55 protein-coding genes and 1 riboswitch (2 of these 56 cut by a window edge) are annotated in these 56262 nt (G+C 67.2%); of the genes, 31 read left to right on the top strand and 24 right to left on the bottom strand.

All coding sequences use genetic code 11. The features are described 5' to 3' along the window. Window positions 1–239 carry the start of a ribonuclease Z gene (locus KQH53_02645; GenBank protein MCB2225549.1) on the bottom strand. Its footprint begins 547 nt before the window's first position, so only the first 239 of its 786 coding nucleotides appear in the window; it begins with the start codon at window positions 237–239; its stop codon lies beyond the left edge, outside the window. 145 nt (window positions 240–384) lie between these two features. Between KQH53_02645 and KQH53_02640 the strand changes: the two genes are divergently transcribed. Beyond that, complete coding sequence (locus KQH53_02640) at window positions 385–789, top strand: hypothetical protein (protein ID MCB2225548.1); 405 nt, start codon at window positions 385–387, stop codon at window positions 787–789. Between the two features lie 247 nt (window positions 790–1036). On the opposite strand, the gene KQH53_02635 is transcribed toward KQH53_02640, so the two are convergent. Next, the gene (locus KQH53_02635) at window positions 1037–1891 is read right to left on the bottom strand and encodes a PHP domain-containing protein (GenBank protein ID MCB2225547.1); all 855 of its coding nucleotides are present in this window, start codon (window positions 1889–1891) and stop codon (window positions 1037–1039) included. 182 nt (window positions 1892–2073) lie between these two features. On the opposite strand from KQH53_02635, the gene KQH53_02630 reads away from it, so the two are divergent. Further along, window positions 2074–2286: a dodecin family protein gene (locus KQH53_02630; GenBank protein MCB2225546.1), complete on the top strand. Its 213-nt coding sequence runs from the start codon at window positions 2074–2076 to the stop codon at window positions 2284–2286. Window positions 2287–2640: 354 nt separating this feature from the next. Here the strand turns inward: KQH53_02630 and lon are convergent, their stop codons facing one another. Together lon and KQH53_02620 are read right to left on the bottom strand one after the other, a co-directional pair. Beyond that, window positions 2641–5193, bottom strand: coding sequence for an endopeptidase La (gene lon, locus KQH53_02625; GenBank protein MCB2225545.1), 2553 nt, complete (start codon window positions 5191–5193; stop codon window positions 2641–2643). A 54-nt stretch (window positions 5194–5247) separates the two neighbouring features. Further along, the gene (locus KQH53_02620; GenBank protein ID MCB2225544.1) at window positions 5248–5646 is read right to left on the bottom strand and encodes an Hsp20/alpha crystallin family protein; all 399 of its coding nucleotides are present in this window, start codon (window positions 5644–5646) and stop codon (window positions 5248–5250) included. A 369-nt stretch (window positions 5647–6015) separates the two neighbouring features. Here KQH53_02620 and dnaK point away from each other — a divergent pair, with 369 nt between their 5' ends. Next, a complete protein-coding gene (dnaK, locus tag KQH53_02615; GenBank protein ID MCB2225543.1) occupies window positions 6016–7938 on the top strand; it encodes a molecular chaperone DnaK in 1923 nt (640 codons plus the stop codon). A 76-nt stretch (window positions 7939–8014) separates the two neighbouring features. Here dnaK and KQH53_02610 read toward each other — a convergent pair whose 3' ends face one another. Further along, the gene (locus tag KQH53_02610; GenBank protein ID MCB2225542.1) at window positions 8015–8953 is read right to left on the bottom strand and encodes a YitT family protein; all 939 of its coding nucleotides are present in this window, start codon (window positions 8951–8953) and stop codon (window positions 8015–8017) included. A 37-nt stretch (window positions 8954–8990) separates the two neighbouring features. Then, on the bottom strand, window positions 8991–9911 hold the full coding sequence (locus KQH53_02605; protein ID MCB2225541.1) for an MBL fold metallo-hydrolase: 921 nt from the start codon (window positions 9909–9911) through the stop codon (window positions 8991–8993). Between the two features lie 131 nt (window positions 9912–10042). After that, window positions 10043–10194, top strand: a riboswitch (FMN riboswitch). Window positions 10195–10315: 121 nt separating this feature from the next. On the opposite strand from KQH53_02605, the gene ribB reads away from it, so the two are divergent. The 4 genes from ribB (at window position 10316) to KQH53_02585 (ending at window position 13264) form a co-directional block, all read left to right on the top strand. Continuing rightward, window positions 10316–10960: a 3,4-dihydroxy-2-butanone-4-phosphate synthase gene (gene ribB, locus KQH53_02600; protein ID MCB2225540.1), complete on the top strand. Its 645-nt coding sequence runs from the start codon at window positions 10316–10318 to the stop codon at window positions 10958–10960. Window positions 10961–11033: 73 nt separating this feature from the next. Next, window positions 11034–11204, top strand: coding sequence for a hypothetical protein (locus KQH53_02595; GenBank protein MCB2225539.1), 171 nt, complete (start codon window positions 11034–11036; stop codon window positions 11202–11204). 46 nt (window positions 11205–11250) lie between these two features. Further along, window positions 11251–12504, top strand: a complete 1254-nt coding sequence (locus KQH53_02590; GenBank protein ID MCB2225538.1) for a glycosyltransferase — start codon at window positions 11251–11253, stop codon at window positions 12502–12504. Between the two features lie 13 nt (window positions 12505–12517). Next, a complete protein-coding gene (locus KQH53_02585; GenBank protein ID MCB2225537.1) occupies window positions 12518–13264 on the top strand; it encodes an NAD-dependent deacylase in 747 nt (248 codons plus the stop codon). A gap of 851 nt (window positions 13265–14115) precedes the next feature. On the opposite strand, the gene asnB is transcribed toward KQH53_02585, so the two are convergent. Beyond that, window positions 14116–16098 (bottom strand): asparagine synthase (glutamine-hydrolyzing), encoded by a 1983-nt coding sequence (asnB, locus tag KQH53_02580; GenBank protein ID MCB2225536.1) that lies wholly within the window; start codon window positions 16096–16098, stop codon window positions 14116–14118. 138 nt (window positions 16099–16236) lie between these two features. Between asnB and KQH53_02575 the strand changes: the two genes are divergently transcribed. Next, window positions 16237–18156 carry a hypothetical protein gene (locus KQH53_02575; GenBank protein MCB2225535.1) on the top strand — a complete coding sequence of 640 codons (1920 nt, stop codon included), beginning with the start codon at window positions 16237–16239 and terminating at the stop codon, window positions 18154–18156. A gap of 122 nt (window positions 18157–18278) precedes the next feature. After that, window positions 18279–18878, top strand: coding sequence for a transcriptional repressor LexA (gene lexA, locus KQH53_02570; protein MCB2225534.1), 600 nt, complete (start codon window positions 18279–18281; stop codon window positions 18876–18878). A 203-nt stretch (window positions 18879–19081) separates the two neighbouring features. Here the strand turns inward: lexA and KQH53_02565 are convergent, their stop codons facing one another. From KQH53_02565 to KQH53_02550, 4 genes are all read right to left on the bottom strand, one after another. Continuing rightward, window positions 19082–19618 carry a disulfide bond formation protein B gene (locus KQH53_02565; GenBank protein MCB2225533.1) on the bottom strand — a complete coding sequence of 179 codons (537 nt, stop codon included), beginning with the start codon at window positions 19616–19618 and terminating at the stop codon, window positions 19082–19084. 6 nt (window positions 19619–19624) lie between these two features. Then, window positions 19625–19780: a hypothetical protein gene (locus KQH53_02560; GenBank protein ID MCB2225532.1), complete on the bottom strand. Its 156-nt coding sequence runs from the start codon at window positions 19778–19780 to the stop codon at window positions 19625–19627. Between the two features lie 133 nt (window positions 19781–19913). Then, on the bottom strand, window positions 19914–20423 hold the full coding sequence (locus KQH53_02555) for a rhodanese-like domain-containing protein (protein MCB2225531.1): 510 nt from the start codon (window positions 20421–20423) through the stop codon (window positions 19914–19916). A gap of 5 nt (window positions 20424–20428) precedes the next feature. Beyond that, window positions 20429–20929 (bottom strand): DoxX family membrane protein, encoded by a 501-nt coding sequence (locus KQH53_02550; GenBank protein MCB2225530.1) that lies wholly within the window; start codon window positions 20927–20929, stop codon window positions 20429–20431. 243 nt (window positions 20930–21172) lie between these two features. Here KQH53_02550 and KQH53_02545 point away from each other — a divergent pair, with 243 nt between their 5' ends. The 9 genes from KQH53_02545 to KQH53_02505 all read left to right on the top strand — a co-directional run bounded on the left by KQH53_02545 (window position 21173) and on the right by KQH53_02505 (window position 31463). Next, complete coding sequence (locus KQH53_02545) at window positions 21173–22489, top strand: helix-turn-helix domain-containing protein (GenBank protein ID MCB2225529.1); 1317 nt, start codon at window positions 21173–21175, stop codon at window positions 22487–22489. Between the two features lie 378 nt (window positions 22490–22867). Then, window positions 22868–24484, top strand: a complete 1617-nt coding sequence (locus KQH53_02540) for an FMN-binding glutamate synthase family protein (protein ID MCB2225528.1) — start codon at window positions 22868–22870, stop codon at window positions 24482–24484. A gap of 107 nt (window positions 24485–24591) precedes the next feature. Next, complete coding sequence (locus KQH53_02535) at window positions 24592–24900, top strand: hypothetical protein (GenBank protein ID MCB2225527.1); 309 nt, start codon at window positions 24592–24594, stop codon at window positions 24898–24900. A gap of 68 nt (window positions 24901–24968) precedes the next feature. Then, window positions 24969–25439 (top strand): hypothetical protein, encoded by a 471-nt coding sequence (locus tag KQH53_02530; GenBank protein MCB2225526.1) that lies wholly within the window; start codon window positions 24969–24971, stop codon window positions 25437–25439. Between the two features lie 155 nt (window positions 25440–25594). Beyond that, the gene (locus tag KQH53_02525; protein ID MCB2225525.1) at window positions 25595–28009 is read left to right on the top strand and encodes a hypothetical protein; all 2415 of its coding nucleotides are present in this window, start codon (window positions 25595–25597) and stop codon (window positions 28007–28009) included. Next, a complete protein-coding gene (locus KQH53_02520) occupies window positions 27999–29006 on the top strand; it encodes a phosphatidylserine decarboxylase (protein ID MCB2225524.1) in 1008 nt (335 codons plus the stop codon). Before KQH53_02525 ends, KQH53_02520 begins: the two co-directional genes overlap by 11 nt. A 36-nt stretch (window positions 29007–29042) precedes the next feature. Next, window positions 29043–30095, top strand: a complete 1053-nt coding sequence (locus KQH53_02515) for a prolipoprotein diacylglyceryl transferase (protein ID MCB2225523.1) — start codon at window positions 29043–29045, stop codon at window positions 30093–30095. 175 nt (window positions 30096–30270) lie between these two features. Further along, window positions 30271–30825, top strand: coding sequence for a Slp family lipoprotein (locus tag KQH53_02510; protein ID MCB2225522.1), 555 nt, complete (start codon window positions 30271–30273; stop codon window positions 30823–30825). Window positions 30826–30851: 26 nt separating this feature from the next. Continuing rightward, the gene (locus KQH53_02505; GenBank protein MCB2225521.1) at window positions 30852–31463 is read left to right on the top strand and encodes a CVNH domain-containing protein; all 612 of its coding nucleotides are present in this window, start codon (window positions 30852–30854) and stop codon (window positions 31461–31463) included. Window positions 31464–31550: 87 nt separating this feature from the next. Here KQH53_02505 and KQH53_02500 read toward each other — a convergent pair whose 3' ends face one another. From KQH53_02500 to KQH53_02480, 5 genes are all read right to left on the bottom strand, one after another. Further along, window positions 31551–32006, bottom strand: a complete 456-nt coding sequence (locus KQH53_02500; GenBank protein MCB2225520.1) for a ferritin family protein — start codon at window positions 32004–32006, stop codon at window positions 31551–31553. A gap of 98 nt (window positions 32007–32104) precedes the next feature. Further along, a complete protein-coding gene (locus KQH53_02495; protein ID MCB2225519.1) occupies window positions 32105–32947 on the bottom strand; it encodes a metal ABC transporter permease in 843 nt (280 codons plus the stop codon). After that, entirely contained in the window at window positions 32940–33602 is a 663-nt protein-coding gene (locus tag KQH53_02490) for an ABC transporter ATP-binding protein (protein ID MCB2225518.1), read from the bottom strand. The genes KQH53_02495 and KQH53_02490 overlap by 8 nt, the downstream gene beginning before the upstream one ends. A gap of 97 nt (window positions 33603–33699) precedes the next feature. Next, window positions 33700–33978 (bottom strand): ribbon-helix-helix domain-containing protein, encoded by a 279-nt coding sequence (locus tag KQH53_02485; protein MCB2225517.1) that lies wholly within the window; start codon window positions 33976–33978, stop codon window positions 33700–33702. Between the two features lie 153 nt (window positions 33979–34131). Further along, window positions 34132–34347 (bottom strand): hypothetical protein, encoded by a 216-nt coding sequence (locus tag KQH53_02480; protein ID MCB2225516.1) that lies wholly within the window; start codon window positions 34345–34347, stop codon window positions 34132–34134. A gap of 519 nt (window positions 34348–34866) precedes the next feature. Between KQH53_02480 and KQH53_02475 the strand changes: the two genes are divergently transcribed. Together KQH53_02475 and KQH53_02470 are read left to right on the top strand one after the other, a co-directional pair. Further along, window positions 34867–35277 (top strand): MarR family transcriptional regulator, encoded by a 411-nt coding sequence (locus tag KQH53_02475; protein MCB2225515.1) that lies wholly within the window; start codon window positions 34867–34869, stop codon window positions 35275–35277. A gap of 82 nt (window positions 35278–35359) precedes the next feature. Next, a complete protein-coding gene (locus KQH53_02470; protein MCB2225514.1) occupies window positions 35360–37603 on the top strand; it encodes a molybdopterin-dependent oxidoreductase in 2244 nt (747 codons plus the stop codon). A 74-nt stretch (window positions 37604–37677) separates the two neighbouring features. On the opposite strand, the gene phoU is transcribed toward KQH53_02470, so the two are convergent. The 7 genes from phoU to KQH53_02435 all read right to left on the bottom strand — a co-directional run bounded on the left by phoU (window position 37678) and on the right by KQH53_02435 (window position 44971). Beyond that, window positions 37678–38367 carry a phosphate signaling complex protein PhoU gene (phoU, locus tag KQH53_02465; GenBank protein ID MCB2225513.1) on the bottom strand — a complete coding sequence of 230 codons (690 nt, stop codon included), beginning with the start codon at window positions 38365–38367 and terminating at the stop codon, window positions 37678–37680. A 28-nt stretch (window positions 38368–38395) separates the two neighbouring features. Continuing rightward, on the bottom strand, window positions 38396–39196 hold the full coding sequence (locus tag KQH53_02460) for a phosphate ABC transporter ATP-binding protein (protein MCB2225512.1): 801 nt from the start codon (window positions 39194–39196) through the stop codon (window positions 38396–38398). Next, window positions 39190–40038: a phosphate ABC transporter permease PstA gene (pstA, locus tag KQH53_02455; GenBank protein MCB2225511.1), complete on the bottom strand. Its 849-nt coding sequence runs from the start codon at window positions 40036–40038 to the stop codon at window positions 39190–39192. Before pstA ends, KQH53_02460 begins: the two co-directional genes overlap by 7 nt. 32 nt (window positions 40039–40070) lie before the next feature. Beyond that, complete coding sequence (gene pstC, locus KQH53_02450) at window positions 40071–41033, bottom strand: phosphate ABC transporter permease subunit PstC (GenBank protein ID MCB2225510.1); 963 nt, start codon at window positions 41031–41033, stop codon at window positions 40071–40073. Window positions 41034–41204: 171 nt separating this feature from the next. Continuing rightward, on the bottom strand, window positions 41205–42467 hold the full coding sequence (locus KQH53_02445; GenBank protein ID MCB2225509.1) for a putative porin: 1263 nt from the start codon (window positions 42465–42467) through the stop codon (window positions 41205–41207). A gap of 267 nt (window positions 42468–42734) precedes the next feature. Then, window positions 42735–44003, bottom strand: a complete 1269-nt coding sequence (locus KQH53_02440; GenBank protein ID MCB2225508.1) for a putative porin — start codon at window positions 44001–44003, stop codon at window positions 42735–42737. Between the two features lie 134 nt (window positions 44004–44137). Continuing rightward, a complete protein-coding gene (locus KQH53_02435; GenBank protein ID MCB2225507.1) occupies window positions 44138–44971 on the bottom strand; it encodes a PstS family phosphate ABC transporter substrate-binding protein in 834 nt (277 codons plus the stop codon). 148 nt (window positions 44972–45119) lie between these two features. Here KQH53_02435 and KQH53_02430 point away from each other — a divergent pair, with 148 nt between their 5' ends. From KQH53_02430 to KQH53_02415, 4 genes are all read left to right on the top strand, one after another. Beyond that, window positions 45120–45917 carry a hypothetical protein gene (locus KQH53_02430; protein ID MCB2225506.1) on the top strand — a complete coding sequence of 266 codons (798 nt, stop codon included), beginning with the start codon at window positions 45120–45122 and terminating at the stop codon, window positions 45915–45917. Between the two features lie 92 nt (window positions 45918–46009). Continuing rightward, window positions 46010–46471 carry a nucleoside-diphosphate kinase gene (ndk, locus tag KQH53_02425; protein ID MCB2225505.1) on the top strand — a complete coding sequence of 154 codons (462 nt, stop codon included), beginning with the start codon at window positions 46010–46012 and terminating at the stop codon, window positions 46469–46471. Window positions 46472–46485: 14 nt separating this feature from the next. Continuing rightward, on the top strand, window positions 46486–47508 hold the full coding sequence (gene thiL / locus KQH53_02420; GenBank protein MCB2225504.1) for a thiamine-phosphate kinase: 1023 nt from the start codon (window positions 46486–46488) through the stop codon (window positions 47506–47508). After that, window positions 47505–48584, top strand: a complete 1080-nt coding sequence (locus KQH53_02415; GenBank protein MCB2225503.1) for a transglycosylase SLT domain-containing protein — start codon at window positions 47505–47507, stop codon at window positions 48582–48584. The genes thiL and KQH53_02415 overlap by 4 nt, the downstream gene beginning before the upstream one ends. 222 nt (window positions 48585–48806) lie before the next feature. On the opposite strand, the gene KQH53_02410 is transcribed toward KQH53_02415, so the two are convergent. Continuing rightward, window positions 48807–49463, bottom strand: coding sequence for an HAD family phosphatase (locus tag KQH53_02410; GenBank protein ID MCB2225502.1), 657 nt, complete (start codon window positions 49461–49463; stop codon window positions 48807–48809). Window positions 49464–49643: 180 nt separating this feature from the next. Here KQH53_02410 and tolQ point away from each other — a divergent pair, with 180 nt between their 5' ends. The 7 genes from tolQ to KQH53_02375 form a co-directional block, all read left to right on the top strand. Further along, window positions 49644–50444 carry a protein TolQ gene (gene tolQ / locus KQH53_02405; protein MCB2225501.1) on the top strand — a complete coding sequence of 267 codons (801 nt, stop codon included), beginning with the start codon at window positions 49644–49646 and terminating at the stop codon, window positions 50442–50444. 4 nt (window positions 50445–50448) lie between these two features. Further along, the gene (locus KQH53_02400) at window positions 50449–50886 is read left to right on the top strand and encodes a biopolymer transporter ExbD (GenBank protein ID MCB2225500.1); all 438 of its coding nucleotides are present in this window, start codon (window positions 50449–50451) and stop codon (window positions 50884–50886) included. Next, entirely contained in the window at window positions 50883–51716 is an 834-nt protein-coding gene (locus KQH53_02395) for a cell envelope integrity protein TolA (protein MCB2225499.1), read from the top strand. Before KQH53_02400 ends, KQH53_02395 begins: the two co-directional genes overlap by 4 nt. A gap of 17 nt (window positions 51717–51733) precedes the next feature. Then, entirely contained in the window at window positions 51734–53038 is a 1305-nt protein-coding gene (tolB, locus tag KQH53_02390) for a Tol-Pal system beta propeller repeat protein TolB (GenBank protein MCB2225498.1), read from the top strand. Window positions 53039–53070: 32 nt separating this feature from the next. Further along, window positions 53071–53631 carry a peptidoglycan-associated lipoprotein Pal gene (pal, locus tag KQH53_02385; protein ID MCB2225497.1) on the top strand — a complete coding sequence of 187 codons (561 nt, stop codon included), beginning with the start codon at window positions 53071–53073 and terminating at the stop codon, window positions 53629–53631. Between the two features lie 46 nt (window positions 53632–53677). Then, the gene (gene ybgF / locus KQH53_02380) at window positions 53678–54517 is read left to right on the top strand and encodes a tol-pal system protein YbgF (GenBank protein ID MCB2225496.1); all 840 of its coding nucleotides are present in this window, start codon (window positions 53678–53680) and stop codon (window positions 54515–54517) included. A 110-nt stretch (window positions 54518–54627) separates the two neighbouring features. After that, window positions 54628–56262 carry the 5' portion of a penicillin acylase family protein gene (locus KQH53_02375; GenBank protein ID MCB2225495.1) on the top strand. 756 nt of this gene lie beyond the right edge of the window, so 1635 of the gene's 2391 nt are visible here — the first part of the coding sequence; it begins with the start codon at window positions 54628–54630; its stop codon lies beyond the right edge, outside the window.

The raw sequence follows: 56262 nt of genomic DNA, 5'->3' as shown, positions 1-56262 counted from the left end.
GGGTCGTACTTGAGGGCGAACAACAGAGGCAGCAAATCGGCCAGATGGTCGATGTGGGGATGGCTGACGATCACCCCGCTCAGCTTGGCCGGGTCGTGGCCCAGCTCCATGAGCCGCCGCCAGGCTCCTTGCCCCAGGTCCAGCATGAGCGCGGCCTCCCCGGCCTGCACCAGGTAGGCCGGGCTGGAGCGCTCGGGCCTGAGCTCACAGGTGCCCGATCCCAACACGGTCAGGAGCATGTGCCCTCCCTTGTTAAAATGGCCTGCCCCCATCCTAGGCAAGCGGACCGCCTGGCGCAAGACGCGGGAGGGCTGGCCCCGGGCGGCGCGCTTTGGTTAGAATGGGTCTAACGGCCGAACACCCCGGAGCGGAGGAAATGGACCCATGAAACGCCTTGTCATCTGCCTGTGCCTGATCTTGCTGCTCCCGGCCGCCCTGGCCCTGGCCGCCTCTCCCCCCGCGCCCAGCGGCTACATGATCGACAACCAGGGCCAAAAGATCGTGGTGGAGCGCTTCGAGAAACTGCTGCCCAAGTATCCCTTTGTATATGAGGACTCCGAGGACGGGGTGCCCATGACCGACGTCAAGAGCCTGACCCTGGAGGACGCGGGCGAGCATGTGATCATCCAGACCGTCAAGGGCAAGCAGTTCAAGGTCACCGGCCAGATGGGCATCTGCTACACCGACATGATCGCCTACAAGACCAAGAACCCCATAGACGGCTCCTTGCAGGACCAGAGCACCGATCCCCTGTTCATTACCAAGATCGTATTCAACTGGAAAAAATAGACCGGCCGGCTTCGCCAGACGGCGGGATGCGGCGTTGCGGGCGGCGCTCCAGCCTCGACGTAGGTCCACCTACGCCTCCGGCTGTCGCTTGCCCGCGCCTTGCCTGCCGCCGCCTGGCTGTGCCAGTCGGTTGATTGGTTTCGAGAGGCGCCAGAGCGTCAACCCAACGGCGGCCCAAGCCTCGGGCCGTCTCGTTTTGCCCCTTTTGACTGTGCCGGGGCTCTGTTCGTTAAAAGGCAGCTGAGCTTTAGTTAGGCAGGAGCTTCTTCAGCGCGGCCAGGACCGAGACCGGAATGCGCAGGGTGCCCAGGCCGGTGCCCAGGCGGATGTCGGGCTTGCTGGCCCCGTGGAAGTCGCTGCCCCCGCTCACCGCCAGGCCCAGGCGGGCGGCCAGGTTCAGATAGCACCGCTGCTGGGCCGAGTCGTGCTGGGAGTAGTAGGCCTCGATCCCGGCCAGGCCCTGGCCCTTGAGCTTTTTGAGCAGGGCCTCCAGTACGGCGGGCTGCATATCCAGCAGGCCGGGGTGGGCCAGGATGGGCAGGCCGCCCGCCCCCCGGATCATCTTCAGGGCCTGCTCCGGGCTCATGCGCTCCTTGCCCACGTAGGCCGGGGCCCCGCGCCTGAGATAGCGGGCAAAAGCCTCGGGCACGTTGCTCACCAGGCCCTTGTCCACCAGCACTTGGGCGAAATGGGGCCGCCCCACCTGGCCCTCGGCCCGGGCCGCCACCTCCTCCAGGCTCACCGGCAGGCCCAGTTCCTGGAGCTTGGCCGCGATCTTGGGGTTGCGCTCGGCCCGGGCGCGTTGCATCCAGGCCAGGCCGTCCCGTAGGCCCGGGTCGTGGGGGTCCACCCACAGGCCCACCAGATGCATGGGCCCTCCGCCGGGGCGCTGCGCGCTTATCTCCACCCCGGGCACCAGTTCCGGCCCGCCGGAGGCGGCCGCGCTGAGGAACTCGGGCAGGCCGTCCACGCTGTCGTGGTCGGTGAGCGCCACGGCGGCCAGCCCGGCTTTGGCGGCCTCGTCGGCCAGGGCGGCGGGCGATAGGGTCCCGTCGCTGGCCGAGGAATGGGTGTGCAGGTCGATCAGGTCCATAGGTTCCAAGCTAAACCTCCGGCCGCCCGGAGGCAAGCCGGGCCGCGCCCCGTTCCAGAGCAAGCCTCTTGTTTGCATTTATTCCAGCGTGTTAGGCTGAAGCCATCAGCATCGAAAATCCAGCAGGTCATCGTGGCCAATCACCCGTGAGCCGCCGCAAGCCTTTTTGGGCCCCAAGTAGGAGGAGAGTCATGGGAGAGAAAAGAGTCGCCCGGGTCACCGAGATTATCGCCGGCAGCCCCACCAGCTTTGAAGACGCCATCACCGTGGGCATTTCCCGCGCCAGCGCCACCCTCAGAGGCATCACCGGCTTCAAGGTCCTGGAGCAGAACATCTCCTTGCTCGAAGGCAAGGTGATGGAGTACCGGGTGCGCATGGAAGTGATCTTCGTGCTGGAGTCCTAGCCCGCGAATTTCCGCAAGGCAGGCCGTCCGGCTGCGCCAGACACCGTTATACTGCGCTGCTGGCCGCGCTCGGGCCTCGACGTAGCACTCCAGCTACGCCTGCGGCCCTCGTTCGCCAGCAGCCTTGTCTACCGGCGGCTGGCTGTGCCGGTACTGGCTTGCAGGCTTATTCCTTATTAACTGCTGCCCCTTGATTCCACGCCATCGGCCCGCGCGTGGCGGTTGCCGGCCAGCCTTTCTGAAATCCGGTGGCCTGTCCCGCCCAGGGCCCAAACCTCCCCGGCCAAGCCGAAACAAAACCCCCCGGCCTTTGCGGCCGGGGGGCGTGTTGGCGTCTGTTGGTAGGCGCGGCGGCTAGCTCTTGTTGTTGCGCGCCGCCTTGCGCTCGTTGGCGGGCATACCGGCCGCCTTGGTCTTGGCCGCCTTTTTGGCCTTATTCGCCTTGGCCTTTTTGGGGCCCGCCTTGGGCGCGGCCTTGGGCTTGGCCTTCTTGGGGCCCTTGAGGGGCTCCAGGGCCCAGTCGGCCACCTGGTCCATGCGCTCGGCGAACTTGAAGCTCATCTTCTTCTTCACGTTGTCCGGCACCTCCACCAGGTCGCGCTCGTTGGCCGCGGGCAGGATGACGGTCTTGATGCCCGCGCGGTGGGCGGCCAGCACCTTCTCCTTGATGCCCCCGACGGGCAGCACCATGCCCCGAAGGGTGATCTCGCCGGTCATGGCCAGGTTCGAGCGCACCGGGCGCTTGGAGAACAGGCTCAGCAGGGCCGCGAACAAGGTGACCCCCGCGCTGGGGCCGTCCTTGGGGATGGCCCCGGCCGGCACGTGCACGTGGATGTCGGTGTCGGCCGCGAAGCCGTTTTCCAGGCCGCAGGCATTGGCATTGGCCCGGAGGTAGGTCACCGCCGCCTGGGCCGACTCCTTCATCACGTCGCCCAGCTGGCCGGTGAGGTTCAAGGCGCCCTTGCCCGGCATCCGGCTGGCCTCCACAAAGAGGATGTCGCCGCCGGTGGGGGTCCAGGCCAGGCCGGTGGCCACGCCGGGGACGGCGGTGCGCAGCGCGGTGTCGGGCACGATGCGCTGCGGCCCCAGGATCTCGGCCACGTCGTCCTTGCCGATCTTCACCTGCTTTTTTTCGCCCTCGGCCACGGCCCGGGCCGCCCAGCGACACAGGGAGCCGATCTCGCGCTCCAGGTTTCTGAGGCCCGCCTCGCGGGTGTAGCCGGTGATCAGCAGGCGGAGGGCCGCGTCGCTGATGGTGAGCTGCTTGGCGCTCAGGCCGTGCTCGCTCCGCTGGCGGGGCACCAGGTAGCGCTTGGCGATCTTTAGCTTGTCCTCGGCGATGTAGCCGGGCAGCTCGATGATCTCCATGCGGTCCCGAAGGGGCGCGGGGATGGTGTCCAGCACGTTGGCCGTGGTTATGAACATCACCTTGGACAGGTCAAAGGGCAGGTCCAGGTAATGGTCGCTGAAGCTGAAGTTCTGCTCCGGGTCCAGGACCTCGAGCAGAGCCGAGGACGGGTCGCCCCGGAAGTCGGCGCCCACCTTGTCCACCTCGTCCAGCATGAACACCGGGTTCATGCTGCCCGCGCGCCTGAGGCTCTGCACGATGCGGCCGGGCATGGCCCCCACGTAGGTGCGCCGGTGGCCGCGAATCTCGGCCTCGTCGCGCACCCCGCCCAGGGAGATGCGCTGGAAGTTGCGCCCCAGGGCCCGGGCGATGGAGCGGCCCAGGGAGGTCTTGCCCACGCCGGGAGGGCCCACGAAGCACAGGATGGGGCCCTTCATGGCCGGGTTGAGCTTGCGCACCGCCAGATACTCCAGAATGCGCCGCTTCACCTTGTCCAGGTCGTAGTGGTCCTTGTTCAGGATGTCCCGGGCCTGCTTGATGTCCAGGTGATCCTCGGTCTCCTCCTCCCAGGGCAGGTTTAGAATCCAGTCCAGGTAGGTGGTGATCACGTGGTACTCGGCGCTGGAGGAGTGCATGGCCTCCAGGCGCTTGAGCTCGCGCTCGGCCTCGGTGCGCACCTGCTCGGGCAGGGCCTTTTTGGCCAGGCGCTCGCGCAGGTCGTCGGTCTCGCTGTCGCCGGCCTCCTCCTCGCCCAACTCCTCCTTGATGGCCTTGAGCTGCTGGCGCAGGTAATACTCGCGCTGGGTCTTGTCCAGGCCCTCCTTGACCTGCTCCTGAATCTTGCTGCCCAGCTCCAGCACCTGAATCTCGCGGTTGAGCAGCGCGGTCACCCGGCGCAGGCGCTCCTTGACCTCCAGGGCCTCCACGATGCTCTGGCGCTCCTCGGGGCTCAGGTTCATGGCGCTGGCCACCATGTCGCACAGGGAGCCGGGGTCGTCCACGCTGGCCACCAGGGAGTTGAGCTCGTCGGGCAGATGGGGGGCCAGCTGGAGCACCCGCCGGAACAGGGAGCGCAGGTTGTTCACCAGGGCCTTGGACTCCAGGTCGTCGGAGGTGATGTCGTTCACCACCTGCACCCGGCCCTTGAGATAGGGCTCCACCTGGGTGATCTCCAGCAGCCGGAAGCGGCTCAGGCCCTGGGCCACCAGGCGCAGGCCGCCGTCCTCGCTCTTGGCCATTTGCAGGATCAGGGCGGCCACCCCGATGTCCCCCAGATCGGACATGCCCTTCACGTCCTCGGGGGCGACCTCGCCCTTCAAGGCCACCAGGCCCACCAGTTTGTCGCCGCCCAGCACCTGGTCCACCAGCTTCTGGTGGCGGGGGTCGGAGATGAGCATGGGCAGCACCATGCGCGGGAACATGCTCATGTCCTTGACCGCCAGCAGGGGCAGCTCAGGGGGCAGGGTGGCCCTTGGCCGGGTCATGGGCTCGATGCCGTCGAGACCCTCGCCTATGCTCACGCTGACTGCGTCTTCGGGTAGCAGCAGATTTTCGATCATGATTTTTCGCTCGCCTTCATATTTGCGAAACAGCCCGGTTCCCTCGTCCCTCGCCTAGCCCCGGCCCGGTTTGGGCAATATCACTTTCAACAGGCCGTCGGACATGGCCGCGCTCACCTGGTCGGCGGCAAAAGGCACCGTGACCCGGAAAGAGCGCACGAAGTCGCCGCTCTCGATCTCCATGCGGTGGTATTGGGCCATGCCCGCCTGCACCGTGGGCTCGCGGCGGCCGTAGAGCCTGACCACCTCGCCGTCCACCATCACCTTGATGCTGGAACGGCTAACCCCGGCCAGCTCGGCCACGATGACCACCGCCTCGGGGGTTTCCACGATGTCCACCGCCGGAGCCCAGCCGCCCTCGCCGCCGCCGCTCTCGGGGCGCTCCAGGGAATCCAGGAGCCGCCGCATACGCACGCCCAGCGCGCCGCCGGGCAGGGGGAAATCTCGGGACATGGCTGTCTGTCTCCTCGTTGGGCTTGCCGGAGGGCCCTTAGCCCGCCGGATAAGTTGCCGAATCGCTCATAACATAAGCATGGTTACATGATAAGCAAACCCAAAGGCCCTATAAAAGACTCTTTTAGCCGGAATTCCCCGGACATGGGCCGGGAAAAAGCCCCGTGTCCGCTCGGGGTTGGCCAAAGCGGCCTTGGCAAGAAAGAGAATTATCCACCCGAAACCCTTGACTATGGTCCAGGCGTACTTAACTTACGTGAAGACATGAGAAACGATGGGCCCGAACGGGCCAGCATCTTGAAAATACGGCAAAGATTCAGCCCGGCCTGCCGGGCGGCTAAAGATATCCATTAGGAGGACATTTTAACCATGGCGGCAAACGAGAAAATTATCGGTATTGACCTGGGCACCACCAACAGTGTTGTGGCGGTCATGGAGGGCGGCGAGGCCAAGGTTATCACCAACGAGGAAGGCAACCGCACCACCCCCAGCGTGGTGGCTTTCACCGACAAGGGCGAGCGCCTGGTCGGCGCCTCGGCCAAGCGTCAGGCGGTCACCAACCCCACCAACACCATCTACAGCATCAAGCGCTTCATGGGACGCCGCTTCTCCGAGGTAGCCGAGGAGATCAAGCAGGTGCCCTACAAGGTGGTGGACACCGGTCAGGATCAGGTGAAGATCGAGGCGCAGGGCAAGGAGTACAGCCCCCCCGAGGTCAGCGCCATGATCCTGGGCAAGCTCAAGAAGGCGGCCGAGGACTACCTGGGCCAGAAGGTCGACGCCGCGGTCATCACCGTGCCGGCCTACTTCAACGACTCCCAGCGCCAGGCCACCAAGGACGCGGGCAAGATCGCGGGCCTGGAGGTAAAGCGCATCATCAACGAGCCCACCGCCGCGGCCCTGGCCTACGGCCTGGACAAGAAGACCAACGAGACCATCGCGGTGTTCGACTTTGGCGGCGGCACCTTCGACATCTCCGTCCTGGAGGTCGGCGACGGCGTGGTGGAGGTTAAGGCCACCAACGGCGACACCCACCTGGGCGGCGACAACCTGGACCAGAAGATCATCGACTGGCTGGTGGATGAGTTCAAGAAGGACTCCGGCGTGGACCTCTCCGGCGACCCCATGGCCATGCAGCGCCTCAAGGAGGCCGCCGAAAAGGCCAAGATGGAGCTGTCCAGCGCGGTGGAGACCGACATCAACCTGCCCTTCATCACCGCCGACGCGTCCGGCCCCAAGCACCTGAACGTGAAGCTGAGCCGCAGCAAGTTCGAGTCCCTGGTGGACGCCGAGCTGCAGCGCACCCTGGGCCCCTGCAAGGCGGCCCTGAGCGACGCGGGCCTGGCCCCCAACGCGGTGGACGAGGTGGTCCTGGTGGGCGGCTCCACCCGCATCCCCAAGGTCCAGGAGATGGTCAAGGAGTTCTTCGGCAAGGAGCCTCACAAGGGCGTGAACCCCGACGAGGTGGTGGCCGTCGGCGCGGCCATCCAGGGCGGCGTCCTGGGCGGCGAGGTCAACGACGTGCTGCTTCTGGACGTGACTCCGCTGAGCCTAGGCATCGAGACCCTGGGCGGGGTGATGACCAAGCTCATCGAGCGCAACACCACCATCCCCACCCGCAAGTCCGAGACCTTCTCCACGGCGGCGGACAACCAGCCGGCGGTGGACATTCACGTGCTCCAGGGCGAGCGCGAGTTCGCCAAGGACAACCGCACCCTGGGCAACTTCCAGCTCACCGGCCTGCCCCCGGCCCCGCGCGGCGTGCCCCAGATCGAGGTCACCTTTGACATCGACGCCAACGGCATGGTCAACGTGAGCGCCAAGGACATGGCCACCGGCAAGGAGCAGTCCATCGAGATCAAGGCCAGCAGCGGCCTGGAAGAGGGCGAGATCGACCAGATGGTCACCGACGCCAAGCGCTTCGCCAACGAGGACAAGGAGCGGCGCCAGGCGGTGGAGGCCAAGAACAAGCTGGACAGCTTGATCTACCAGACCGAGAAGCTCATGAAGGAGAACGAGGACAAGCTGGACGAAGGCACCAAGAGCACCATGGAGGCCTCCATTGCCGAGGCCAAGAAGGCCCTGGAGAGCGACGACCGGGCCCAGATGGAGGCCGCCTTCGAGAACCTGCAAAACGCCTCCCACGCCATGGCCCAGAGCCTGTACCAGAGCCAGCAGCAGCCCGGCGGCGAGCCTGGTGGTCAGCCCGGCGGTCAGCCTGGTGGCCAGCCCGGCGGCGGCCAGGCTCCCCCGGACGACGACGTGGTGGACGCGGAGTTCACCGAGAAGTAAGCTCCGGCATACAACCAAAACAAAAGCCGGCTCCCGCGAGGGGGCCGGCTTTTTCGTGCTTTAGCGAGGCGGCCTTCTACCAGTGAGTGGCCCGGCCTATGCGCTGGCCGGTTACCTCCAGGGTGTCGCTGACCACCACGAAGGCGTCCGGGTCCACCGAGGACACCACCGCCTTGAGCCGCCCCAACTCCCTGAGGTTGACCACGGTGTAGATCATGGGCTCGTCCAGCCCCCGGAAGGCCCCCCGGGCCTGGATGAGGGTGGCTCCGGAGGAGCCGCCCTGCTTGACCAGGGCGTCGGCAATCTCTTGCCAGTGGTGGCTGATGATGGTGACCACCTTGCGCTGGCTCAGGCCGGTGAACACCAGGTTGGTCACCCGCGCGGCCACGAAGAGCACCATCAGGGTGTAGATCACCTTGACCAAGGGGAACAAGAGCACCCCCAAGCCCAGCACGATGACGTTGGCCCCCAACAGGGTGGTGCCCAGGCGCAGGGAAAAGCGCTGCATCAGGATCACCGAGAGGATGTCCAGGCCTCCGGCCGAGCCCTGGGAGCGCAGCACCAGGCCGGTGCCCCCGCCAAAGAGGATGCCCGCCAACAGCGCGGCGGCCACCGGGTCCTCCAGCAGCATGGGCACCTTTACCAGCTCGATGGTCAGGCTGAGGATGGCCATGCCCGCCAGGGACCACCAGAAGAAGCGGCGGCCCACCAAGCGCCAGCCCAGGATGAAGATGGGGATGTTGAGCAGGGCGTACCACAGGGCCACCGGCATATGGGGCGGCAGATAGTGCAGCAGGATGGCCATGCCGGTGAAGCCGCCGGACAAGAGGCCGTGGGGCACCAGGATGCCATTGACCGCCACCGCGGCGCAGAGGTTGCCCCCGAGCATCAGGGCCAAGTTGAGCAGCGCGCGGCCCGCCGGGCTCAGGCTGGTGGGCCGGGGGGGCGGCTGGATGGGCGGCTCGCCGGGCGGGGGGGCGCACTCGCCGGTGTTTTGGGGCTCGTTTTGGCTCATGGCCGCAGTCTAACAGGACATGGCGAGTTGCCAACCCCTAGGGAAGCAGGTTTTCGTGCTGCAAGGAGCGTTTTACCAGCAAATCGCAGCAATAGGCGATGTTGCTGGGGGTGTAGATGCATAGCTCGTCGCGGTAGAAGTGCTCAAAGGCCCAGGCGCTGATCTGCTCGGGCGCCTGGCCGCCTTGGAAACGGGTGCAGACCTCCTGGTGAAACCCGGCCAAATGCTCGGCGGCCCCGGCCAGGTACTCCCGCGCCTGGGGCCCGCGCAGGGCCCCCTGGTGGCCCAGGCCCAGCACCTGGGGCTCGCGGGCGGCCAGGGCGGCCAGGTTGTCCTGGTAGCGGCCGTAGGACACGAAGTACAAGGGGAAGCCGTGGCGGCCGGGATGGCGGAAGCCCGCCGAGTCCGAGGCCAGCACCGCCCCCGCGCCATGCAGCCAACAGGTGAGCCCGCCGGGAACGTGCCCCGCCGCGCCCATGAATTCCACCGTTTCGCCTTCCAGGGCCAGGCTCTGGCCCGGCTCCATCAGGCATAGCCGCTCCCCCGGCGGCGGGGTCATGGGCGGCCATTGCGCTCGATCGGCCAGGCCCTCCCGGCGGGCCACCGCTTGGCTGGAGAACTGGTTGTCCTGGCTGAAGCGGCCCAGGGTGCTGGCCCGGCTGAGTAGGTCGCGGGCGATGGGGGTGAGCACCAGGCGGGCGCGGGGCAGGGCGGCCAAGAGGTCGCCCGCCCCTGCCGAGTGGTCGGAGTGGGCGTGGCTCAGGATAAGCCAGGCCACCTCCTCGCGGGCCACGCCCAGGGCCTCCAGCTGGGCCAGGATCAGGGGCGCGGTGACCCCGATGCCGACCTCGTACAGGGCGCGCTCCTCGCCGCTGCCCATGAGAAACACGGGCAGGTGGTGGCTGCCCAGGTGCCACAGGCGGTCGGCGAGCTGGCGGGGTTCTATGAAGTTGGCCATGGGGCGCTCCCTGGGGCGTGGCGGGTTCCCGGCCAATATTCCACAGCCCGGCCGAGCTGGCAAGCCAGGTGGCGGCCCGGCGATCCCCTCCGTCCTTGACACACGGCCCCGGGAGGGCTAGACCAATATCAGCTTATTCTCGGGGCGGGGTGCAATTCCCCACCGGCGGTATCCCGGCCAAAGGCCGGGGAGCCCGCGAGCGCCCCTTTGCTTGCAAAGGGGGTCAGCAGATCTGGTGAGAGGCCAGAGCCGACGGTGACAGTCCGGATGAGAGAGGATAAGACAGTCAGCATCCCCCGCGATGCCTGGCCGCCCGTCAGTGGTGCGCCCGGTAGCGCGTGCGTGCCTACTCTGTCTCCCCCGCCCATAACCCCTAAACGCGTAACAGGCGCGGGAGCATTATCATGGGCGAAGCATTATTGGAGCAATTCGGCGGTCCCTTGGAGCGGGTCAATCGGGCCTTGGCGGCGGTGCGCGCTGGGAAGGGGGTGCTGGTCACCGACGACCAGGACCGGGAGAACGAGGGGGATCTCATCTTCGCGGCTCAGTCGCTGACCAAGGATCAGATGGCCGCCCTGATCCGCGAGTGCAGCGGCATCGTGTGTCTGTGCCTGCCCTCGGACAAGGTGCACAGCCTGGAGCTGCCCCCCATGGCCCCCACCAACTCCAGCCGCTATCAGACCGCCTTCACCGTGTCCATCGAGGCGGCCCGGGGTGTGACCACCGGGGTTTCGGCCCAGGACCGCCTGACCACGGTGCGGGCGGCCATCGCCGATCAGGCCGGGCCGAGCGATCTCAACCGCCCGGGCCACGTCTTCCCCTTGCAATCGCGCGACGGCGGGGTCTTGGAGCGGCGGGGCCACACCGAGGCCACGGTGGACCTCATGCGCCTGGCCGGGCTAAAGCCCTATGGGGTGCTCTGCGAGCTGACCAACCCCGACGGCTCCATGGCCCGTTTGCCCCGCATCGTGGAGTTTGCCCAGGAGAACGGCTACCCGGTGCTCACCGTGGAAGACCTGGCGGCCTACCGGGCGGGCGCGGCCTGCTAACAGGGGCCGGGGCGGCGTGATAAAATTGGGCTCTAGGGAAATGACTCCCGATTAAGGCAGGCAAGGAGGCCGCGTGTTCCGCATCCGGCGCATCTACAACGACCTTCGGGCCATCGACCGCGAGGCCATCGCCCAGGTGCGCCAAATCTTCGCGGGGCAGTTCGCCGGGGCCCTGGCCAAGCTGCTTCGCCGCGTGAAGCGTTTCGCGCCGGACTATCTGGTAACCTGCCTGGGCCTGTCCTAAGGCGCGCTTTAGTCCGCCGGGGCCATGGGGTACAATCTCCGCCAGTATGACTGACGCCAATCCCCAACCCGTGCGCGTCCTGCGCCTCATCGCCCGGCTAAACGTGGGCGGCCCGGCCCGTCACGTGGCCTGGCTCATGGAGGAGCTGGACCCCGCCCGCTTCGAGCAGACCCTGGCCGCGGGCCGGGTGCAGGGCGGCGAGGACGACCTGGGGCCCGAACTGGCCGCCGGGGGCCTGGAGTGGGTGGAGCTGCCCCGTTTGGGGCGGGCCATCTCGCCGGGGGCGGACCTGGCCAGCCTGGGCGCGGTGCTCAGGCTGCTCATGGATACCAAGCCCCACATCCTGGCCACCCACGCCTCCAAGGCCGGGCTGCTGGGCCGGGTGGCCGCGCTGATCTACCGGCCCCTGGCCCGGATGCGGGGCTGGCCGCGCCTGAGGGTGGTGCACACCTTCCACGGCCATACCTTCCACTCCTACTTCGGCCCGGCCAAGGCGCGGCTCTTTCTGGGCCTGGAGCGCTTTTTGGCGCGCGCGGTCACCTGGCGCATCGTGACCATCAGCCCCCGCCAATACCAAGAGATCGTGGAGGTCTTTGGGGTGGGGCGGCCGGAGCAGGCGGTGGTGGTGCCCCTGGGCATCGACCTGGCGCCCTTTGCCGACCCCGAGGCGGGACGGGCCCGCTTCCGGGCCGAGCTGGGCGCGGGCGAGGACGAGCTATTGATCGGCGCGGTGGGGCGCATCGCGCCGGTGAAGAACTTCGCCCTGTTCTTCGCCACCGCCGCCGCCCTGCGCGACGAGGCCCCGGAGCTTTTCGCGCGCTGCCGCTTTTTGCTCATCGGCGGGGGCTCGCCCGCCGAGCTGGCCGAGCTGCGCGCGGAGATCGAGCGCCGAGGCCTGGGCGAGCGCGCGGCCCTGCTGGGCATGCGCGCCGACCGCGAGGCTTTTTTCCCGGGCCTGGACGCCCTGATGATCACCAGCAACAACGAGGGCACTCCGGTGTCTATACTGGAAGGCGGGGCCTCAAGTCTGCCGGTGGTGGCCACCGAGGTGGGTGGGGTGCCCGATCTTTTGGGCGAGACGCAAGAAGATTGGGGCGGCGGCATCAAGCTGCGGGAGCGCGGGGTAAGCGCGCCCGTGGGCGACGCCCCGGCCCTGGCCCACGGCCTGGCCCGCCTGCTGGGCGAGCCGGGGCAAGCCCGCCGCCTGGGCGGGGCGCTCCGGGAATACGTGCAAGCCAATCACGCCAAACAACGCCTGGCCGCGGACATCGCGCGGCTCTACGGCCAGGCCGGAGACTGAGGGGGAGAGCATCATGGATGATCAACTGCGCCGGGCGGCCGAGATATTGGCGGCCAGCAAAAGCACCGTGGCCCTGACCGGGGCGGGCATCAGCGTGGACAGCGGCATCCCCGCTTTTCGCGGCTCCCAGGGCCTGTGGGAAAAATACGAACCCATGGACTACGCCAGCATCGACGCCTTTTTGGCCAATCCGGGCCGGGTGTGGAACATGCTCCGCGAGCTGGACGCGGTGGTCTTGGGCGCGGAGCCCAACCAGGTGCACCACTCCCTGGCCGAGCTGGAGGCCATGGGCCTGCTGGACCTGGTGGTGACCCAGAACATCGACGGCCTGCACCAGGTGGCGGGCTCCAAGGCGGTGGTGGAGTTCCACGGCTCGGGGCGACGCCTGGTGTGCATGGACTGCGGCAAGGGTATGCGCCGCTCCGAGCTGGCCCTGCACGGCGAGGTGCCCCACTGCGTATGCGGCGGGCTGATCAAGCCGGACATCGTGTTCTTCGGCGAGGCCATTCCCCAGCGGGCCCTGTTGGCGGCAATGACCTCGGCCCAGGGCTGCTCGGCCATGCTGGTGGTGGGCACCAGCGCGGTGGTGGCCCCGGCCAGCCAGCTTCCGGGCTTGGCCCGCGAGTCAGGGGCCAAGGTGATCGAGATCAACCTGGAGCCCACCCCGCTCACCGGCCACGTGGCCGACATCTCGCTCATGGCGGGCGGGGCGGAGGTTTTGCCGAGGTTGTTGGAGCTGGTCAGGGAGATTCGGGGTTAGTGTAGCCGGCTGAAAAAAGAAGAAGCGGCGAGGGCGGGGTTTGTCCCCGCCCACTTTTTTGGGCCCCGGACCATCGCGAAAAAATAAAAGAAGGCGAAAAGAAAAGGCGTTTTTTATCGGGGTCACCCAGGGCCGGCATAAGGGTGGTTGCCGTAGAGGGGCGCTCGCTGGCGGGGCGGCCTCATGGAGTTGAGCAAGCGGACAAGGGCCGCTTTTTGTTTTGGTGGGTGGGCAGAACAAGCGCCTAAGCGGAGCGGGGAGATGCCGGCCCCGAGGCGACCCCGACGGTGGTGGGGTTGGGAGAAGAAAGAGAAAAGGGGGAGAAAAAAAGCAAGAGGGCGTTTTTTATCGGGGTCACCCAGGGCCGGCATAAGGGTGGTTGCCGGAGAGGGGCGCTCGCTGGCGGGGCGGCTTCATGGAGTTGAGCAAGCGGACAAGGGCCGCTTTTTGTTTTGGTGGGTGGGCAGAACAAGCGCCTAAGCGGCGCGGGGAGATGCCGGCCCCGAAGCAACCCCGGCGGTGGTGGGGTTGGGGAGGCGGAAAGAAGGGGCGGCTCCGGCAAGCTGTGCGGGAGCGGCAAGTAAGAATATAGAAATAGCCGTCATCGCGAGGAGCGGCGGCAGAAGACGTGGTTATGAAAAAGGCGATGCTCCCGCCGCGACGTGGCGATCTTCCCTGGTGATCGTCAGGCGCGCGCCCGGAGAACAGCCACTTTCAGGATAGGGGAAGACGAGTCCAGGGAAGATTGCCACGGCCCGCCGCAAGGGGCTTTTCCCTTTCTACAACCTCTTTGGGCGGCGGCCCTCGCAATGACGGCTATTGCTTGAATTGGGCTTGGGAGCGGCGTGGCCTTACAAGCTTGGGATGCTGGGCGAGGCAGGCGGCTCGTTCTGGGCGGCCAGCCAGGCCGAGAACATCAAGACCACCCAGAGATGATGGTGCCAGTCGCGGCGGCCGGTGCTGTGCTCGCGCCAGGCCTTGGCGATGGGCTCGGGCTGCAGATAGCCCTCGGCCTTTAGGCGCGCTGGGGCCAGCAGCTCCTCGGCCCAGCCCTTGAGCGGTCCGCGCAGCCAGGCGGCCAGGGGCACTCCGAAGCCGGTCTTGGGCCGCTCGATGAGCTCCCGGGGCAGGCGGGCGGCCAGGAGCTTCTTTAGCGGCAGCTTGCCGCCCTCGGGACCCACCTTCCATTGCAAAGGCATGCGCCAGGCCAGCTCGAAGACGCGGTGGTCCAAGAGAGGGCAGCGCAGCTCCAGGCTAACGGCCATGGAGGCGCGGTCCACCTTGGCCAGGATGTCGTCGGGCAGGTAACTCACCGCGTCGCGCAGCATGATCCGGGGCACCAGGCCCTCAAGCGCCGGGGCCGGGCCGGGATAAGGCTGGGGGCTCACCGCCCCGCGCAGCAGCTCGCCGGGTTTGGCCCACAGGGTGAGCAGCTGGTCGTAGAGCGCCACGCCGTCCTTGGCCCCCAGGGCCGCGCCCAGACGGTGCAGGTTGTCGGCCGGGTTCTGCTTGCGCAGGCGCGCGGGCAACAGCGGCATGGCCGCCGAGATGAGCGGCCCGGCCAGGCGCTCGCCGCCCGCGCTCAGGGCCCAGGCCAGGCCCGGGGCCAGGAGGCCCAGGCGGCGCTTGAGGCCCAGCAGGCGCGGGGCCCAGGCATAGCGCTCGTATCCGCCGAAAAGCTCGTCGCCTCCGTCGCCGGACAGGGCCACCGTGACCCGCTGCCGGGCCAGGGCCGAGACCAGCAGGGTGGGCAGGGCCGAGGAATCGGCAAATGGCTCGCCGTACACATCGGGCAGGGCGGGAACCAGCTCCAGGGCCTTGGCGGGCTCCAGATAGAGCTCGGTGTGCTGGGTGCCCAAATGCCCGGCCACCGCCTTGGCGTAGGGGGCCTCGTCGTGCACCGCGCTGCCAAAGCCGATGCAAAAGCTCTTCACCGGCGCGGGGCTGGCCTCGGCCATGAGCGCGGTGACCAGGGAGGAGTCCACCCCGCCGGAAAGCAGCGCGCCCAGGGGCACGTCGGAGATGAGGCGGCCGCGCACCGCAGTGAGCAGGGCGTCCTCCAAGCGGGCCAGGGCCTCGGGTTCGCTTGGCAGGGGATCGGCCTGGCCCCTCTGGGCCGCCTCCAGGGCCGACCAGTAGGGCCGGGGCGCGGGCAAACGGCCGGGCGCGGCCTGGTCAATGGCCAGGTAGCAGCCGGGGGGCAGCTTGGCGATGCCGGAATAGATGCTTCGGGGCGCGGGCACATTGCCCCGCATCAGGTACAGGGCCAGGGCCTCGCGATCCACCTCGGCGCGGAAGGCCTCATGGGCCCTGAGCGCGCCGGTCTCCGAGGCGAAGAGCAGGGCCGGGCCTTGCCAGCCGTAGTACAGGGGCTTCTTGCCCAAACGGTCGCGGGCCAGAAAAAGGCGGCGCTCGGCCGCGTCCCACAGGGCCAGGGCGAACATGCCCGCCGTGGCCTTTAGCGTGGCCTCCACCCCCCAGCGGGTAAAGGCGGCGAGCAGAACCTCGGTGTCCGAGTGCCCCCGCCAGGCGCGGGCCAGGGACGGGTCCTCGGCCTCCAGGCGCGCTTTGATCTCCGGGAAGTTGTATATCTCGCCGTTGTAGGCCAAATGCCAGCGGCCGTCATGGCTGGCCATGGGCTGGGCCCCGGCGGGGGAGAGGTCGATGATGGACAAGCGGCGGTGGCCCAGGGCCAGGCCCGCGCCGGGATCGGCCCAGGCCCCGGCGTCGTCCGGGCCCCGGTGGGCCAGCACGGCGGCCATGGCCTCGGCCTGGGCCAAAAGCGCCCCGGCCTCGCCCCCCCGGCTGTCCCAAAACCCGGCTATGCCGCACATGCCCCGGCCTCCCGACTGACGAAAATAACACGCGGTCCCCTCAGCTTATAGCCCATGCGCCGGGCCAAGTCCATGGCCGGGGCCTTGCCAGGGCACCCACGGTGTGCGACCATGAGGCGTCCGTTCCCAGGAGGCTGCATGGCCGCGCCCGCGCGCACCCATCACATCTGGCTGCAAATGCTTCTGGGGCTCCTGGCCGGGGCCCTGGCCGGGCTGCTTTTGGCCGGTTTCTGGGAGCTGTTCGGCCTGCCCGACCGCCCCGGCCCGGCGGTCTGGGGCGATCTGGTGCGGCCCTGGGGTCTCCGGCGCTTCGTGTGCATCGCCCTGCCCGCCGCCGCCGCCCTGCCCACCCTGGCCTTGGGGATCATCTCCCTGCTGGTGGCCGGGCGCGGCCCGGCGGCCCGGGAGCAATGCCGCCAGGCCCAGCGCTTCGACGCCTATGCCTATCTCCTGCTGGCCGCCGGGGTGGTGCAGGTGTTGGTGTGGAACGTCCTGGGCAACGGCATGTTGGCCCTGGGCCTGATCTACCTGGGGCTCACCACTCTCAAAAGCGCCATCCTGCTGCGCCTGGTGTGGCAGGTGTTTCTGGCCCCCGCCGCCGCCGAGGGCCGCCCCCTGGGCCGGGCGGGCCTGGTGGGGGTGTTTTTGGCCGCGTTGATGACCTTTGCCCTGCCCGCGCCCTGGCTGGACCAGGTGGTCAGCTCCGGGGGCGGGGAGAGCGCCTATCTGGCCCAGGCCCACGCCCTGGCCACCGGCAAGCCGGCCCTGCTCATCAGCCAGGGCGGGCAACGGCAGCAGGGCTTCTATTGGAACGAGGGCGAGCCCGCCCGCCTGGACCGCCCCGGCGGCGCGGCCACACCCTTGTTCTCCCTGCTCATCACCCCGGCCTACATCCTGGCCGGTCGCCTGGGGGTGCTCCTGTTGCAGACGGGCTTCATGGCCCTGGCGGCGGTGACCCTGATCTCCTGGCTGGGGGCTAGCGGGGTGCGGGCCGGACCCGGCGCGGCGGCGGCCGGCCTGGCCCTGGGCGCGGCCCCGGTGTTCATCGCCGGGGGCCTGGTCCTGCCCGAGGCCCCGGCCATGCTGCTGACCTTGTGCGGCTTGCGCTTGCTGGCCTGGGCCCGCACGCGGCCTTGGAGCGCCTTGCCGCTGATCATCGCCGCTTGCCTGCTCCTGGCCGGGCTGGAGCTGCGCTACATCGCCTTGGCCGGGGGCCTGTTGCTCTTGGGCTTCTACGAGCTCCTGCGCCACCGGCTGGGCCGCTTGGGAGCCGCGCTGGCCGTGGCCGCGCCGGTGGCCGCCCTGGCCGCCGTGGTGCTCAGCCCCTGGGGCTGGCCCCATCCCCTGGCCGGGGCCCTGGCCGAAAACGCGGCCTGGTGGCGCCAGGCCATGTACTGGTGGACCCCCCTGGCCGCCTTCAGCGGCGGGCTGTTTTTGGACCAGGCCCAGGGCCTGCTGTTCACCGCGCCCATGCTGCTCATCGCCCTGGGCGGTCTGCCGGTGAGCCTGAAGCGCCGCACCGCGGCCAGCCTGCACTACCTGATCCCCGCCTCCTTGCACCTGGCGGCAATGGGCTTCACCGGCTGGTACCGCTGGCACGGGGGCATGGCCCCCCCCGGGCTGTTGGCCGTGGTCATCCTGCCCCCGGCGGCCCTGTTCATGGCCCCGGTGATGGCCGCGCTGTCCCAACCCTGGTGGCGGCTGGCCTCCTGGCTGCCCGCCGGGGCGGGGCTGTTCTACACCTGGCTACTCACCCTGCTGCCCTGGATGCGCCTTACCCAGCCGGGAGGGCCCAACCCCCTGCTGCTCCGGGCCGGGCGCGCCCTGGGCCTGGACCTGAGCCGCAGCCTGCCCAGTGGCTTCGGGGCCTGGGCCGAGACTCTGCCAGCCCTGGCCGTGGCCCTGCTCTGCGCCGGGTTCTACGCCCTGTGCGCCTGGCGCCTGCCCGTGGCCCCCGCCGAGCCCCCCCGTTGGCGGGCCAACGAGGCCTTGGCCCTGGCCCTGGCCCTATCCCTGTGCGCCTGGGTTTTGGTGCTGGGCCAGCGCCCCTTGCCCTGATCCAGGCTATCCCGCTCAAACCTTTCCCAAAATCGAATTTTCCCCCGCGTTTGGGGCTTGCTTTTGCTCTCTACCCTTGTATAGTATGAGGCAGGCCCTATGGCTAAGCGAAGGAGGAGGCCATGACTCGCGGACTGACCCAGCGCCAGGCTCAGGTCCTGGAGTTCATAGAGGAGTTCACCGCCAACCACGGCTACCCGCCCACGGTGCGGGAGGTGGCGGCCAACTTCGGCTTCCGCTCCCCCCGGGCGGCCCACGACCACATGAAGGCCCTGGAGAAAAAGGGCTACATGCGCTCCAAGGCCGGACGGCCCCGCGCCCTGGAGGTGCTGCACAGCCGCCGGGGCATCCCGGTGCTGGGCAAGATCGCCGCCGGTCAGCCCATTCTGGCCGTGGAGGACGCGGAGGAGGTGCTGGGCCTGGAACCCGGCTTCTTTGGCTCGGGCAGCTTTTTCGCCCTCAGGGTACGGGGCGATTCCATGATCAACGACCACATCGCCGAGGGCGACCTGGTGATCCTCCGGGCCCAGGACGACGCCCGCACCGGCGAGGTGGCCGCGGTGCTCCTGGGCGACGAGGTGACGCTCAAGCACTTCGTGCCCCACAGCGGCGGCCTGGAGCTCAGGGCGGCCAACCCGGCGGTGAAGAGCATCATGGTGGGGCCCGAGGACGAGCCGCCGAGGGTGCTGGGCATCATGGTGGGGCTGGTGAGAAAGAATTAGGCCGGCTTCGCCAGACGGCGGGATGCGGCGTTGCGGGCGGCGCTCGTCTCCTCGGCGTATTAGCAATACGCCTGCGGAACTCGCTAGCCCGCGCCTTGCCTGCCGCCGCCTGGCTGTGCCGGGGGCTTTAAAGAAGAATTGGTTTCAGGCCAGACGGCCGGCGCGGGGTGGAGAGAGGGATTCCCGGGCCGGCCGCTGTTTTTTCAGAGCAGTTTGTAGCTGGTGGGGCTGTCCGGACACTGCCAACCACACTCCAGCAGGGTGGCCACGGCCAGGATGGCCACGATGAGTCCCATCACCCCGAAGGCCACCTTGACGTAGGCGTCTCGCTGGTTCACCACCTCGGGCACGATCTCGGCCTCCTTGTGGATGGCCAGCATCACTCCCACCGCGAACACCGACACGAAGAAAAACACGAAAGCCCAGGTGTACAGGTGCATGTCCGCCACCGCGAAGCCGTAGTGGCCGGTGCCGGGCACCACATGCAGGAGCACCTGGCGCACCGAGACCGACATGCCGAACAGGGCCGCGAACAGGCTGATGGCATAGTGGCGTTGGCGCACCCCGAAGCGCAGGTTCAGCAGGGGGCCCATGACCATGAGCACGAAGGCTAGGCGCTGCAGGATGCACAGGGGGCAGGGATACTCGCCGGTGAACTGGATGACCAGGGAGCCGGAAAGCACTCCGGCGATGCCCAACACGAAGATCAGGTTTATTTTGCGCGCAAGGTCGTAGCTCATGGCGGCCTACAGATCTATGCGGATGGCGCTGGTGACGTGGTGGCCGAACCACACCGTGCCCAGGGCGATGGCCGCCAATACCAGGGTCATGGCCAGGTGCCGCCGCCCGAACCAGGCCAGGGCCATGGAGCCCAGGGCCATGAAAAATAGGATCGCGCTCATGTTTTGCCTCCTTGCCATGGGTGATGCCTTTAGATTATGCGGGCTTGGGCGCGGCGGAGGCAAATCGGGGGCATTAAAAAGGGCCCAGGGCGCCAACGCCCCGGGCCTTCATGTTCTAGCAGGTGTGGGGGTCTTACTTGACCGTAGCCACCGGGTAGTCCTTTTCCATCCAGGCCTTGATGCCGCCGGGGTAGCGGTACACGTTCTTGTAGCCCAGCTTCTTGGCCCACATGGCGCCGTTGTGGCTGCGGGTACACTTGGGGAAGCCGCAGTAGACCACGATGACCTTGTCCTTGTCGTCGCCCAACAGCTTGGTGTACTTGGCGATGTCCTCGGGCTTCATCTCCTTCACGTCGGGGATGGGGAACAGGAACTGCACCGCGCCGGGGATGTGGTTCTTCTTGTAGGAGGCCTCGTAGGGCATGGTGTCCACGATGACCATGGGTTTCTTGGCGTCCACCCAGCCCTTGAAGGTCTCGGTGTCCACCACGTCGTAACCGCCGCGCTTGACCTCGTTGTAGAAGGTCACCACCAGCTTCTCGTTCTCCAGTTCCTTGTCGCCGAACAAGCCGGCGGAGGCCAGGCTGCCCAGCATCAGTACCGCGGCCAGGGCCAGAACCGTAATCAGAACAAACTTCTTCATCTCTCTCACCTCGTTTGAGTGTATGGATAGCTATGCCGCCAGGCGCTTTCGGCCCGCACCTGACGGCGCCCCCAGCGCCACAGGTACAGATAGGCCGCCGCGCCCAGCATCATCAAATCCCGGTACAGGGCTTGGCGCAGGGAGTCGTGCTCGGCCAGCTCGTCGGAGCTGAAACAGCCGCAGTCGATCTCCAGCCCCGCCAGGGCCCCCCAATAGAGCACCACCGCAAACATCACCAGCATCAGGCTGATCAGGCTGAGGCTGCCCCGGAGGTCCACCAGTAGGCCCAGCCCGGCCAAGACCTCCAGGGCGGGCAGGCCCAGGGCGGCCCAGGGCACCAGGGCGTCGGGCAAAAGGCCGTAACGCACGATGATGTTGGCGAATGAGCCCGGGTCCATGAGCTTGACCGCGCCGGCGTAGATGAACACCACCGCCAGCCCCCAGCGCAGCAGGCGGTAGCTCCAGCGGGAGAATATCAGGCCGGCCAGGCCGTTGCGTGGGCTCACCGATACTCCTTGCCATAGAGAGGGCCTTCGCTGGGCCCTAGGCCTGCCCAATAAGTAGATTGCGCGGAGGGCTTTGTAAAATACTTAAAAGTAATGACTAACAGCGATACGTATAGATTTGGACGATGGACAAGCACCGCCGTTGGGCAACCGTATTAAGTATCGGTAACAATCAAGTTGCCTTTGAGAGGGGGCGGGTGTTAACTATTGGAGGTAGCGATATTTTTTGCGCTTTAAGTGTGAATGAAATTCGGGAGGAAATCTTTGGCGGCACGGGCGGCGCGGATCAGTTCCGGAGTGAGTGACCTGGATAAGTTGTTGGATGGGCTCTACATCGGCGACAACGTCGTCTGGGAGGACGACGCGGGCTCCCTGGCCTGGGAGTTTTGCCACAACTTCATCCTGGCCTCCCAGGCGGCCAAGCGTCCCCTGATCTACGTGACCGCCGACCGCTCGCCCAAGAACCTCTTGGACAAGCTGGGCGCCCTGGCCGACTACGCCGGCCTGATCATCCTGGACTGCTTCACCTGGGGCAAGGGCGAGGGCTCGGAGGTGTTCCGCCGCTTCTACGAAGAGGCCGAGCCCCCCTGCCGGGTGGAGCCCTGCCAGCGGCCCCAGGACCCGGCCGCGGTGGGCGAGATGCTCTACAGCCTGCACGCCGAGCTGAGCGGCGACGTGCGCTTCGTGTTCGAGAGCCTCACCGGCATGGCCGAGCTGTGGGGCGGCGAGGAGGCGGTGCTCCGCTTCTACGGCCACGCCTGCCCGAGGCTCTACGAGTTGGAGACGGTGGCCTACTGGATCATGGCCAAGGAGGCCCACACCACCCGGCTCAAGGCCTCCCTGGGCCAGATCGCCCAGGTGGTGATCGAGCTGGCCATCAAGCGGGGCACCACCAGCCTGACCGTGCTCAAGGCGGACAACCGGCCTCAGGAATCCCTGCACCAGACCCACAACTATTGGGTGCGCGACCACACGGTGATCTTCGCCGAGCAGCGCCGCTCCACCGGCCTGGTGGAGCTGGGCGCGCGGCTCAAGGAGCTTCGGGCCAAAAAAGGCCTGAGCCAGACCGAGCTGGCCCGCCTGGTGGGGGTGACCCCCAGCACTATCAGCCAGGTGGAGAGCAACCACATCTACCCCTCCCTGCCCGCCCTGGTGAAGATGGCCGAGGTGCTGGGCGTGGAGGTGGCCTCGCTGTTCAGCGAGAGCGCGGGCCAGGCCCGGGGCCTGATCTTCCCGGCCGAAGAAGCGGCCGAGGTGCGCCTGGAGGACCTGCCCGCCGGGGCGGTGAACGCCCGGATGCTCTGCCCCATGGATTTCGAGGGCTCGGCCGAGCCCTATATAATCGAGCTGGCCCCCTCGGCCAGCCTGAACGGCCACTTCTTCGTGCACAAGGGCCAGGAAGTGGGCTACGTGCTGGCGGGCAAGCCGCGCATGAAGGCCCGCCGCGAGGTGCACAGCCTCAAGCCCGGGGACATGGTCTATCTGACCAGCGACGTGCCCACCCAGTGGTCCAACCCCGGGAGCGAACCGGCCCGGTTGCTTTGGCTTAAGCTGCACTGAAGGCCAGGCCAAACTAGCTTTAGTTTGCCTTAATGTCGGGCGGGCCTATCATCGGTATAACTAAAAATACTCTAAAAAAATGATTATTTTTTATTCGTAGCGTCATTGCTAGGCTATCTGCCGTTTCAATTCTGTAAAAACTAGGTAATTAAGGCAATATTGCCGTAATTGGCATCCGAGGGCCGCGACGGCTTGCCGCGACCCTCGTCATGTCCATCACAAAAAAATTAATTAAATAAGCTAGTTGAAAATTAATACCTCCCAAGAGGGGGGCTTGACATGGGGCGTGGTTTTTGAAATAAGGCAGTTATTGCCTATTCAGTACCACTAATAACAGCGGCAGCCATTGCCGCCCCGGAACCCACTCAGGAGGATGTCATGAACCTGCACCGCCCCAATGCCAACGAGGCCCTGCAGACCAAGAACCGCTCCCGCAGCGTGGCCCCCCAGTCGGGCATCTGCTCGCGCTGCGTGGACGGCTGCAAGGGCAACTGCGACCTGTTCAACGCCACCTTCCGCGGCCGCGAGCTGCTCTATCCCAGCCCCTTCGGCGAGATAACCGCCGGCGCGGACAAGGACTACCCGGTGGACTACAGCCACCTGAACATCATGGGCTATGCCCTGGGCGCGGCGGGCTGCGAGGCCGACCCGGACCGGGCCACCTTCCCGGCGGTGAGCACCGAGACCTCCTTCGGGGTGCAGAACAAGGTGAAGCAAAAGATCCCCATGTTCACCGGCGCCCTGGGCTCCACCGAGATCGCCCGGGTAAACTGGGAGCACTTCGCGGTGGGCGCGGCCATTACCGGCATCAGCCTGGTCTGCGGCGAGAACGTCTGCGGCATCGACCCCGGCCTGGAGTTCGACAAGCACGGCAAGGTGAAGAAGGCCCCGGACATGGAGCGCCGGGTGGAGGCCTACCGCCGCTATCACCAGGGCTACGGCGACATCCTGGTGCAGATGAACGTGGAGGACACCCGCCTGGGCGTGGCCGAGTACGCCATCGACCAGCTCGGCGTGGAGACCATCGAGCTCAAATGGGGCCAGGGGGCCAAGTGCATCGGCGGCGAGATCAAGGTGCACTCCCTGGAGCGGGCCCAGGAGCTGAAAAAGCGCGGCTACATCGTGACCCCGGACCCGGACAGCAAGGCCATCCAGGCCGCGTTCAAGGACGGGGCCATCACCGAGTTCGAGCGCCACAGCCGCCTGGGCTTCGTGGACCAAGAGGGCTTCATGGCCGAGGTGGAGCGCCTGAGGGCCCTGGGGGCCAAGCGCGTGACCCTCAAGACCGGCGCCTACCCCATGCGCGAGCTGGCCATGGCCATCCGCTGGTCCTCCGAGGCCAAGATCGACCTCCTCACCATCGACGGCGCGCCCGGCGGCACGGGCATGAGCCCCTGGCGCATGATGTGCGAGTGGGGCGTGCCTGCCCTGTATCTGCACTCCATGGCCTATGAGCTCTGCCGCCGCCTGGAGGCCCGGGGCGGCTGGGTGCCGGACCTGGCCTTTGCCGGCGGCTTCAGCGCCGAGGACCATATCTTCAAGGCCCTGGCCCTGGGCGCGCCCTACGTCAAGGCGGTGTGCATGGGCCGGGCGTTGATGATCCCGGGCATGGTGGGCAAGAACATCGGCCGCTGGATCGCGGGCGAGGACGGCGGCCTGCCCAGCACGGTGAGCAAGCACGGCACCACCAAGGAAGAGATCTTCGTGGCCTACGAGGAGCTCAAGGACACCTTCGGCGCGGAGGTGGAACAGCTGCCCCTGGGGGCCATCGGCATTTACACCGCCTCCCAGAAGCTCAAGGTGGGTCTGCAACAGCTCATGGCCGGGGCCCGCAAATGGCGGGTGGACCTGATCGAGCGCCGCGACCTGGCCGCCCTGAGCCAGGAGTCCGCCCAGGTGACCGGCCTGGCCTACATTATGGACGCCTACCGCCAGGAGGCCCTGGATATCATAGACTCTCTGCCAAACGGCAACCGAACCGCGCAGGTAGCCTAGGATAGAGCCTCCGCCACGGCCGGCCCCGTCTTTTCGGGCGGGGCCGGCCCCTTCATTCCCCCAGACGTGCTACCCTTTTTTAGGAAACGCGCATTGGGGAGGGGGCGGTGTTCCTGGACTTCAGCCATATTGCCATCGGCGACCCGCAGGCGGTGTTTCCCCAGCTCACCGGCGAGCTGGGGCGGCTGAACTTCTCCATGAACAACCTGAAGATCGGGGTGACCGCCCGCCCCCGCGACCTGTCCGGCTCCGGGGACGGCTGGCGGGTGATGCGCCTGATGTGGTGCACCCACTCCCCGGCCATGGCCCGCCAGATGGCCTCGCTGCTGCGCGCCTGGGACCGCAAGCTCTTCCTGGCCGATGAGGGAGGCGAGCCCCAAGGCGGCCCCTGGTGGGCCTTCGTTCTGCTGCGCTGAAGCATCTTATTTAAATGGCCCTTTACGCGGGGCGTCCCATGGCCCACAATATGGGCCCGGAGGAACTTATGCGCCGCGCCCTTTGCTCACTGCTGTTGATCCTGCTCACTGCCACCGCTGCCTCGGCCTGGCCCCCCACCCTGGGCGAGTTCTGCGCCCAGGCCGTGAAAGCCGCCCCCCCGGGCTGGAAGCTGCAAGAGTCGGCCAACCTGATCACCGCCGAGGCCTGCGCGCCCCAGTTGGTATGCATCTTCAACGACAACGGCGCGTTTCTGGAATATCGCCTGGACCTGGACAACCCCGAGCCCGAGGAAGACCAGGCGGACGCGCGGCGGACCGATCTGGACGGCCGCCCGGCGGTGTATCTGCAAGAGGGCGACTGGCAGGTGTTCAGCTACCTCACCGTGTTCTTGCCGGACCGGGTGGCCAGCCTGACCATCGGGGTGAACCAGAAATACAACCTCGAGGAGATGTCCCTCATTTTCCGGTCCTTCCCCCTGGACGAGATGCTCAGCTCCTCGGGCAAAAAGGCCAAATAACCTTCCCGGGCCTCTTTTTCACCATCTGTTCACAATTCGGTAACGCCCCCGCCACGCAAGCGTGGTGATTTGGGCGTAAATTCGGGCATGTAAAGACCTCATAGGTCCAGGGGACCGGGGGTCGGCAACCGCAAAGCGGGGAGATGCCCGAATTCATGCCCATGGTTGACATGCAAAACTGGAAACGCCAGGGGGGCCGCTATCCGGCCGCCTGGCTGTCCCGGCTGGGACTGGACCTGGGCAGCGAGGACGCCTTGGCGGCCTCGTTGCCTTTTGGGCCCGGCGACGCCACGGCCGGCTGCGAGAACGAGCTACAGGCCGCGGTGGCCGGGGGGCGGGATCAGGTGGACCTGCCCCTGACCATCGAGAGCTCCAACTTCTACCTGAATTTGGTCAAGCGCCAGCGGCGGGGCGACACCCCGGCCCGCCTGGTCAACGACCTGGACGAATACCTGGCCGCCAACCCCGGCGGGGTGTGGGAGAACTCCTGGGTGCGCCTGCCCCTGGACGCCCTGAGCCCGGCCGCCCGCCGGGTGTGGGAGCAGGATCTCCTGGCCGACAAGGCCGACCCCGGCCAGGGCCGCCGGGCCGACGCGGGGCGCTTCGTGGTGCGGCACCAGGGCTCGGAGCACCTGCGGGTGCCGGTGAGCTATTTGCTCAAGCTCTCCCTGGCCGAGGCCCTGGGCCGCCAGCCCGGCGCGCCCAATCTGCTCAAGGCCACCGGCCGCCGCCTAATGGAGCACTTCCTCAGCGACAACACCTCGCCCGAGACCTTTTCCTTCCACGTGGTGGACGACTCCGGGCCGGGCCTGGGCCGGGCCCTGGCCGGGGAGACGGCCAAGCGCTTTTTGCTCACCCAGGCCCTTTTGGCCTATGCCGAGGGCGCCCTGGGCCTGGCCGAGAGCGGCCAGCGGGTGCTGGCCTACTTCGCGCCCCACCCCCCGGTGCGCCAGAAGCAGCTCAACGACTGCGTGAGCGACAGCTTTTACCGCGAGCTGTTCATGAGCCCTTGCCTGAGCGGTTGGGACCGGGGCGAGGACAAGCACCGCTACATGCACCTGTGCCACCAGACGCTCAGCCGGGCCCAGTTCAACGCCCTGGCGCGGCTCAAGGAAGCGGGCATCATCACCCGCAACCTGGTGGTGCTGCCCGGGGCCAGCAACATCAGCCTGGCCAACAACGGGGTGCACATCAGCCTGGGCAGCCGCAGGCTCTCCAAGGCCCTGGCCCACGGCCAGGGGGACATGGGTCCCACGGCCGAGAAGTATGTGGGCGATCTGGTCATCAAGTTCGTGGAGCACTTTTTGCCCCTGTTCGTGGGCTCCTACAGCGCCGCTCCCTATCGCCTGGACTTCGCGGACTTCCACCCCGAGCGGGTGCTGGGCTTCCTGCCCTTTGAGCTGGACTACACCCACCTGCGCATGATCTGGCGGCGCTGGAAAAAGAAGGCGCGGCTCAAATCGCGCTTTTTGGGCCTGCGCCTGACCCCCTTCGGCCCGCCCTGGCTGGACGCCATGCTGGCCCGCGGCCTGGGGCTCAAGGGCGACTTCGTGGGCGACTTCCGCCTCATGGACTACCTGGTGGCGGTGATGAGCAGCCACTCCGCCCCGGCCCTGGACGGCCGCCTGGGCAACCAGGAGCGCCTCAAGCACGACCTGGCCCAGCAGGGCGCGTTCGACCCCTGCATGCCCATTTACCTGCTCTACCGCCAGCGCGAATTCGCGGCCATGGGCTTTTCCGGCTTCGAGGGCCGCCACTACAGCCTCTTCGCCGGGCTGCAAAAAGACCTGGCCCCGGCGGCGGAGCTGCAACGCCTGATCACCGCCCTGGCCCTGTTGCAGATCGCCCGGGGACGCCTGGCCATGAGCCACATCCCCGACGGGCCCGAGGTGGAGAGCGAGCGGCGCCAGGCCTTCTTCGGCGCGGCCATCGGCATCCCCACCTTCTACCTGCGCATGGACAGCGACAACATCTTCCTGCGCTCACTGGCCGCCGACAGCCGCCGGGTGCGCCACAGCCGCCGCTACCCCGGCTACCTCCGGGTCTACAACCTGGAGTACCGCCGGGCCCTTTTGGCCTATATCCGCCGCGAGGGGGCCGGGCTCATCGAGGCCATGGGCCTGGGGCCCATGCTGGAGGACCTGGAGGCCCGCCTGGACCAGCCCGAACTGGGGGCCCAGGGCCGCCTCACCGCCGGGGTGCTGGACCGCCTGGGGGTGAAAGACCCCTTCCGGGCCACGGCGGCCGAGTTCAACCAGGCGGCCGAGGAGCACTACCGCGAGGGCCTGCGCCGGTCACACCTGGAGGAGGCCCTGGGCCTGCTCCGGCAAGACCTGACCCAAAGCCGCGCCCTGGAGGGCGAGCTGGGCCGGGCCCTGGAGTGGGCCGGAGGCCGGGGCGGGGCCGCCCGCTGCCTGCGCGCCGCCGAGAGCGGCTTGGCCCGGGGCACCATGGCCCCCGGCGAGGCCCTGAACCTGATCAACCTGCTCATCGTCTCCCTGGCCGCGGACGCCCGGCGCTATGCCGGCGGCGAGCCCGGGGGCAACCGCGAGGACAAGGATGCCGCATAGCGCCCATCAATACATCGACCGCCCCACCGGCCAGGTTGTCACCGAGCGCCTGGTGGGCGACAAGCTGGTCTCGCTGCTCTACGGGGGCATCAAGGAAAAGGCCACGCCATTGTTCAACGTCCTGACCAGCCCCCGCTTTTCCAACCTGCTGGGGTTTTTGAACTACGACCTGATGATCAACCGCCCCAAGGGCGGGGGCGCGGCCATGCTGGCCTCCCTGGGGGTGGACCCGGCCGAGTGTCTGGACGACCCGGCCCTGCTGGACACCCCGCGCAAGGTCTTTGAGCGCAAGATCCGCTATTGGCAGACCCGGCCCATGGACCACGACCCCTTCGCGGTGGTGGCCCCGGCGGACTGCCGCCTCTTGGTGGGCTCCCTGGAGCGCGACTCGGCGCTGTATCTCAAGGAGAAGTTCTTTACCTTCGCCGAGCTCATCGGCGAGACCAAGACCCGCTGGCTCACCGCCCTGGCCAAGGCCGACTACGCGGTGGGCCGCCTGACCCCGGACAAGTACCACTACGCCCACACCCCGGTGTCCGGGCGGGTGGTGGACCACTACGCCATCGGCGGCGGCTGCCACGCCTGCAACCCCACCGCCACGGTGGACGGCCTGGCGCCTCTGTCGAAGAACCGGCGCGAGGTGACCATCATCGACACCGACGTGCCCCGGGGCACCGGCTGCGGCCTGGTGGCCATGATCGAGGTGGCCGCCTTGATGGTGGGCGAGGTGGTGCAGTGCTACTGCCACAACGCCTACGACCGGCCCCGCCCGGTGGTGCCCGGCATGTTTTTGGCCAAAGGCCAGCCCAAGAGCCTGTTCCGCCCCGGGGGCAGCACGGTGGTGCTTCTGTTCCAGGCGGGGCGGGTGGTTTTCGACGACGACCTGCTGGCCAACCTCAGGGCCCCGGGGGTGCACAGCCGCTTCTCGGCCGGTCTGGGCCGGCCCCTGGTGGAGACCGAGGTCAAGGTGCGCTCGCGCATCGGGCGCGCGGTTTAGGCCGGATATTCCACGGGGGTGCAAGGAGAGAGTCTCATGGAAAACGCGATCCTGATCTTGCTTCTGGGGGCCGGGCTGGCCTCGCTGCTCTGGTGGGGCTGCCGCCATCTGCCCGGCGAGCGCTGGCAGATTTTGGCCGCCGTGCCCCTGGCCAAGCAGGGCGACGGCTCCTGGAGCGGCATGAACATCACCTACTACGGGCTGATCACCGCCGGGGGGGTGATGCTCTCCTCGGCCCTGCTGCTGTTCATGCTGGGCTCGGTGGGTGTCCCCGCCCTGGGCGCGCTGGTCTTCGGCCTGCCGCTGATCAGCGTGTCGGCCCCGGCGGCGCGCATCATGGCTCGGGTGGTGGAGCACAAACGCTTCACCCTCACCGTGGCCGGGGCCTTTTTCGTGGGTCTGTTGGCCGCGCCCTGGCTGGCCCTGGGGGCCCGAGCCGCCCTGGGCAACAGCATGGGCTTCGAGTTCCCGGTGCTGCCCGCCCTCACCGCCATGGCCGTGGCCTATGTCTTCGGCGAGGGCCTGGGCCGCATGGCCTGCCTGAGCTTCGGCTGCTGCTACGGCAAGCCCCTGGACAGCCTGAGCCCCCGCATGCGCTCGCTGCTGGAGCCCCTGGCCATGAGCTTTTCCGGGGCCACCAAAAAGATCTCCTACGAGAGCGGCCTGGCCGGACGCAAGGTGGTGCCGGTGCAGGCGCTGAGCGCGGCGCTGAACATGGCCACCGGCCTGGCCGGGCTCAGCCTGTTCCTCTCGGGCCGCTACGCCCTGGCCCTCTTGTTGTCGGTGGGGGTCAGCCAGGTGTGGCGGGTATTGGCCGAGATGCTCCGGGCCGATCACCGGGGCGGGGGCAAGCTAACCGCCTATCAGTGGATGGCCCTGGCCGCCCTGCCATACTGCGCCCTGGTGCTCTGGGCCCTGCCCGCGGCCACGGACCCCCTGCCCAGCCTGGGCGCGGGGCTGGCCGTGCTGTGGAATCCCTGGGTGCTCCTGGGCCTGCAGGCGCTGGGCATCGCCGCCTTGCTCTACACCGGCCGCAGCCGGGTGACCGGAGCCACGGTCAAGTTCCACGTGGTCCAGGAAAACATCTAAGCACGCACTACCGAGGCCACGGCCGGGGGCGGAATGCCGGGTCCGCCCCCGGTTTTTTGATTTGCCCGCGCCCGGCCCCTTCCCTCCGCAAGGCTCTGGCCATGGGCCGCCCGCCGGTTTAAAATGTTTGCGTGGACCCTGCCCAGTAAACGGTCGGCAAATTCGCGGAGGAATCATGTACAAATCAACAACGCGAGCGGGGGTGCTGGCTTTGGGGCTGGCCCTGCTCTTGGTCTGGGCGGCGGGCTGCGCCCCGCCGGTGGTCTCGCCCGAGCTGATGGCCCAGGTGGACCAGAAGCTCACCATCACCCAGGCCCGCAAGGATCCGGGCGCGGCCAAGGGGCAGACGGTGCTTTGGGGCGGGCGCATCATCCGCACGGTGAACAAGAAGAAGGGCACCCTCATCGAGGTGCTCCAGGTGCCTTTGGACAGCAGCGACCGGCCTAAGAAGACCTATGAGAGTTCGGGCCGCTTCATCGTGGCCATGAGCGGCTTCCTGGACCCCGAGATCTATCACAAGAACCGCGAGGTGACCGTGGTGGGCGAGATCGTGGGGGTGGAGTCGCTGCCCGTGGGCGAGGTGAAGTACCGCTACGTGCTGCTCCGGGGCAAGGAAGTGAAGCTGTGGCAGAAGCGGCCCGCGGTGATATGGCCCCAGGATCCCTATTGGGGGCCCATGCCTCCGCCCGGGCCCTATCCCTATTGGTACGGCGCCTATCCCTGGTGGTAGAAAGCTGAAGCAGGAGGAGAGTGGAAATGAGAAAATTCGCGACGATCGCCGCGATGGCGATCCTGGGGCTGGTGCTGGCCATGCCCATGATCGCCGGGGCCAAGGTGTTGCCTCCGGGCAGCTACCGCGACTCCTGCAAGGACTGCTACGTGGACAACGGGCGGCTCAACTGCCGCTGCCGGGCCGGCGGCGGGCGCTGGTTCGACACCAGCATCCGCTATTACCGCTGCAACGGAGACATCGCCAACCAGGAGGGCCAGCTCACCTGCGGTGGCGGCGGGCGCGATCTGCCCCAAGGCTCCTGGCGCAACTCCTGCCGCCGGGGGCGCATGAAGGGCAACTCCCTGTTGGCCGAGTGCAAGAACAGCCACGGCGACTGGGTGCAGTCCTGGCTGGACGTGAGCCGCTGCCGGGGCGAGGTGGGCAATGACAACGGCCGCCTGGTTTGCGGCTCGGGCCGCACCTACCGGGTGCCCGACGGCCCCTGGCGCCAGAGCTGCCGCCGCTGGCGGGTGGAAGGCGACCGCATGTGGGCCGAGTGCAAGAACCGGGGCGGCGACTGGCACGGCACCTGGGTGAAAATCCGGGGCTGCCGCACCCTGACCAACGACAACGGCCGGCTGCGCTGCGTGCGCTAGCACCCGGACCCCGCTTAAAAAAACCAGGCCCCCGTCCGCGCCGGACGGGGGCCTGAATTTTTCACAGGGGCTTGAAAGGAAGCGGGCTTAGTCCTCGGTGAGCACCTTGTCGTCGTACTCGACCTCCAGCCACAGCTTGTGCTTGGCCTCTTCCTGGGCCAGGGCCTCGAAGGTCTTCTTGAGCGAGTCGATGCCACAGGAGTCGGCCAGGCGCTGGTAGAGCATGAAGGCCTTTTTCTCGCGCTGCATGGCCACGGTCAGGGCGTCGGCGTAGGTCATCTCCGGGCTCAGCGGCGCGGCCACCACGTAGTCGGCGATCTTCAAGTCCTTGACCTTGTCGGCCGAGGGCTCCAGGGTCTTGCCCTGCTTGACCTGCATCAGCTTGTCCTTGTGCCCCAGCTCCTGGTCCGCGAAGCCCAACAGGGCCTCCTTCATCCAGGGCTTTTCCATGCGCTCGGCCAGGCTGGTGTAGAAGGCCACCGCCTCTTCCTCGCGGGAAATGGCGAAATCCAATATATCGTCCACCGAGGTGAAGTTGCTCATCGCTTTGGGCTCCCACTAAAAGTTGTCGAATCGGCGATCAAAATTCTAGCACAAAGCCGCCGGCTTCCCAAGCTTGGCCTTGCCCGGCACGAGCGATTTCAGAGGCGCTTTTTCAGCCAGCCGCCGGTGGCCACCACCAGATAGACCGCCCCGGACAAAAGGATGATCACCGCTCCGGCGGGCAGGTCCGGGGCGTAGCTCAGGGCCAGGCCGCCCCAGGTGAACCCCAGGCTGAGCAGCCCGGCCAGGACCATGATGGGCCCCAGGCGGCGGGCGAAGGTGGAGGCCGTGGCCGCGGGCAGGGTCAGCAACGCGATGACCAGGATGATGCCAACCACCGTGGACAAGAGCACCACGGTGATGGCGGTGAGCGCCAAGAGCAAGAGGTAGTAGGTGTCGGCCTTTAGGCCGCGCAGGCGGGCGAACTCCTGGTCGAAGCACACCGCCAAAAGCTGGCGGTTGAACAGCACCGCCGCGGCCACCACCACCAGGTCCAGGGCGCCCATGAGCCAGAGCTCGCGCGGGGTCACCAGGAGGATGTTGCCGAAGAGGTAGCTCATCAGCTCCACGTCGTAGCCCGGGGTGAGGGCGATGCACACCACACCCAGGGCCATGCCCACCGCCCATACCGCGCCGATGATGGTGTCCTCGCGCTGGCGGGCCTTGAGGCTAACCAGGCCGATGACCATGGCCGCCGCCAGGGCGGCCACCACCGCGCCCATCAGCGGATGCAGCCAGTCCCAGCCGTGCACCACGGCCAGGTAGCGCGCCGCGCCCATACCGCCCAATACGCTGTGGGCCACGGCCCCGGCAATGTAGGAGATGCGTTTGACCACCACGTAGGTGCCCACCACCCCACAGGCCAGGCTGGCCAGGGCGGCGGCCACCAGCGCCTGTTGCAAAAAGCCGTGGCTGGCCACCGCGCTGATGAACTCAGTCATGGCAGCCCCCCGGCCCGCACAGGTCGTGGTCGTGGCGCACCAGATGCACATGTCCGCCGTAGAGCTGGTCGATGAGCGCCCCGTCGATGCACTGGGTTGGGTGGATGGACAGGGTGCGGTTGATGCAGGCCACCCGGCTCACGTGGGGCGAGACAAATCCCAAATCGTGGGTGACCAGCACGATGGTGACCGCGGGGCGAAGCTCGCCCAGGATGCGCATCAGATCCACCCCGCCCCGGGGGTCGATGGCCGCGGTGGGCTCGTCCAGCAAGAGCAGCTCCGGCCCCCCGGCCAGGGCCCGGGCGATGAGCACCCGCTGGCGCTGGCCGCCCGAGAGTTGGCCGAAGTTGGCCCCGGCCAGCTCCGCCGCCTCCAGACGCTCCAGGGCGTGCTGAGCGGCGGCCTTCTGCTCTTTGCGCCAGAAGCCCAGGCCCGCTCTCGGAGCCAGGGTGCCGGTTAGCACCACCTCCAGCGCGCTGACCGGGAAGCTGGGGTCCACCTCGGCGTGTTGGGGCAGATAGCCGATGCGGGGCCGGGCGGCGGCTGGGGGCTGGCCGAAGATGCGCACCGTGCCGCCCTGGGGATGCACCTGGCCCAGGATCAGGCGCAGGAGGGTGGTCTTGCCCCCGCCGTTGGGCCCCAGGATGGCCAGCATCTCGCCCGGCTCCACGGCCAGGTCCACGCCGGTGAGCACCGGGCGGCCGTTGTAGGAGAAGCTGACGTCTTTTAGATCGATGAGCGCCAAGGTACCCCTAGTGCCCCTGCTCGCCCGCGCCGGGCGCCTGGCAGACCAGGTAGTGCGCGTCGCAGGTCTCGCAGCGCTCCACCTTGTGGTGGCGCGCGAAGCTTTGCCAGTGCTTTTTCTGCTCCGGAGTGAGGATGCCGGTGCCCCGGCACAGGGGGCACACGCCGTCCAGGGCGCTGATGATGGCCGCGCGAATGAACTCCGAGCGGTTCTTGATGCCCTCCATGGCCTCGACCAGGGCGGGCTCGGCCTTGAAGGTGATCACCTCGGGTTTGCCCTTTGCCATACCGCGCCTCCAACGGTGGTAACCGATGGCCTCAGTATACGTAATACCAATTATTACGGCAAGCAAGGGCCCCAAAAGCCAACCCCGGCCGTGGCTAGGCGGCCGGGGAAGGGGGGGATAGGAGAAATACGAGAATCAGGAGGGAAGAACTGGTCAGGAGGCCGCCACCATGGAAACGATCACCCCCAAGACGAGCAGGGCGGTGCCCCGCACGGCCAGGCGCACCACCACATCGCAGGTGGGTGGGCCGGGCAGGCCCAGACGGACCCGCCGGCGCAGCCGCCAACCGGCCACGGCCACCAGGGACCACACCCAGGTGGTGGTGAGCAGCAGCAGGAAGAGCACCAGTTGTCCGTTGATCTTATCCATGGTGTCGGTTCTCCTTGCCGCGGTGGCTGGCCGCGACACTTAAAGGATTACCAAGGGTTTGTTACGGCGAGGTCACGGGGGGATGAAGGGTGTGTGAAGGCGGGGAAGCAGGCTGGAGGGGAATAGATCGGCTGATGGGTATGGTAAATTGCGGGGGATCGGCTCAAAGGGACGTGGTTAGGGTAGGTAAGGGAAAAAGGGGGAGTTGAACATGGGATGGGCCGAGGCGATTACGGCGGCGCGCATCGGGTCCCAGGGGCCGGCTGAATGGGCGGCCTCGTGAGTCGAAGTCGCTACCCGGAGCCGCCGTGTCCCTCGGCGCCGGGCCACCGGGCAAGCTCCGCGGGTGCTCCAGCTAAGGCTTCCCTCGCTTCTTTATTTAAAATCTCTCCTTCTTCGTTGCCCACGCCAAACCCGAGACCCGCGCTCCTGGACAGTCCTCCACGCTTCTCCTTGACTCCCGCCCCGCATCCGAGATAAGTTAGCATACGAACCAACACGCGAGAGGCGAAGCGGCCCATGAGCTCCGAGTGCTACGTATTCCTGTTGTCCAAGGCCTATCAGCGGGGCCACCGTTTGGTGCAGTCCCGCCTGAAGCCCTACGGCCTAACCAATCTGCAATACGTGATCCTGGAGATGCTCTGGGCCCGGCCTGGGGCCAGCGCGGCCGAGCTGGGCAAGGAGCTGACCATCGACAAGGCCACCCTGTCCGGCGCGGTGGAGCGCATGAGCGAGGCGGGCTGGCTGGAAAAGCGGCCCGACCCGGACGACGGGCGCATGGTGCGCCTCTACGCCTCGGACAAGGCCGATGAGCTGTGCGAGGATCTGGTGGGCCTGCGCCAGGAGGCCAACCAGGAGCTGCTGGCCGGGCTGAGCGACGAGGAGCGCCTCTTGCTGGGCCGTTTGCTCAAGGACCTGGCCACGCCCTAGGGGCTATATTTTTTTGGGTATAAGGTTCGTATTCGAACTAATTTGGCGGCAAGGGCCGCGCGGAATCACCGGATAGGGGAGGTTGGCCATGGGCGAGTGGCACAAGAGCGGATGCGTGCTCTGCGCGCAGAACTGCGGCCTGGAGATGCTGGTGGAGGATGGCCGCCTGAGCAAGGTGCGGCCGGACAAGGACAACCCCCGCTCCAAGGGCTATGCCTGCCGCAAGGGGCTCAGGGTCATCCACCACCAATACCCGCCGGGCCGCCTGACCCAGCCCCTCAAGCGGGTGGACGGCGAGTTGAGGCCCATCTCCTGGGAGCAGGCCACCAAAGAGATCGCGGCCAAGCTCAAGGCGCTGGTGGGCGATTACGGCCCCCGCTGCCTGGCCTACATGGGCGGCGGCGCGCCCGGGGGCAACTTCGAGGCCGCCTTCGGGATTCGCCTGCTGCGCGGCCTGGGCTCGCAATACTATTACTCCTCCACCGGGCAGGAGTTCAGCGGCCACTGGTGGGTGCACGGCCGCATGCTGGGCCGGCAGTACAACGTGACCAAGAGCGACGAGGAGCGCAGCGAGATGCTCCTGGCCTGGGGCTGGAACGGCATGATGAGCCACCAGATGCCCCGCGCCCGCAAGGTGCTCAGCCAGATGGCCAAGGACCCGGAGCGCATCCTGGTGGCGGTGGACCCCCGCAAGAGCGAGACCGCGGCCATCGCCAACATTCACCTGGCTCTCCGGCCGGGCAGCGACGCCCTGCTGCTCAAGGCCATGCTCGCCCTGATGCTGGAGCACGGCTGGGAGGACGCCGACTACCTGGCCCGGCACGCGGAAGGCTGGGACCAGGTGCGGCCCTGGTTCGAGGGCTTCGACGCGCGCGCGGCCCTGGAGGTCTGCGGCCTGGACTACGACCAGGTGCTGGAGCTGTGCCGCCTGCTGGGCGCCAAGCGCTGGAGCGTGCACCCGGACCTGGGGCTCTACATGGGCCGCCGGAGCACCCTGACCTCGTACCTGCTCATGCTGCTCTGCGCGGCGGGCGGCACCATCTGCCGCTCCGGGGGCAACCTGGTGCCCGGCACCATCATGCCCCTGGGCTTCCACGCCGACGAGCGCAACCCCAAGGTATGGCGCACCGTGGCCAGCAACCTGCCTCCGGCGGCGGCGGGCAGCTTCCCCCCGGCGGCCATGCCCGAGGAGATCACCAGCGGCCTGCCCGAGCGCCTGCGCGCGGTGCTGGTCAGCGCCTGCAACCCCCTGCGCTCCTACCCGGACACCAAGGCCTATGAGCGTGCCTTTGGCGAGCTGGAGCTGTTGGTGGTCAACGACATCGTGCTCAGCGAGACCGCCCGCCTGGCCCACTACGTGCTGCCCTGCCGCAGCTTTTTCGAGTCCTGGGACGGCACCTTCTTTTCCAACAACTATCCCGAGGTCTACTTCCAGATGCGGCGGCCCTTGGTCGACCCGCCGGGGGAGTGCAAGGAGGCGGCCCAGATCCATTGCCTGCTGGCCAAGGAGCTGGGCCTGGCGCCCGAGGTTCCCGAGAGCCTACGGCAGGCGGCCAAGGGCAACCGCCTGGCCTTCGGCATGCAGCTCATGCAGTGGGCCGCGGACAAGCCCAAAGTCAAGGCCATGCTGCCCTTTGTGCTGGCCGAGACCCTGGGTGGGGAGTGGGACAGCGCGGCCCTGGCCGGGCTGTGGGGCATGCTCATGACCGCGCCTCAGAGCTTCGCGGCCAATGCGGCGCGGGCTGGTTTCGCGCCCGGCCCGGACCAGGGCGACCGGGTCTTCCAGGCCATATTGGACCACCCCGAGGGGCTGTGGATCGGCCGGGCCGACCCGGCCGAGGCCTGGCAAGACGTGCGCACCGAATCGGGCAAGCTGGAGTTGTTCATCCCCGAGCTGGCCGAGGAGGCCGAGGCCCTTTCGCCCCAGGCCGAGGCCAAGGCCCTGGCCCCGGACCCGGCCTTCCCCCTAATCCTCAACGCGGGGCGGCACATGGACTACAACGCCAACACCATGATGCGCGACCCGGCCTGGAACGCGGGCAAGCGGGCCTGCACCGTGGCCCTGAGCCCCGAGGACGCGGCCTCCCTGGGCCTGAGCGACGGGCAGCAAGTCAAGGTGAGCACCGCGGCGGGCAGCCAAAGCGGCGAGCTGGAGGTGAGCCAAGCGGTGCGGCCGGGCATGGTGCTCATCCCCCACGGCTTCGGCCTGATCAACGGCGAGGAGGTCTACGGCTTCAACGTGAACTACCTCACTTCGGCGGCCAACCGCGACCCCATCGGCACCCCCCTGCATCGTTACGTGCCCTGCAAGGTGGAGGCGGCCTAGAGCGCGCCCAAAAAAAACGCCCCGCCGGCGCGGAACCGGCGGGGCGTTGCGATTTTTTGCTTGGCGTTGGCGGCCTAGAGCGGTCCCACCGCCACCGAGGCGGGCTTGCCGCCGTGGCGGATGATGCGGCCTTCCACCAGGTAGACCACCTCCTCGGCCACGTTGGTGGCCTCGTCGCCGATGCGCTCCAGATGGCGGCTGGCCAGGATGAATTCCACCCCGCGCCGCACCAGGCGGCGCTCCTCGTTCATCCAGCCGATCATCTCCTCCAAAAAGGAGCGGCAGAGCTGGTCCAGCTCGTCGTCGCGGACCAGGACCCGCTCGGCCTTGGCCACGTCCTCCTCCACGAAGGAGTCCAGGCAGTCCTTGCTCATCTCGCGGGCGATGGTGCTCATGGACATGATGGTGCCGGGCGTGGGCACCGGGTCCAGCTCGGCCAGGGCCATGGCCCGCTGGGCCAGGTTGACCGCCTGGTCGCCCATGCGCTCCAGGAAGCTGGCGATCTTGGTGACCGCCGAGAGGAACCTCAGGTCCACCGCCACCGGCTGCTGGGTGGCCAGCAGGTTGATGCAGCGTTCTTCGATCTCGTTCTGCATCAGGTCGATGCGCCGGTCCCCCTGAATCACCGATTTGGCCAACTCCACGTCGCGGGCGTCCAGGGCCCGGGTGGCGCTGTGCACGGCCTGTTCGGCCCGTCCGGCCATCTTCAGGAGGTCTTCCTTGACCTCCTGCATCCGGCGGTGGAAATGCGATAACCCTTCCATGAATTATTCCTTGCGCAAGCTGGTTGGCCTAGCCGAATCGGCCGGTGATGTAATGTTCGGTCTGCTCTTTTTGGGGGCGGGTGAAGATGCTTTCGGTGTCGCTCATTTCCACCAGCTTGCCCATGTAGAAGAATGCGGTTTCGTCGCTGACCCGGGCAGCCTGCTGCATGTTATGGGTAACGATTATTACAGTATAGCGTACCTTAAGTTCCTTAACCAACTCCTCGATGCGGCTGGTGGCGATGGGGTCCAGGGCGCTGGTGGGCTCGTCCATGAGGAGCACTTCCGGCTCCATGGCGATGGCCCGGGCGATGCAAAGGCGCTGCTGTTGGCCGCCGGAAAGCCCCAAGGCCGACTGGTGTAAAATGTCCTTGACCTCATCCCACAGGGCGGCTGATTTCAGCGAGTGCTCCACCAAACCGTCCAGCTTTTTGTGGTCCTTGACCCCGTGCAAGCGGGGGCCGTAAGCCACGTTGTTGTAGATGGTCTTGGGGAAGGGGTTGGGCTTTTGGAAAACCATGCCCACCCGCCGCCGCACGTCCACCGGGTCCACGTCCGGGCCGTAGAGGTCGATCCCGTCCATGAGCACCGAGCCCTCCACCCGGGTGCCGGGGATCAGGTCGTTCATGCGGTTCAACAGACGCAGGTAGGTGCTCTTGCCGCAGCCCGAGGGGCCGATCAGCGCGGTCACCTGTCCCCGCTTGATGTTCATCTCCACGTCGGCCAGGGCCTTGAAGTCGCCGTAATAGAAGTTGAGGCCCGACACCTCGATAATGGGGCGCTCCGGGCTGAGGCCGGCCTGGGCCGCCGTGGCGGTTGCACTTACCATTTCTTGGTCTTTCTCATTTTGGTGCGGATGATGATGGCCACCAGGCTCAGGCCCAGCACCAGGGTGATGAGCACCAGCACCGTGCCGTACTGCAAGGGCCGGGTGGCCTCGATGTGGGTGCCGGCGGTGGCCAAAACGTAGATGTGATAAGGCAGGGCCATCACCTCGTCCAGGGGCGAGCGGGGCAGGCCGATGGTGTAGAAGGTGGCCGCGGTGAACATGATGGGCGCGGTCTCGCCGGCGGCGCGGCCGATGCCCAGGATGGAGCCGGTGAGGATGCCGGGCAGGGCGGCCGGCAACACCACCTTGCGTATGGTCTGCCAGCGGGTGGCGCCCAGGCCCAGGGAGGCCTCGCGGAAGGTGGCCGGCACCTGCCGAAGCGCCTCTTCCGAGGCCCCGATCACCGTGGGCAATATGAGCAGGCCCAGGGTCAGGGAGCCGGCCGCGATGGACACGCCCAGCCCGAAATAGCCCACGAACAACGCCAGGCCGAACAGGCCGAAGACCACCGAGGGCACGCCCGCCAGGTTCTGGATGCCCAGGCGCACGATCTTGAGGGCCTTGCCGTCGGTGGCGTATTCGCTCAGGTATATGGCCGCCGCCACGCCCAGGGGCAGGGCCACCAGGATGGCCCCGACGGTGAGGTAGAGGGTGCCCATGATGGCCGGGAAGATGCCGCCCTCGGTCATGGAGTTCTGGGGCGACTCGGTGAGGAAGGTCCAGCTGATGGCCCCGGCCCCGTGGATGAGCACGTAGAGCAGGATGCCCCCCAGGGCGCCCAGCACGATGAGCATGGTCAGGCGGAACAGGCCGAAGACCAGGTTCTGGCGCAGGCGGCGCATGGGCAGGGAGTTGGTGCTCAGGCTGTCGGTGCTCATAAGGTGGCCGCTCCCTTCTGCTGGAAGCGGTTGGATATGTAGGCCGCCACCAGGTTGAAGCCCAGGGTGAGCAGGAAGAGCACGATGCCGATGGCGAACAGGGCGTGGTAGTGCTCGGAGCCGAAAGGCGTCTCGCCCATTTCCGCGGCGATGGTCGCGGGCAGGGGGCGCACCGAATCGAAGATGGATCCCGGAATCTGGGCCGCGCCGCCGGCCACCATCAAGACCACCATGGTCTCGCCCATGGCCCGGCTCATGCCCAGGATCACCGCCGTGCCGATGCCCGAGAGCGCGCCCGGCACCAGGACCCGGCTGAGGGTCTCCAGGCGGGTGGCCCCCAGGGCCAGGGAGGCTTCCTGAAGGTCGCGGGGCACCGAGTGCAGGGCGTCCTCGCTGATGGAAGCGATGGTGGGGATGGCCATGATGGCCAGCATCATCGAGGCGTTGAATACGTTGAGTCCGGTGGGAATGTCCCACCATTCCTGCATGAGCGGAGCTATCACCACCATGCCCACGAAGCCCAAGACCACCGAGGGCAGCCCGGCCAACAGCTCCACCGCGGGCTTGAGTATCTCGCGGGTGCGGTTGCCGGCCACCTCGCCCAGATACAGGGCCGCGCCCACGCCCAGGGGAACCGCCAGCAGCGAAGACAGGGCTGTCACGGCCACCGAGCCGGCGATCAAGGGCAGGATGCCGAAATCAGGCGGGTCGTAGGTGGGATACCAGAACTCGCCGAACAGGAAGTCCTTGATGCTGACCTCGCTGAACAGCCCCAGGCCTTCCTTGAATAAAAACAGCACGATGAGGGCCATGACGATGACCGAGAAGAACCCGGCCAACACAAAGAAGCGCCGGATCCAGACCTCGCGCTGGGTGCTGGACATGCCCTTTTTCTTTCCCAGGGAAAGGGCCGTGGCGTTGTCGGCGCGCAGGGTCTGGGCTTGGGGAAATTGCATCATTATCAACAACTCGCAATTGAGTAGTTCTAGTTGCAACTAAGGTAGTGCGAGGATGTTCCCGGGAGGTGACTGGAAGGTTACAACTTGGTGACAAAAAATGGCCCGGGGCGGGGTGCCCCGGGCCTGATCAGCCGGTTCCGGCCCACTTGGGCCGGAGGCGCGTGACGGCTGCTAGAACTTGAAGATGGTGTTCACGAAGATGGTCTGAGAGGGGTTGCTGGCCCCGGGGATGGATTCGTCCTCGGGCTCGGTGTTGTAGTAGGTGACCACCAGCTTGCCGTACTTCCACATCTTGTACTGGCCCTCGACCTGCCAACCCTTGCGGTTCACGTACCCGGAGTCGCTGTCGGCGATGAAGCCCGGGGTGGCGTTGGCCTCCACGTTCTTGTAGAGCACCTCGAACTTGAACTTGTCGTAGGTGACAAAGGCGGCCGCGCCGTAGCCCTGGTCCTTGCTCTGGTAGGGGCCCTCGGAGTCCTGGTTCTTGAGCCACTGGCCCCACAGGCCCACCGAGCCCTTCTTGCTGAACTTGAAGGCGCCCTTGGCGTAGACATCCACCACCGCGTAGTTGGTGGTGCGCTCGGAGCCGCCCTCCACGTAGGTGGGGGTGCCGTGCAGGTTGGGCGGCAGCTTGCCGTTGTCGCCCAAGTTGCCCCACGAGGTGTAACCCGCCGCGCCGGTGAAGTCGAAGGCGCCGAGCTTGCCCTTGGCGCCCGCTTGCAGGGCCGGGGCCAGCACGTTGTCGCCGAACTCGCCGTCCTCGGACACGGTCATGTAGGTGGCGGTGACAAAGGGCCGGACGTTGCCGTCCTTGTTGAAGGTGAAGTTGAGGAACGCGCCCTCGGGCACCACGTCGCTATCCCAGATGATCTTGGAGGTGACCAGGGGGTTGGGCACCTTGCCGAAGCTGAAGGTGGCCATCCTCTGGGGCATGAAGCTGGGGGTGTACTTCACATAGGCCTGGTCGAGGCCCCAGTTGCTGAACTCGCCGAAGTAGCCGCCCATGGTCTGGTTGGTGCTGGTGGGGTCGGTGTCGCTGCCGGTGGCCATGCGGAAGCCGACCTCCACGTCCTGGTGGATCTGGCTGCGGGCCCCGAAGCGCAGGCGAATCCGGAAGCGGTCCTTGCCGTCCTTGGACTTGCCGTTGAGATCGTCGTAATTGGTGTGCTCATAGCGGAAGCGAACGTCGCCGAACAGGGTGATGCGCTCCACCCAGGCGGGCAGCTTGCTCTGGGCCGCCGCTTCCACCGCTTGCTGTTGCTGCTGCTGCTGGGTGCTCTGCACCTGCTTCAGCTGTTCTTTCATGCTCTGGAGCTGCTGCTCCATGGCCTTGATCTTGGCTTCCAAATCGGACGGCGTGGCCGCCGAGGCCATGGGAGCCACCCATAGGCTCAACGCCGCCAGCAAGGCCAGAAATAGACCTGCTTTTCTCATTGCTCCTCTCCTCCTACTTGCCTGCTTCCAGATGTAGTTTAAAACGCTCGGGGAAACCAGGTCAATGTAACCGGCACGTAACAGTTGTGTGCAACTATTCACATGCTATTGTTAATTCTGCCTCAGATCGCAACATAGGTCAAGAGGCAAGAGAAGGGGCAGGGAAAGGGCGATGGGCCAAAGAGAAGGCCCGGGGCTTGACGCCCCGGGCCCGGGTCCGAGGGCAACCGCGGCCAGGTAGGATGGAGCCGCGGTCGCAGGTGGGGCTTAGAACTTGAAGATGAAGTCGCAGAAGAAGGTCTGCGAGGCGTTCTTGGCGCCGGGGATGGAATCCTCGATGGGCTCGGTGTTGTAGTAGCTCAGGACCACCTTGCCGTACTTCCACATCTTGTAGGAGGCGCTGGCCACCCAACCCTTGCGGTTGACGTAACCGGAGTCGCTGTCGGCGATGAAGCCGGGAGTCGCGTTGGCTTCGATGTTCTTGTACCACAGCTTGAAGCCGAACTTGGTGTACTTGACGCCCGCGCCCGCGGCCCAGCCGGTGTCCTGGTCCTGCCAGGGGCCGTCGGCGTCCTGGTTGGTCAGGTAGTGGCCCCAGAGGCTCACGGAGCCCTTCTTGCTGAACTTGAACTCGCCCTTGGCGTACAGATCCCACACCGCGAAGTTGCTCATGCGGGTGCCGCCGCCTTCGGTCCAGGTCGGGTTGCCGTTGGTGTACTCGGGCACCTTGTCCACGTTGCCCAGGTCGCCCCAGGAGGTGTAGCTGGTGGCGGCCTTGATCTTGAAGGCGCCGACCTTGCCCTTGACGCCGATCTGGGCCGCCGGAGCCAGCACGTTGTCGCTGAACTCGCCGCTCTGCTCCACGGTCATGTAGGAAGCCAGCACGTAGGGCTGCCAGGAGCCGGCCTTGTTGAAGGTGTACTGCGCGAAGGCACCCTCGGGCACCACGTCGCCGTCCCAGATGGCCTTGGAGGTCATGAAGGGCTGGGGCACCTTACCGAACTCGAACATGAAGCCCTTCTGGGGAACGAAGCTCGGGGTCCACTTGACGTAGGCCCGGTCCAGGCCCCAGGCGCTGTACTCGCCGAAGTAGTTGCCCATGGTCTGGTTGGTGCTGGTGGCGTCGCTGTTGGCCCCGGTCACCATGCGCATACCCAGCTCCACGTCCTCGTGGATCTGGCTGCGCACGCCGAAGCGCAGACGCACCCGGAAGCGGTCCTTGCCGGACTTGGACTTGCCGTTGAGTTCGTCGTAGCTGGTGTGCTCATAACGGAAGCGGGTGTCGCCGTAGAAGGTCATGCGCTCCATCCAGGAGGGGAGCTTGCTCTTGGAGGCAACCTCGACCGCCTGCTGCTGCTGGCTGGTCTGCACCTGCTGGAGTTGGGTCTTCATCTGGTTGAGGGTCTGCTCCATGGCCTGGATCTTGGCCTCGAGCTCGGCCTGGTTGGACGCCATCGCGGGCGCGGCCATCCAGGTGGTGGTGACGAAGGCAGCCGCCAGGGCGATTGTGCCCAGCGCTTTGCTGACTCCTCTCATTAGCCTCTCCTTTCGGTTGGTTAACTTTTCGCCGGAGGCCGCCACAGCTTCCGGCGGGTTTATTGGGCGCCCCCGGCCCGCGAGGGGCCGGAGGCGCTTATGTCCGTGCAGGGGAAAGGGGCGGGACAGGATGCTTACTTGACCGGGACGAAGCCTTCATCCTTGGCGATCTTCTGACCCTCGGGGCCCTTGACGAAAGCCAGGAACTTCTTCACCTCGGGCTTGGGATTAGGGCCGGTGAACATGAACAGCTGACGCGCGATGGGGTAGCTCTTATCCATGGCGGTCTTGGGGCTGGCCATCACGCCGCCCACGGTGAGGCCCTTGAGCTTGGGGTTCAGGTAGCCGATGCCCACGTAGCCGATGGCGTACTTGTTGCCGGAGACCGCCTGGGCCACCGCGCCGTTGGAGGCCTGCAGCTGCGCGTCGGGGCGCACGCGGGTCTTCTTGCCCAGCACCTTCTTGTTCCACACCTCGAAGGTGCCCGAGGAGCTGTCGCGGCTGATCACCACGATGGTCTTGTCCAGGCCGCCCACGTCCTTCCAGTTCTTGACCTTGCCGGCGTAGATGTCCTTGAGCTGGGCCAGGGACAGGTCCTTGACCGGGTTGGCCGGGTTGACCACCGGCACGATGCAGTCCAGGGCCACCACGTTCTTGATCGGGCTGTGGCCCTTTTTCTTGGCCAGGGCGATCTCTTTCTTCTTCATGTCGCGGCTGGCGTCGCCGATGTCGGCGGTGCCATCGATCACGGCCTTGATGCCGTCGCCGCTGCCGGTGCCGGCCACGCTGATGCGCACGCCGGGATTCTGCTTCATGTAGACCTCGGCGGCCTTCTGGGCGATGGGCAGCACGGTGGTGGAGCCGGTGATGCTGATGGTTTCACCGGCCATGGCCGGGGCGGCGCCGAAAGCCAAGGTCGCGACCATGGCCGCGCCACCGATCACTTTGATCAACTTGCCGAGTTTCATCTGAGAATTCCTCCATAACGGATTTAAGTAGCTCTGACCGCGCCCATGCGCGGTTCAACTCTGTTGTCATCTGCCTGGATGTTATGAGAGCTTTGTTACGTGGGCGTGACGCGCCCAAGACGATTTGCCGACAAGCCGGAAGGGCCGCTTGATGGCGGGAAACCTGAAATACGATCCCTTGACGCCTTTTGTTTTCAGCACTTCCCCGGCCGGGCTCTACGCCCGCCAGCGCTGGCTGGGCGGCGACGCGCGCCTGGCGATTGACATGAAGGCAAGGGTGGCCGCGCTGAAAAAGGGCCAGCGCCAGGATGGCTCCTGGGGCGGCTCGCCCCTGGAGAGCCTGCGCCGCCTTTTCGGCCTGCACCTGACCCAGCGGGAGCCGGACCCGGCGGTGGAGCGGGCTTTGGACTGGCTGCTGCCCCGGGTCCTGGCTCCGGAGCAATGCGGCCCCGCCCCCAGCGCGCGGCAGCTAGCGGGCCTGCCCTTCGCGCCCAGCCGGGCCGATGCCCTGTGGCCCCCGGCGGGCCTGTTTCTGGCCGCCATCTTCGGCCGCGGGGAGCGCCCGGAGGTCGTGCGGGGCCTGCAACATATTAATAAGCGGCTCTGGGGCGAGCCGGGCCTGGGCTGGGGCGCGGCGGGCAACCTGCTGCGCGCCCTGGCGGTGCATCTCCGCTTCCAAAGGGGCCGGGGAGCGCGGGCCTTCCTGGCGCGGCTGGCCGGGGCCGATCCATGGCCGCGAAGCCTGCCCTTTCACCAGACCGTGAACGCCCTGGCCCATCTGCCCGGCCGCCAGGCCGTGGCCCTGCTGCGGCCCTGCTGGCCGCGTCTGACGGGGGCCCAGGCGGCGGACGGCTGGTGGGGGCGCACGGACCGCGAGTTCAAGAGCTTTCTGGTGGTGCACGCGCTGAAAAACGCCGGATGGCGGTTTCCGGTCTCCCTCCCTTGACAATCTCCGGCCCCTCTGGACAAATTGGGGCAAACCCCGCGCCGTTGGGCACGGGCCGAGGCTTATAATAAAGACAGCAAGGAAGCGTGAACGTGGAACGGACCCTTATCCTGATCAAACCCGACGCCATCGCCCGGGGCCTGGCCGGCACGGTGCTGGCCCGCTTCGAGGCCAAGGGCCTCAAGATCGCCGGCATGAAGATGATCCAGCTCGACGAGGCCATGCTCAAGGCGCACTACAGCCACCTGGCCGACAAGCCCTTCTTCCCCACCATCTGCGAGTTCATGAGCCGCACCCCGGTGGTGGCCCTGTGCCTGGAAGGCCTGGAGGCGGTGCAGGTGTGCCGCAACCTCTGCGGGGTGACCAACAGCCGCAACGCCGCGCCGGGCACCATCCGGGGCGACCTGGGCATGAGCATGCAGGCCAACCTGGTGCACGCCTCCGACTCGGTGGAGACCGCCCAGGCCGAGGTGGCTCGCTTCTTCTCCGATGACGAGCTGTTCGCCTACGAGCAGCCCCTGATCAAGTATCTCTACGCCTCTGACGAGCGCTAGGCGGAACAGAGGCCATGGCCCCCGAGGACACCCCCACCACCCTGAGCGAAGAAGGCGTCATCCGCCTCATCGCCGCCCTGGCCGGCGAGGGCGGCCGCGACCTGGCCGTGGGTATCGGCGACGATGCCGCCGTCTTGGGCGGGGCTCACAAGGAGCTGGTGGTGACCACCGACCTTTTGGTGGAGGGCTCCCACTTCGACCTGGGCTTCATGGGCCCGGGCGCGGTGGGCTGGCGGGCCATGGCCGCCAACTTGAGCGACCTGGCCGGCATGGGGGCCAAGCCCGCCTGGGCTTTTCTGTCCCTGGGCCTGCCCAAGGGGCCAAAGCCCAGCTTCGTGGAGGAACTGGTGGGGGCCATGACCCAGCTGGGCCGGGAGCACGGCCTGGTGCTGGCCGGCGGCGACACGGTGCGCGCGCCCCAGGTGATCATCAACCTGTGCCTGGTGGGGCGCATGGGGCGGGCCGAGCCCCTGCTGCGCTCCGGCGGGCGCCCGGGCGACGCGGTGTGCGTCACCGGCGGTTTGGGGGGCAGCGCCGCGGGCCTGGCCTGGCTCAAATCCGGGCGCGACCCTGCCGCGCCGGGCCCGGATAAGGCGGTGGCCGCCTTTGAGCGCCCCCTGCCCCGGCTCAGCGCCGGGCGGGCCCTGGCCCAATCGGGGCGGGTGCACGCCATGATGGATTTGAGCGACGGCCTGGCCAGCGACCTGGCCCGTTTGGTTCGGGCCAGCGGCCTGGGGGCCAAGGTGGAGGCCGATCTGCTGCCCCTGCATCCCGGGGCCTTGGCCGTGGCCGAGGAAATCGGCGGCGATCCCCTGGCCTGGGCGCTGAGCGGCGGCGAGGATTTCGAGCTAATGTTCACCTGCGACCCCGGCGAGGTGGGCCTGTTGAGCGCGCTGGTGGCCGAGGCCGCCGGCGGCCTGGTGGTGAGCCGGGTGGGGCGCCTGGGCCCCGGACCGGGGGTGAGCTTGCTGCGCGACGGAGAGGAAAGCGACATCACCATGGGGGGATGGGACCACTTTCGGGAGGACGCCACTTGATCAAATTCTTAGTCCGCGCCTTAGTCCTGGCCCTGCTTCTGGCTCTGCCCTCGGCCGCCCCGGCCGCCCAGAAGTCTCCGGCCGCCCCCTACCACTACATAATTCCCGAGCTGCCCGCCAAGCTGAGCCTCTGCGGCTCGCCGGTGCCCCTGAACCGCCCCCTGGTGGCGAGCTATCTGGACCGCGAGCTGGTTATCGCGGTGCACGACCCCGCCCAGAGCATCATGTGGCTCAAACGGGCGGCGCGCTATTTTCCCTACATCGAAAAGCGCCTGAAGGCGGCCGGGCTGCCCGACGACCTCAAGTACGTGGCCGTGGCCGAGAGCGCCCTGATCCACTACATCCGCTCGCCCGCCGGGGCGGTGGGCTTCTGGCAGTTCATCCCGGCCACCGGGCGGCGCTACGGCCTGCGCATCAACCGCTACTTCGACGACCGGCGCAACCTGGCCCTGGCCACCGGCGCGGCGGTGAAGTACTTCAAGGACCTCTACGCCGAGTTCAACTCCTGGCCCCTGGCCATGGCCGCCTACAACTGCGGCGAGCGCCGGGTGGCCAAGGAGATCAAGGCGCAGGGCACCAAGGACTACTTCGACCTGGCCCTGCCCATGGAGACCCAGCGCTACGTGTACCGCATCCTGGCGGCCAAGCTGGTGATCTCCTCGCCGGAGACCTATGGCTACGCCCTGCCCCGGAGCGCCCTGTACCGGCCGGTGCCCAGCGAGAGCGTGACCCTCAACCTCAAGCGTCCTCTGTACCTGATGTCCCTGGCCAAGGCGGCCCACACCAGCTTTCGCCAACTGCGGGAGCTCAACCCCGAGCTCAAGCGGCGTTATCTGCCCCGGGGCAAGGTGACGGTGCAGGTGCCGCCGGGCCAGGCCGCCGGGCTGACCACCCGCCTGGCCAAGGCCGGGCCGGCGCCTTCGGAAACGGCGGACCACTACGTGGTCAAGCGGGGGGACAACCTGTCGAGCATCGCCCGGCGCCACGGGGTGAGCCTGGGCCAGCTGAGGCAGGCCAACGACCTGGATGACTCCACCATCCAGCCGGGGCAGCGTCTGAAGATTCCGGAGAAATAAGGGCAAAGGGGCCCAAAAGAGGGCGGCGAGGGCATTTGACCCTCGCCGCCGTAATTTTCCCCCCACCGGGCCGCGGATCGTGGCGACCCTATCTCATGGGGGCAGGCAAAGGCGCTGGCGGCCGCCTGTCAGGTTTAAGCATTCACTGGTTGGTGGTATCCAGTGGCGCTTAAGAATGAGTCTAACTTAGCGGCACCAACATAGACTATGACCCTGGGCATGTCAAGGAATGAGATGGGGGATCAACTGGTCCAGGCTGGTGACGAAGCCGGCCACCCCCGGAATCTCCGGGAAATCGCCCCGGCCCCGGGGGGCCATGACCCAGGTGGCCATGCCCGCCCGGGTGGAGGCCAGGGCCCCCATGGGCGCGTCCTCCACGGCCAGGGCCTCGGCGGCGGGCAGGCCGCTGAGGGTCAGGGCCTTGAGATAGGGCTCCGGGTCGGGCTTGCCCGAGGTGATGTCCTCCACCGAGACCACCGCCTTGATCAGGCCGTCCAGGCCCTGGTGAATCAAAAAACCCTCGGCCACCGAGCGCAGGGTGGAGGTGACCACGGCGGTGAAAACCCCGCGCTTGGCCGCCTCTTCCAACAGCTCGCGCCCCCCGGGCATGACCACCGCCTCCCGGGTGTAGGTTTGGTCCACGTATCCGTAGTAGAGCTCCACCAATTCATCCACGCTGTGATTCAGACCGTGGTGCTCCTTGAGGGCGGACATGATGTCGTAGGGGCTGCGCCCGGCCCACTGATGGGGCCCGCCGCCCATGCGCCCCACCCCCAGCTCCTTGAGGAAGCGGTCGGTGGCCGAAGTCATCACCTGCATGGAGTCGGCCAGGGTGCCGTCCAGGTCCAAAAACAGGCCTTTGGCCTTGTTATCACTCACGATCGACCTCTCTCCCCCGCCCTCGGGGTGGCGCACTAACTGCCTTGCATGTATATCTTAATCCTAATGTACCGTGTCGCGACCAGCCTGGCCAATATTCACACGAAGGCCATGGCCCCTTCCTTGACTTTACCCGCCGCCAAAGCTAAGATGACCGCAATATAATGGGTTAGGTGTCTAATGACTAACTATATCTTGGTATTTTTGGCCGTTTTCAGCCCCACCCTGGCCTGGGCGGCAAATGGGGTGGGGCGGGGCACCGACGTCTGGGACATGGTCTGGTCCGCGGGCCTGGTGGTGCAGGGCGTCCTGCTCATTCTGATTATATTTTCGGTAGTTAGCTGGGGGCTTATCCTGGCGAAGCTGAAAAGCCTGCGCGACGCGCGCAATCAGAACGAGCAGTTCGACAACCTGTTCTGGAACGCGGGCAGCCTTTCGGCCGCCGAGGGCCAGATTCGCCACCTGAATGCCAGCCCCCTGGCCAACGTGTTCACCGTGGGCTACGCCGAGCTGGGCAAGGTCATGCGCCTCAGGCAGGGCGAGCCCGGCCTGCCCGCCGGGGTGATGCCCAACCTCAAGCGGGCCCTGGACCGGGCCCAGGCGGCCGAAAGCACCCGCCTGGGGCGCGCGGTCACCTTCCTGGCCACCACGGCCAACACCGCACCCTTCATCGGCCTGTTCGGCACGGTGTGGGGCATCATGGACGCCTTCCGCTCCATCGGGGCCACCGGCGCGGCCAACCTGGCCACCGTGGCCCCGGGCATCGCCGAGGCCCTGGTGGCCACGGCCACCGGCCTTTTCGCGGCCATCCCGGCGGTGGTGTTCTACAACCACTTCAACCGCAAGCTGGTGGTCTTGGAGGCGGAGATGGACTCCTTCTCCCAGGACTTCCTCAACCTGGTGGAGCGCGATTTGATGCGCCGCCGGGGCCCGGCGGTGGAGGCGGTGCGGCCTTCGGAACTGGAAGGGGGAGAGGGCTAGAGCCATGGCCGGCGTGGGCAACAAGGGCCGTTTCATGGGCGAGATCAACGTGGTCCCGCTGGTGGACGTGGTCCTGGTGCTCCTGATCATCTTCATGGTGGCCGCGCCCATGATGGTGCAGGGCCTGGACGTGAAGCTGCCGGCCACCGACTCCGGGGCGCTCAAGACCAGTGACGAGCTGTTGGTGCTCACCGTGACCCGCCAGGGCAAGGTGTTCCTGGACGAGTTCGAGGTGGGCATCGACGGCCTGGCCGCCAAGCTGACCAACATCCGGGCCCGCAAACCGGGCACCCGGGTATATCTCCGGGCCGACAAGGACGTGGCCTACGGCATCGTGGTGCAGGTCTTGACCGAAGCCAAGAAGGCCGGGGTGGACAACCTGGGCATGGTCACCGAACCCGAGCGCGTGGCTCCTCCCCAAAAGAAGAAGAAAAGCTCGTGAGTTCCATGGCCCTCAGACGCCTGGGCGGCCTCGGCGGCGAGCAGGTGGGATGGGCCATCGGGGTGAGCCTGGGCCTGCACCTGCTGCTGGTGGGCGTGCTGGCCTTTTGGCCCGGCTGGCGGCTCACCAAGCCCAAGAGCTTCGCGCCGGTGTACAACGTGGCCCTGGTCAGCCCCTCGGTGCTGGCCCGTCCGGCCCCGGCTCCACCCGCGCCGCCCAAAAAGGCCGCGCCCAAGCCCGCGCCGGTGAAGGCCGCGTCCAAGCCGGCCCCCAAGCCCCAGCCTAAAAAAGAAGCGGTTGCCCTAAAAAAGGACCGGCCCAAGCGCCTGAAGCCCAAGCCGGTGAAAAAGCAGCCCGACCCCAGCAAGCTGCTGGCCAGCCGCCTCAAGCGCATGGAACGCCGGGTGAAGGCCGAGCAAAGGGCCGAGAAGAGCCTGGCCAGCGCCATGAGCAAGCTGGAGAGCAAGGTGGCCAGCCGCCAGGCGGCCTCCGGGGCCTTTGCCGCCGGGGCGGCCACGGCCGATACCACCAGCTTGCGCTTTCAGGTCTATTACACTGAGATATGGGAGCGGGTGCGCCGCCATTGGGTGTTGCCCGAGGCCTTGGTCTCCAAGCCCGGCGGCCTGGAGGCGGTGGTGGTGGCCCGCATCCGCCGCGACGGCACCCTGGCCAAGGTGTGGCTGGAGAAGAAATCGGGCAACAGCCGCCTGGACGCCAGCGCCGTCCGGGCGGTGGAGCGGGCCGCGCCCTTTCCGCCCCTGCCCAGCGTGGTGCGGGGCCGGGAGCACGAGGTGGGCCTGAGATTCATGCCAGAAGACTTTAACGGCTGACCAGCCGCGGAGAGAGAATGCGCCGCCTAGTAGCCCTGCTGATCATCCTGCTCACGGTCCTGGCCCTGGCCGCTCCGGCCAACGCCAGGGTCTACATCGACATCACCCAGCCCTTTTCCAAAAAGCTGCCCCTGGCCCTGACCCAGTTCCAGCCCCTGCCCGGCGCGGCCTCGGACCCCATAGGGGCCCAGGGCACGGACCTGCTCAAGCGCTACCTGGGCTACACCGGCCTGTTCGACTTCCTGGACCCCAAGAGCTTCTTGGGCGCGCCCAAGCTGGAAGGGGTGGACTACCGCCGCTGGTCGCGCATCGGGGCCGAGCTACTCATCACCGGCGGGTACAAGCTGGAGGGCGGCATCTTCACCCTGGAGCTGAGGCTCTACGACCTCGCGGAGACCAAGCTCCTGGTGGGCCGCCGCTACGACGGGCACACCAAGGACCTGGGGGCCATGCTGGCCCGCTTCGCCGACGACGTGATGCTGGCCATCACCGGCGAGCGCAGCATCTACAGCACCATGATCGCCTTCGTGGGCAAGCGCGAGCGGATCAAGGAAATCTATTTGATGCGCTTCGACGGCTCCGGAGTGAGGAAGCTTTCGCACAAGGGCGACATCAGCCTGTACCCCGCCTGGAGCCCAGACGGCGCCTTGGTGGCTTATTCCTCCTACGTGAAGCGCCGCCCGGCCATCGTGGTGCACGCCCTGGCCGGGGGCAGCGGCAAGGTGGTCTTGAACAAGCCCGGCGTTAACCTCACCCCGGCCTTTAGGCCCAAGCACCAGGGCCAGTTCGCGGCCGCCTTGTCCTACACCGGCAAGACCAACATCTTCCTGGCCGACCTGAGCGGCCGGGAGATCAAGCGCCTCACCGACGGCTGGGGCATCGAGGTGGCCCCGTCGTTCAGCCCGGACGGGCGGCGCATGGCCTATGTGAGCGACCGGGGCGGCAACCCCCAGATCTACGTGTTGGACCTGGACACCGGCACCAACCGGCGCATCACCTTTGGCCACAAGTACGCGGCCAGCCCGGCCTGGTCGCCCCGGGGCGACCGCATCGCCTACCAGGCCCAGGTGAAGGGTGCCTTCCAGGTGGCCACCATCCGCCCCGACGGCAGCGACATGCGCGTATTGACCTCCGGCTGGGGCGGGGGCGAAGACCCCACCTGGAGCCCGGACGGGCGGCTCATCGCCTACACCAGCCGGGGCACCGGCCGCCACCAGATATACCTGATGACCGCCGGCGGCGAGTTCATCACCCGGCTGACCAATCTGCCCGGCGATCAGACCGACCCGGCTTGGTCTCCCCGGGGCATAATGGTTAAATGAGAACTCAAACAACAATCGGCAGGAGGCTTCGCGTGAAAAAGTATCTAATCTGGATCATGGCCGCGTCTCTCATGGCGGGCATGGCCGTCTTGCCCCTGGGCTGCGCCAAGGAGCCGGTGCCGGGAGTCAGCGGGGCCATGAGCGAACAGGACAAGGCCCGCCTGGCGGCCGAGCAGGAGCGCCGCCTTCGGGAACAGCGCCTCAAGGAAAGCCAGCTCAAGGAGCAGCAGGCCCGCGAGGGCGAGGCCAAGCTCAAGGACATCTTCGTCAACACGGACATCCATTTCGAGTATGACCGTTACGACCTGACCCCCGAGGCCAAGCAGATCCTCAACGAGAAGGCCGCCTACATGCAGCAGCATCCCTCGGTGCAGGTGATCATCGAAGGCCACACCGACGAGCGCGGCTCCAACTCCTACAACATGGCTCTGGGCGAGAAGCGCGCCAAGGCGGCCGAGGCCTACCTCTCCGCCATGGGTATCAACCCCTCGCGCATCGAGACCGTGAGCTACGGCGAGGAGCGGCCCCTGGTGATGGGACAGACCGAGGAGGCCTTCGCGGCCAACCGCCGGGCCCACTTCGTTATCAAGTAATCGTCCGGACGGCCCGCCGCCAGGGCCGTTCGCGCGGGAGGCGTGTATGAAGGCGACAACTCCGGCAATCCTCTGGTCTCTGTTGGCCGTGGCCCTTATTTTGGGCGGCTGCGCCACGGTGGAGCCGGAGCAGTTCATGGCCCTGCAATCCCAGGTGTATCAGCAGCAGCGCAGCCTGGCCGATATGAGCAAACGGCTGGACACCCTGAGCAAACAGGCGGAGCAGGCCCGCAAGCCGCGCGCCGAGCTGGTGTCCGAGGTGGCCAGCCTGCGCCAAGACCTGATGCGCCTCTCGGGCCGGGTGGAGGAGAGCGAGCACAGCCTGGGCCAGGCCATGAGCGCCAAGAGCCAGGCCGAGCAGGCCCAAGCCAAGGCGGACACAGCCAAGAGCGCCGAGCTGGACAAGCGCCTGGCCAAGGTGGAGGCCTATCTGGGCATGTCCGGCGCCGCCGCCGCGGCGGCGGCCGCTCCGGGCAAGGCGGCCGCGGCCGCGCCCAAGGGCCCCCCGGCCGAGCCCCAGCCCAAGGACATCTACAACCTGGGCCTGAGGCTCTACAAGCAGAAGTCCTACGCCGCTTCCCGCGACCGGTTCGAGGAGTTCGTCAAGAAGTATCCCAAGAGCAGCCTGGCCGACAACGCCCAGTACTGGGTGGGCCAGACCTTCTATGCCCAGAAGAAGTTCGAAGAGGCCATCCTGGCCTACAACCACATGATCAAGCACTATCCCAAGAGCTCCAAGGTGCCCGCCGCCCTGCTGAAGCAAGGCCTGGCCTTCCGCGCCCTGGGCGACAAGCGTACCGCCAAGATAGTGCTGGGCAAGCTGGTCAAGGACTATCCTAAGTCCTCCCAGGCCAAGGTGGCCAAGAAGGTGCTGAAGAAGCTCTAGGGGCGAGCTGGATTTTGGCCCAAAGCGAAGCGTCTTTGCAGACGGGAGCTCCGAAGCGGGGCTCCCGTTTTTCATAAGGCCCGCCGAGGCGGGGCGAGGGGAGGTGTGGGTTGGCGAAGCTCATCAAGTGGCTGGCGGCGGGGGTGGTTCTGGTGGCGCTTATCGGCCTGGGCCTGTGGTGGTGGCTGCCCAGCCTGAACACCCCCCAGACCACGGGCGAACTAGCCCTGCCCGGCCTCAAGGCCCCGGTAAAAGTGGTGCGCGACGCCAAGGGCATGGCCTATATCTTCGCCGCCGACTTCGAGGACATGTGCCGGGCTCACGGCTTCATCACCGCCCAGGACCGCCTGTTCCAGATGGAGGTGATCCGCCGCCTGGCCACGGGCCGCATCTGCGAGCTGGCCGGCGAAAAGGCCCGCCCCCTGGCCATGTACTATCTGACCCTGGGCTTCAAGCGCAACGCCGAGCGGATGGCCAAGAAGCTCACCCCGCAATCGCGGCGCTTCATGGAGGCCTATCTGGCCGGGGTGAACCATTTCATCGCCCACCGCCAAAGCGAATACCCCCTGGAGTTCAAGCTGGCGGGCATAAAGCCCACCCCCTGGGAGGTGAGCGACAGCCTGGCCATGCAGCTGTTCATGAGCTGGGGCTCCTCAGGCAACCTAAAGACCGAGGCCGCCGCCCAGATGCTGGTGGACAAGCTGGGCCTGGAGCGGGCCAAGGAGATATTCCCCATCACCGTGAACCCCGAGGAGCCGGGCCCGCCCGCCCAGACTCCCGCGCCCAAAAGCGCCCTGCGCCTGAACCTGGCCGGCGACCCGCGCCTGCCCCTGCTCCTGAGCAGCGGCGAGCTGGGCCTGAGCAGCAACAACTGGGCCATCGGCCCGGGCATGAGCGCCAGCGGCAAGCCCATCCTGGCCAACGACCCCCATCTCGACTCGCGCATCCTGCCCGGCCCCTGGTATCCCGTGGGGCTGATTCTGCCCAACCAGCGCTGGGTGGGGGTGGGGGTGCCGGGCATCCCGGGCATCGTGGTGGGCCGCAACCAGAACGTGGCCTGGGGTGTGACCAACGCCTACGGCGATTGCCAGGACCTCTACGTGGAGACCCTGGCCCCCAACTCGCCGGACAGCTACATGGAGGACGGCAAGCCGGTGCCCTTCCAGGTGGTGGAGGAGACCCTGAACATCAAGGACTCCGACGCGCCCGGCGGCATCCGCCACGAGAAGGTGAAGATACGCCTGACCAAGCGGGGGCCGGTGGTCAGCGGGGTGCTGGGCATGCGCACCGACAAGGTGCTCACCCTGCGCTGGGCCCCGCTGGAGGCCTTTGACGGCCGCCTGGGCCTGGACCAGGCCATGCGGGCCACCAACGTCCGCGAGTTCCGCGACGGCATCCAGGGCATGCGCCACTTCGTACTGAATTACGTGTTCGCCGACCGCGACGGCGGCTTCGGCTGGGTGGTCATCGGCGGGCTGCCCAAGCGCGGGCCGGACCAAGGCACGGTGCCCTACGTGGTCACCACGGGCCGGGACAACTGGCTGGGCTGGATACCCGACCGCGAGATGCCCCAGGCGCTGAGCCCGGCCAAGGGCTGGATCGGCACCTGCAACCACAAGACCGTGACCAAGGACTATCCCTACTATTATTCCTCGCGCCTGGCCCCCTCCTGGCGCTACCGCCGCCTGATGCAGCTAATGGCCCAGCCGGGCAAGAAGACCGCCGCCGACTCCTGGGCCTATCAG

The organism is Desulfarculaceae bacterium, assembly GCA_020444545.1.
Lineage (GTDB): Bacteria > Desulfobacterota > Desulfarculia > Desulfarculales > Desulfarculaceae > Desulfoferula.
The sequence above is the reverse complement of the archived record's forward strand: the minus strand, read 5'-3'. Positions and strand labels throughout refer to the sequence as shown.

Bases quoted from the DNA above. Each gene is read 5' to 3' on its own strand.
- KQH53_02475 (MCB2225515.1), top strand. From the start codon at position 34,867: ATGAGCTCCGAGTGCTACGTATTCCTGTTGTCCAAGGCCTATCAGCGG.
- KQH53_02530 (MCB2225526.1), top strand. From the start codon at position 24,969: ATGCGCCGCGCCCTTTGCTCACTGCTGTTGATCCTGCTCACTGCCACC.
- KQH53_02605 (MCB2225541.1), bottom strand. From the start codon at position 9,911: ATGGCCAACTTCATAGAACCCCGCCAGCTCGCCGACCGCCTGTGGCAC.
- KQH53_02630 (MCB2225546.1), top strand. From the start codon at position 2,074: ATGGGAGAGAAAAGAGTCGCCCGGGTCACCGAGATTATCGCCGGCAGC.
- KQH53_02435 (MCB2225507.1), bottom strand. From the start codon at position 44,971: ATGAAACTCGGCAAGTTGATCAAAGTGATCGGTGGCGCGGCCATGGTC.
- KQH53_02585 (MCB2225537.1), top strand. From the start codon at position 12,518: ATGGATGATCAACTGCGCCGGGCGGCCGAGATATTGGCGGCCAGCAAA.
- phoU (MCB2225513.1), bottom strand. From the start codon at position 38,367: ATGGAAGGGTTATCGCATTTCCACCGCCGGATGCAGGAGGTCAAGGAA.
- KQH53_02440 (MCB2225508.1), bottom strand. From the start codon at position 44,003: ATGAGAGGAGTCAGCAAAGCGCTGGGCACAATCGCCCTGGCGGCTGCC.
- ybgF (MCB2225496.1), top strand. From the start codon at position 53,678: ATGAAGGCGACAACTCCGGCAATCCTCTGGTCTCTGTTGGCCGTGGCC.
- KQH53_02620 (MCB2225544.1), bottom strand. From the start codon at position 5,646: ATGTCCCGAGATTTCCCCCTGCCCGGCGGCGCGCTGGGCGTGCGTATG.
- asnB (MCB2225536.1), bottom strand. From the start codon at position 16,098: ATGTGCGGCATAGCCGGGTTTTGGGACAGCCGGGGGGGCGAGGCCGGG.
- KQH53_02590 (MCB2225538.1), top strand. From the start codon at position 11,251: ATGACTGACGCCAATCCCCAACCCGTGCGCGTCCTGCGCCTCATCGCC.
- KQH53_02445 (MCB2225509.1), bottom strand. From the start codon at position 42,467: ATGAGAAAAGCAGGTCTATTTCTGGCCTTGCTGGCGGCGTTGAGCCTA.
- KQH53_02495 (MCB2225519.1), bottom strand. From the start codon at position 32,947: ATGACTGAGTTCATCAGCGCGGTGGCCAGCCACGGCTTTTTGCAACAG.
- KQH53_02505 (MCB2225521.1), top strand. From the start codon at position 30,852: ATGAGAAAATTCGCGACGATCGCCGCGATGGCGATCCTGGGGCTGGTG.
- tolQ (MCB2225501.1), top strand. From the start codon at position 49,644: ATGACTAACTATATCTTGGTATTTTTGGCCGTTTTCAGCCCCACCCTG.
- KQH53_02485 (MCB2225517.1), bottom strand. From the start codon at position 33,978: ATGGCAAAGGGCAAACCCGAGGTGATCACCTTCAAGGCCGAGCCCGCC.
- KQH53_02565 (MCB2225533.1), bottom strand. From the start codon at position 19,618: ATGAGCTACGACCTTGCGCGCAAAATAAACCTGATCTTCGTGTTGGGC.
- KQH53_02555 (MCB2225531.1), bottom strand. From the start codon at position 20,423: ATGAAGAAGTTTGTTCTGATTACGGTTCTGGCCCTGGCCGCGGTACTG.
- KQH53_02480 (MCB2225516.1), bottom strand. From the start codon at position 34,347: ATGGATAAGATCAACGGACAACTGGTGCTCTTCCTGCTGCTGCTCACC.
- KQH53_02515 (MCB2225523.1), top strand. From the start codon at position 29,043: ATGGAAAACGCGATCCTGATCTTGCTTCTGGGGGCCGGGCTGGCCTCG.
- dnaK (MCB2225543.1), top strand. From the start codon at position 6,016: ATGGCGGCAAACGAGAAAATTATCGGTATTGACCTGGGCACCACCAAC.
- KQH53_02400 (MCB2225500.1), top strand. From the start codon at position 50,449: ATGGCCGGCGTGGGCAACAAGGGCCGTTTCATGGGCGAGATCAACGTG.
- KQH53_02640 (MCB2225548.1), top strand. From the start codon at position 385: ATGAAACGCCTTGTCATCTGCCTGTGCCTGATCTTGCTGCTCCCGGCC.
- KQH53_02540 (MCB2225528.1), top strand. From the start codon at position 22,868: ATGAACCTGCACCGCCCCAATGCCAACGAGGCCCTGCAGACCAAGAAC.
- KQH53_02560 (MCB2225532.1), bottom strand. From the start codon at position 19,780: ATGAGCGCGATCCTATTTTTCATGGCCCTGGGCTCCATGGCCCTGGCC.
- KQH53_02520 (MCB2225524.1), top strand. From the start codon at position 27,999: ATGCCGCATAGCGCCCATCAATACATCGACCGCCCCACCGGCCAGGTT.
- KQH53_02575 (MCB2225535.1), top strand. From the start codon at position 16,237: ATGGCCGCGCCCGCGCGCACCCATCACATCTGGCTGCAAATGCTTCTG.
- lon (MCB2225545.1), bottom strand. From the start codon at position 5,193: ATGATCGAAAATCTGCTGCTACCCGAAGACGCAGTCAGCGTGAGCATA.
- pstC (MCB2225510.1), bottom strand. From the start codon at position 41,033: ATGATGCAATTTCCCCAAGCCCAGACCCTGCGCGCCGACAACGCCACG.
- KQH53_02545 (MCB2225529.1), top strand. From the start codon at position 21,173: ATGAAATTCGGGAGGAAATCTTTGGCGGCACGGGCGGCGCGGATCAGT.
- KQH53_02500 (MCB2225520.1), bottom strand. From the start codon at position 32,006: ATGAGCAACTTCACCTCGGTGGACGATATATTGGATTTCGCCATTTCC.
- KQH53_02510 (MCB2225522.1), top strand. From the start codon at position 30,271: ATGTACAAATCAACAACGCGAGCGGGGGTGCTGGCTTTGGGGCTGGCC.
- tolB (MCB2225498.1), top strand. From the start codon at position 51,734: ATGCGCCGCCTAGTAGCCCTGCTGATCATCCTGCTCACGGTCCTGGCC.
- KQH53_02525 (MCB2225525.1), top strand. From the start codon at position 25,595: ATGCCCATGGTTGACATGCAAAACTGGAAACGCCAGGGGGGCCGCTAT.
- KQH53_02610 (MCB2225542.1), bottom strand. From the start codon at position 8,953: ATGAGCCAAAACGAGCCCCAAAACACCGGCGAGTGCGCCCCCCCGCCC.
- KQH53_02490 (MCB2225518.1), bottom strand. From the start codon at position 33,602: ATGCTGGCCATCCTGGGGCCCAACGGCGGGGGCAAGACCACCCTCCTG.
- pstA (MCB2225511.1), bottom strand. From the start codon at position 40,038: ATGCGCCGCCTGCGCCAGAACCTGGTCTTCGGCCTGTTCCGCCTGACC.
- thiL (MCB2225504.1), top strand. From the start codon at position 46,486: ATGGCCCCCGAGGACACCCCCACCACCCTGAGCGAAGAAGGCGTCATC.
- lexA (MCB2225534.1), top strand. From the start codon at position 18,279: ATGACTCGCGGACTGACCCAGCGCCAGGCTCAGGTCCTGGAGTTCATA.
- ribB (MCB2225540.1), top strand. From the start codon at position 10,316: ATGGGCGAAGCATTATTGGAGCAATTCGGCGGTCCCTTGGAGCGGGTC.
- KQH53_02460 (MCB2225512.1), bottom strand. From the start codon at position 39,196: ATGGTAAGTGCAACCGCCACGGCGGCCCAGGCCGGCCTCAGCCCGGAG.